The sequence below is a fragment of the Pseudomonas sp. Pse79 genome, assembly GCF_024519615.1.
GTDB classification, from domain to species: Bacteria; Pseudomonadota; Gammaproteobacteria; order Pseudomonadales; family Pseudomonadaceae; genus Aquipseudomonas; species Aquipseudomonas veronii.
On the sequence record NZ_JALJRR010000010.1, the window covers coordinates 57396 to 114101 of the forward strand.

Consider the following 56706-nt stretch of genomic DNA (forward strand, 5'->3'; position numbering starts at 1 on the left):
GCGCCCACCAGGTATTTGACCCAAGGCGCGATCGCGGTGGTGGAAGACCAGTAGGCTTCGATAAATGCAGCGATCAGCAGGAACAGCATGACGCCGCAGAGCATCTGCACGCTTTTACGTGCCGCCAGCCGCAGGGATTCACCGCGTGTCAGGTGCCCCGGAGCAATCAACGCCCAGCCCAACTGCAAGCCTGCCGCGCCAGCCAGGGCAATTGCGCTGAGTTCGAAGGCACCGTGGCCGATGACAAACGACCAGAAGGTCTGGCCGTAGCCGATTTCAGTGAGGTGCCCGGAGATCGCACCGATGATCAGGCCGTTGAATATCAGAAAGAACACGCTGCCCAGGCCGAACAGCAAGCCCGCGGCAAAGGTCTGGAAGGCGATGCCGATGTTGTGCATCACGTAGTAGCCGAACATCATCCAGTCTTCACTGGATGCACGTTCGGCGACGCGGCCCAGGCGACTGGCGTCCGGGTCGTACATGCTATGCATCTCGGCCACCTGCTGGGGGCTGACGACGCTGTAGATCAGTTCGGGAAACAGGTACACCAGCAGTGCAATACCCACCAGGCTGCCGAAGAACAGCAGGCTGGCGATCAGCACGAAGCGCCACTGTTCACGCACCAGCCGGGGGAAACCGGCCAGCAGGAAAGCCAATACGTTCGCACCCAATTGGCTGCGGTGGCGATACAGCTGTTGGTGGCCGCGCAGGGCCAGTTGTTGCAGCGGGTCCACCAGGTAACTGCTGTAGCCGCGCTCCTGGGCCATGGCCAAGTGCTGGCACAGGCGTCGATACTGATGAGGGAAATCAGCCAGCTCAGCGGCCTTGGCCTTGCCTTGTTCCAACTGCGTCAGTTGTTCGGCGAATGCTTGCCATTGGGGCTGATGACGGCTTTCGAACAGGCTCTGTTTCATGTCGGCCCCAGCAAGCCACGGGCCACGCCGTTGAGCTGCTCGACAGCGCGAGCCGGGGACACCTGCAGGGGCGTGGCGAGGATCGAGGCCAGTTCCTGTACTCGCTCGGCGGACAGTTCGCCCTGGCGCTCGGCGAAATTGAGGATGGCGCGCTGTTCGCTCAGGTCCAGGGCAAATGGCAGGCGCAGGGCAGGGGCCTGCGGCACCTTGGGGCGTGCCAATGGCAGTTCGCGGTAGACCACCAGCGTGCCGGCCGCCAGATCACCGAGCCGTTTGAAGTTAGGGTGCTGCAGGCAACTGATGGCGCCGAGAAAGTAGCCGAACGGCAGCATATCGACAAAGCGCAGCAGGTTGCGGATGAGTGAGGCCGACCAGCCGATGGGCGTGCCGTCATCCTGTACCACGCGCATCCCCATGACCTGCTTGCCCGGCGAGCAGCCCTGGTTGAGTACTTCAAACAGCACCATGTACCACCAACTGACCAGGAACAGCAGCAACGAGCCCAGCCCTATGCCGATGTTGCCGAGCAGGGCCAACGGAACCAGCAGGATGCCCATGAGCAACCCGCGCACGCCCAGGTCGAAGGCGAAGGCCAGCGCACGTGGCAGCAGGCCGGCCGGGCGCAAGGGCAGGTCGATGCCCTCTGGGGTCTCGATCTGGTAACGGGTATCCAATGGAGCTGATGGCATCGCGATCCTTGGCAGCGCAGAGCGGTTGGAAGACACGGATGCTAGCAGTGTCGGCGATGGAAGCAACCATTCAAGGTTTTGCTGGATGTTTATACAGTTGATCTGGCGCTGGCCTCAGGTACCTTCCAGCGCCTAGACTTTGTCGATCTTCAGCACAGGAATAGCCCGTGACCACTCTTTTCTGGTACGACTATGAAACCACCGGCATCAACCCGCGCAGCGATCGTCCCCTCCAGGTCGCCGGTATTCGCACCGATGTCGACCTCAACGAGGTTGGCCCGCCGGTCAACCTGTATTGCCAACCCAGCGACGATATCCTGCCCCATCCGGCGGCCTGTGCGATCACCGGCATCACCCCGCGCATGCTGGCGGAAAAAGGCTTGGCCGAAGCCGATTTCATGACGCGGGTGCATGCCGAACTGGCGGCCCCCGGTACCTGTGGGGTGGGTTACAACACCCTGCGGTTTGACGATGAAATGACCCGTTACAGTCTCTATCGCAATTTCTTCGACCCCTACGCGCGTGAATGGCAGGGCGGGAACAGCCGCTGGGACTTGATCGATGTGATGCGTACCGCCTACGCGCTGCGCCCGGAGGGAATCGTCTGGCCCGAGCAGGATGGGCGTGTCACCCTCAAGTTGGAGCGTTTGACCGAGGCCAACGGGATCGCCCATGGCCAGGCCCACGATGCGTTGTCCGACGTGCGCGCGACCATTGCCCTGGCCCGATTGGTCCGTGAAAAACAGCCCAGGTTGTACGACTGGCTATTCCAATTGCGCAGCAAGCAACGGGTGATGGACCAGGTGCGGCTGCTGCAACCGATGGTGCATATCTCCGGGCGTTTTTCGGCCGAGCGCCATTTCCTCGGCGTCGTACTGCCCCTGGCCTGGCACCCGCGCAATCGCAACGCATTGATCGTCTGTGACCTGGGCCTTGATCCGCAAGGGCTGCTGGACCTCGACGCCAATACCTTGCGTCAGCGCCTCTACACCCGTCGTGATGACCTGGCCGCAGGCGAGTTACCGGTACCGCTCAAGTTGTTGCATATCAACCGCTGCCCGGTGGTGGCGCCATTGAATGTGCTGCGGGCGCAAGACCGTGAACGACTGCAATTGGATATGGACGCTTATCAGGCGCGGGCGCTGCGGCTAACTGACGCACAGGAAGTTTGGCGCGACAAGTTGGCGGAGATTTATGCCGAGGAAGATTTTGCACCGAGTTCGGACCCGGAGCAGCAGCTCTATGATGGTTTTATCGGTGACCGCGACCGTCGTTTGTGCGAACAAGTCCGCGCGGCAGAGCCGGCGCAATTGGCGCGGCAGCAGTGGCCCTTTGATGATCAGCGTTTGCCGGAATTATTATTTCGCTACCGTGCGCGCAACTTTCCTGCAACCTTGAACAGCGAGGAGCAACAACGCTGGAAACTTTTCTGTCAGCAACGCTTGTCAGATGGCGAATGGGGGGCACCCAATACCTTGGAGGCATTTAAACGTGCTCGTATTGAATTGGCTGTTAGTGCCACGCCGTTTCAGCGTCAGGTGCTGGATCAATGGCAGGAGTATGCTGACTCTTTAGCCGTTCGGTTCAATCTGTAATCAGGCAATTGCAGATTATTCAGACAATAAAAAACGCCAGCAAGCTGGCGTTTTTCGTCTGTCGCGTATCAGGCAAGAGCCTGGCGAGGCTTAGCCCAGCAGGGTAGCCCAGCCTTCAACCACGTCACCGCCCCACTTGGCTTTCCACTCTTTCAGCGTCTTGTGGTTGCCACCTTTGGTTTCAATCACTTCGCCGTTGTGCGGGTTTTTGTATTGCTTGACCTTGCGGGCACGCTTGGTGCCGGTAGTTTTCACTGCGCCGCGCGGTGCTTTAACTTTAGACTCTGGGTCCAGCAGCGCGATGATGTCACGCAGGGATTTGGAGTATTCACCCATCAGGGTACGCAGTTTGCCTTCGAATTCCAGCTCGGTTTGCAGTTTGTCGTCTTGGGACAGATTCTTCAAACGGGCTTGCAGCTCTTTGATAGCTTCTTCGGTGGCACGGTATTCGTTGATCAGGGACATGTGGACTACCTTATGTAGAGCGCTGATTGACAGGGATAGTGGCCCAATAATAGTCAGGCTATTTCCCCAAGTAAACATTTAAGGGAACATTTATGTGAATTACTTTGAATGTTTGTGGCAAATCTATGCAAGCGAGTTAATTAGTAGCGGGTATGGGCAAAGACTACCTGCTTAATTTTCGCTAACTGCCTGAGCGTGCCGATGCACATGCATATAGCGGTGGTAAAACCCTACGTTATTAAGGGGTGTGGTCAAGGCGAGGGCAGAATAAGCGTCAACGGATACTGCAGTTTTTCTGCGTAATCGCTAGAATGACCGCCTTTGCGAAGTTCTGGAGTTCCCCCCTAATGCACACTTTTCGGCTGGTGATCGCTTGCCCGGACCGGGTTGGCATCGTTGCCAAAGTCAGTAACTTTCTGGCCTCCCACAACGGCTGGATCACCGAGGCGAGCCATCACTCGGACAATCTCAGCGGTTGGTTCTTCATGCGCCACGAAATCCGTGCCGATACGCTGCCCTTTGGCCTTGAGGCGTTTCGCGAGGCGTTTGCGCCGATCGCCGAAGAGTTTTCGATGATCTGGCACATCAGCGATACCGAGCAGAAAAAACGTGTGGTGTTGATGGCCAGCCGTGAATCGCACTGCCTGGCGGACTTGCTGCACCGCTGGCACAGCGACGAGCTGGACTGTGAGATCGCCTGCGTGATCTCCAACCACGACGACCTGCGTAGCATGGTCGAGTGGCATGGCATCCCGTACTACCATGTGCCGGTCAACCCGCAGGACAAGGAACCGGCGTTCGCCGAGGTGTCCCGCCTGGTCAAGCAGCATGAAACCGACGTCGTGGTGCTGGCGCGCTACATGCAGATCCTGCCGCCGGAACTGTGCCGCGAATACGCCGGCAAGGTGATCAACATTCACCACAGCTTCCTGCCGTCGTTTGTCGGTGCCAAACCGTACCACCAGGCTTCCCTGCGTGGCGTGAAGTTGATTGGCGCAACGTGCCATTACGTCACCGAAGAACTGGACGCCGGCCCGATCATCGAGCAGGACGTGGTGCGTGTCAGCCACAGCGACAGCATTGACGACATGGTGCGCTTCGGCCGTGACGTCGAGAAAATGGTCCTGGCCCGTGGCCTGCGCTATCACTTGGAAGACCGCGTGCTGGTACACGGCAACAAAACAGTCGTGTTCTGATCAACGCGTTTTGATTGAAGAATGAAGGGCCTGGGCGTTAAATCGTCCCAGGCCTTTTTTCATTGATCTGCCCAGCAGGACAAGCCCATGACCGATCCACTCGATAAAGCTACGTCCAGGGCGCCCGCTACGTTGGGCGAGGGGTGTCTGAGTCGCTATGACCCGGATGAGCTGGAGGCCGAGGATGGTACTGACTTTCCTGGGGCAGCCCAATTGTGGGACGAGTTGCAGAAACGGCCGGCGTCCCCTGAAACAGACGCTTGAGCAGCGGCCTGCCGAGCATCAGCAGAAACACCGGCCCACCGGCCAGCAGATAGAAATAGTAGGTCACCGCCCGCCAGATCAGAATCGCCGCCGCTGCGCTGGATTTGCCCAGCCAGGGCGCCAGCAAGGCCGCTGACGTCAACTCCGCCGCACCGGCCCCGCCGGGCATAAGGCTGAACTGGCCCGCCGTCAGCGACAGCATCTGGATCAGGAAACTCCAGGCCCACTGCACATCGCCTCCCAACCCTTGCACCGCAAGGTAAAGCACGCTGTAGCGCAGTATCCAATGCAGGCTGGTCAAGGCAAACACGGCGGACAGGGTGCGCCACGGCAATTTCAGCGTTTGGGTAAATGCCGTCAGGAAGCGCAATACTTTGCGCGCCCAGCGCCGGCGAGTCGCGGTGCTTACCTTGCATCGCTGGAGCAAGGTGCCGCCCAGGCGTATCAGGCGGCGATGAAAGCGCACCAGCAGCACAGCGCTGAACACTGCGCCCACCATCGATGCCGCACTGAGCCCCAACAGCCACTCCAGGCGTGGGCTGAGGCTGTGGAACACTGCGTACAACGCGATTCCCACCAGTGCGCAGAAAAAAAACAGCAAGTCGCTCAACTGATCCATGGCGAACACCGCGCTGCCATGGGCCGGACGTATGCCGTTGCGCGCCAGCAGGACCATCAGTGTCAGTGGCCCGCCGCTACCTCCGGGCGTGGCGCACATGGCGAATTCGGTCGATATCACCACGCCCAGGCTGTTGAGTCGCCCCAGTTGGCCGCGTTGCTCGCCCAGTAATAAGCGGATACGCACGCTGTTGATCAGCCAGCACAGGATAATCATGCCGAACATCAGCGACAGTTGGGGCAGCGGGAATTGCTCCAGGCGCGTAACGGTTTCGCCACCTCCCAGCCACACGGGGATCGCCAGCGCCAGCAGCAGGCCCAGCAGCAGCCAGATCACCCGGCTCATGGCTGGGTGGCCAGCCAAGCGGCCTTGGTCAGTGGTGTGCGTCCGGCGTTGAGCAGGCGTTGTAGGGTTTCAAGCCAGTAGCGGCGGGAAAATTCGTGGCGCATGTCCACCGGGTGCAGCCCCAGGCGAATCACCGGGGCCGCCTGCCAGCGCTGTTCCCGTCGGTCGCTGAGACACTTGGACAGACCTCGGCGCCAGGCACTGCGCGCACTCCACACCAGCCCCGGGGCGTTGACCGGCGTGAAGTCGGGTAGCCGGTACAGATGCTGCGGGTCGCTGGTGTAGGTCAGCGGCAATTGGCGCAGTGCCTCGCGGGTGCCGCGGCTCATCAGCCAGGCGGGAGCGACAAAGCCTTGCAGCGGCCAGTCGTAGCGACGGAATACCGCGATGCCATCGCTGATACGCTGCAGCGCCTGATCCTGGCGCAGTTGGTAGAACTCACCCTCATGGGTATACAGGCGCCGCATGAACCAGGCTTTGGGGGTGCGCGGAGCCGGTTGATCGTCGCAATGGTAGTAGCCGTGCAAGGTCAGCTCATCGCCCTTGGCCACGCGGCTGTCCAGCAGACGGCGAAAGTCGCCATGGGTGGTCAGGGGGTCATGATGATGAAACTCCGGCACCACCAGCCAGGTGATGGGCACGCCGCCCAACGCGTCGACGGCTGCGACGAATGGGCGGTAGTCGGCCCAGGTCTGCGGCGCTACATCGTGCAGCACCAGCAGCACCGAACGCTCATCCATGGGCAAGCATCGGCTTGTGGCTGCCCAGCACCGCATAATAGTGCGTCAACAGGCTGTCGACGACCGTCTCCCAGGCGTAATGCTGTTCGACATGACGCCGAGCCTGCGCGCCCAGGCGACGGCTGTCGGCACCGAACAGCTCGCGCACCGCATCGGCCATGGCCCGTGGATTATTGGGCGTACACAGTAGGCCGCAGCGCTCGTCGATGATCTCGGTAAATGCGCCGGCCGCCACGGCGACCACCGGTATGCCGCAGGCCATGGCCTCCAGTATTACCAGGCCGAAGGTTTCCTGATCGCCGCCATGCAGCAGCGCGTCGGCGCTGGCCATCAGCCGGGCGACATGCTGGGCGGGGCGGAACCCATCGATCACGGTGACGTTGTCCGGCACACTGGCCGGCATGCCGGAGCCCACCAACAGCAAGTGGTAGTTGTCCCCCAGGCGTTTCATGCAGTTGAGCAGCAGCGGCAGGTTTTTTTCCTTGGAACCGCGCCCGGCGAAGATCAGCAGCCGGGTATCCGCGGCGATCCCCAGTTCGGCGCGCAAGCCCGGGTCGCGGACGTCCGGACAGAACGTCTGCAGGTCGACCCCCAGCGGCTGCACGAAGACATTATTCACCCCAAGCCCGATGAGCTTGTCAGCCATCACTTGGCTGGGCGCCAGTACCCGGTCGAAATTCCCATAGAGTTTGCTGACGTAGGCTTCAGCGTTCGGGGTAAACCACGACCCCATGCGGTTACTCACCAGCAGCGGCAGATCCGAGTGATAAAAACCAATGACGGGCACATCCAGTTGGCGTCGTGCATCCAGCGCCGCCCAGGCGGTCAGGTAGGGGTCGCCGACTTCGATCAGATCGGGCTGTAAATCGTGCAGGACATTTCGCCAAGGCGCGAGCCGAAGGGGGAAGCGGTAGCCTTTGCCGAAGGGGAGGGCGGGGGCCGGCACCTTGAATATCCCATCCCGTTCGCTCAAGTGCGCGCCGGGGACCAACAGGCTGTGGCGAATGCCGGGCTTGAGCGTCAGACGCCGGTGCTTGGCGTCGAGATAAGTGCGTACGCCACCGCTGGCGGGGGCGTAGAACATGGTGATGTCCGCGATATGCACGATGAACATTCCTCCGATCCGTAGCTCTCCTTACGTGGACCTGAGGTAATGATAGATGTTCGATCGGAATTGGGGGCGCGCGCGCTCAAGTTGATAAAGGTCAATGTGGGCGCAAGGCGGACCTGTGCTCCCACAAGGTTCTGTGGTGTCGGTCAGATACGGAAACTGCCCACCAGATGCTTCAGCCGTGCCGCCTGCTGTTCCAGGTCGGCGCAGGCGCGCAGGGTCGATTGCAGGTTTTCCACGCCTTCCTGATTGAGTGTGTTGATCTCGGTGATGTCCATGTTGATCGACTCCACCACCGAGGTCTGCTCCTCGGTGGCGGTGGCGACCGACTGGTTCATCCCATCGATCTCGCCGATGCGCTGGGTCACGCTGTTCAGGCGTTCGCCGGCCAGGTTGGCGATTTCCACGCTGTCGAGGCTGTGGCGCTGGCTTTCGCTCATGGTACTGACCGAATCCCGGGCGCCGACTTGCAGCTCCTCGATCATCGTTTGCACCTGTTGTGCCGATTCCTGGGTGCGGTGCGCCAGGTTACGCACTTCGTCGGCCACCACCGCAAACCCACGTCCGGCTTCCCCGGCGCGCGCCGCCTCGATGGCGGCGTTGAGCGCCAGCAGGTTGGTTTGCTGAGAGATGCTGGTGATCACTTCGAGGATTTGCCCGATATTCACCGTTTTGCTGTTAAGTGCTTCGATGTTGCTGCTGGAAGCACTGATCATCGCGGACAACTGAGTCATTGCCTTGATATTGCGTTCAACCACCTGCTGACCGTCTTCGGCCAAGTGCCGCGCATCGCTGGCCTGGTTCGAGGCTTGTGCGGCGTTACGCGCGATTTCCTGGGCGGCGGCCCCCAATTGGTTGATGGCCGCGGCGACGCTGTTGGTGCGGTTGGCCTGCTCGTCGGAGTTGATCATCGACGAGTTGGACGCGCTGACCACCCGCAGGGCGACTTCATTGACCTGCCCGGTGGCCGAGGACACTTCGCGGATCGACGTATGAATCCGCTCCACGAAGCGGTTGAACGCATTACCCAGGATGCCGAATTCGTCGTGATTCTGGATGCTCAGGCGACGGGTCAGGTCGCCCTCGCCATCGGCGATGTCCTGCATGGCGCGAGTCATCACGTGCAGCGGTTGCATCAGCACTCGGATCAGCATGCCGAGCAAGGCGATGATGATTACCACGGCAATGATCGTGGCGATGATCGCCGAGGTGCGGAATTCGCTGAGCATGGCGAAGGAGGTGGCTTTATCCACGGAAATACCAAGGTACCAGTTCACCGACGGCAGGCCCTTGATCGGTGTAAAGGTCACGATGTTGTCCTTGCCGTTGGCCTCGACTTCACTGAAGTCGCTGCTGATCTTCGGCGTGTGTTTCGGGTAGACGTCGGCCAGGGTTTTCATCACCAGGTTTTTGTCCGGGTGGACCAGCACCTTGCCGTCGGCGCTGACCAGGAACGCGTAGCCCATGCCGCCGAAGTTCAGCGCGCCGATGTTGTCCACCAGGGTTTGCAGGCTCAGGTCGCCGCCGACCACGCCGATGCTCTGGCTACCCTGGGCGCTGGGGGTCGCGATGGAAATGATCAATTGCCCCGTCGCGGCATCGATATAGGGTTCGGTCAGGGTCGAACCATTGCTGCTCTGGGCGCCTTTGTACCAAGGACGAACGCGTGGGTCGAAACCGTCCGGCATCTTGGTGTCGGGGCGGATAGTGAACGCGCCCTGGCTGTCGCCCACGTAGGTTGCCATGAACGAGGAGGTCAGGGCTTTCTGTTCCAGCAGGCTGGCGACCACCTTGGGGTCGGGATTGATCGCAATATTTTGTGCCGCGTTTTCCACCAGGACAATGCGCCCGGTGAGCCAGGTTTGAATGTTGCTGGCAGTGACATCACCCATTTCATGCAGGTAATTGTTGAGATCTTCGCGAATTGCGTTGCGTTGTAGGTAGTCGTTATAAAGCGTAAACAGCGCGAAGGCGGCGATGACGATAAGGGAGGCAGCAAGCAGGATTTTGTGGCTGAAGCGCAGGTTTTTATTCATGGCCTGAAGGGTCCGCTAAGGTCTTAATATCCAAAACGCGTCCTTATGGGATGCGCAGAATGGTAGCGTCAAAAAAGGTGTGATATTTCTGGCGATAGCCCTGTGAGGTCCCTGTAGGAGCTGTCTGACCTGTTTTTAGACTTTGTGGGTCTTACATTGATGTGTATCGACCTTGCGGCACGAAAGATTAACCATAGGTGACGAAATGCCTGACTCCACGCAACTCCTTATCGGCGCCGGCCTCGATGGCCAGCCCATCGCCCAGGCTATGCGCCTGGCCAATCGTCACGGGTTGGTTGCCGGTGCCACGGGCACTGGCAAGACCGTCACCCTGCAACGCCTGACAGAAGCGTTCAGCGATGCGGGCGTGGCGGTATTCGCCGCGGATATCAAGGGCGACCTTTGTGGTCTCGGCGCTGCGGCCAACCCCCAGGGCAAGGTGGCCGAGCGCATCGCCGGCATGCCTTTCCTGAATTACACGGCCAAGGCGTATCCGGTCACGCTGTGGGATATTCACGGTGAGTCCGGTCATCCATTGCGTACCACCATCAGTGAAATGGGGCCGTTGCTGCTCGGCAGCCTGCTGGAGCTCACCGACAGCCAGCAGTCAGCGTTGTATGCCGCCTTCAAGGTGGCGGACCGCGAAGGCCTGTTACTGCTGGATTTGAAGGACCTCAAGGCACTGCTCAATCACTTGCGCTACCACCCGGAACTGCTGGGTGAAGATGCGGCGCTGATGACCACCGGCTCCAGCCAGGCGCTGTTGCGGCGCCTGGCGGTGCTGGAGCAGCAGGGCGCGGAAGCGTTGTTCGGCGAGCCGGCGCTGCAGCTCGAGGATATTTTGCACCCCGCCAGCGATGGTCGCGGGCGTATCCACCTGCTCGACGCCAGCCGCCTGGTCCACGAAGCCCCCAAGGTGTACGCAACCTTCCTTTTATGGCTGCTGGCTGAACTGTTCGAGCAGTTGCCCGAACGCGGCGATGCCGATAAACCGCTGCTGGCGCTGTTTTTCGACGAAGCGCACTTATTGTTTGCCGATACCCCCAAGGCCTTGCAGGACCGCCTCGAACAGGTGGTGCGGTTGATTCGCTCGAAAGGCGTGGGTGTGTATTTCGTCACGCAATCGCCCGGGGACTTGCCTGACAGCGTGTTGGCGCAACTTGGCTTGCGTATCCAGCATGGCCTGCGCGCATTCACCACCAAAGAGCAGAAATCACTGCGCGCGGTGGCGGACGGTTTTCGGCCCAATCCGACATTTGATGCGTTGTCGGTCCTGACAGAGCTGGGCACCGGTGAAGCACTGGTGGGCACTTTGCAGGAAAAGGGCACGCCGGAAGTCGTCCAGCGCGTGCTGGTCGCGCCACCGCAATCGCGGATCGGCCCGCTCAGCGACGCCGAACGCGCCGCCCTGATTGCCAGTTCGCCGTTGCAGGGCCGCTATGACAAGCCGATTGACCGCGAATCGGCCTATGAAGTGCTGATGGCGCGCAAGGCGTTGGGCCCGGCCGAAGCCGAAGAAGCCAAGCCGGTGAGCGAAGAGCCGAGCTTTACCGACAGAGCCGGGGCATTCCTCGGGACTGCGGCCGGCAAGGCGCTCAAGTCAGCCATGCAACAGGCCGCCAATCAGGTAGGGCGCCAATTGGTGCGGGGCTTGCTGGGGTCGTTGCTGGGCGGCAGCAAGCGTAGATAGCCGATCAGGCTTTGGGCTTGGCGTGCGCGGCGAGGCGTTCCAGCGCCGCGCGTAAACCCGGATCGCTGATGCCGTCGGCCGTTGCCTGAATGGTTTCGGCCGCATTCGCCGATAAATCCATGGTGTGCCCCGCCGCGCCTTGCGGAACGGTCGGCGGTTGCACCTTGAATTGGATACGCGTCAGGCTGGCAAACTCGTCAAACGCCATTAATTGTCGCTGCAAGCGTTTTTGCTGATAGCGCAAGCGTGTCGCCCAATGGCCGTCTGTGACAATAAGCAGCAGGTTGCCCTCGCGCCACGAGGCGACATGGCAATGTTCCCGCGCTGCCGGTTGCAATTGGCTTTCAACCAGGCGTTGCAGGTGGCCCAGGCGTTGCGCATGGCTGAAGATGGCTTTCAACGGCTTGGCTTCGCGAAGCAACACGCTGGGCGCGCGGGCTGTAAGAGGGCGAAACGCCATGATCAGACACCTTAAGTAACAGAGCCGCCATCTTAGCAGAAAGCGCCTGTGGACCCCCAGGCAATGCATTGGCGGGGCTTTATCTGCGAAATCAATGCACTCCATGGGTTGAAGTTCCGGTAAAAGCCCTTATTTTAAATGAGCCCTCTCACGGGCTCATGCCTGCATTGGGGAACAACGCCACTTTCCTCACCCACGATTCCGGGTAGAATGCGCGTTCGCATGCGCCCGTGAGGGCCGCTCGGGCCACTCACGGTGCGCCCTCCATCCCTATGTGTGGAAGAACCTGCCGATATGTTTGCGCCTTTGTTAAAGAAACTTTTTGGAAGCAAGAATGAGCGCGAAGTCAAACGCATGCTCAAGACGGTGCAGCTGGTCAATGCCTTCGAAGAGCAGATGGTTGCCCTTTCGGACGAGCAATTGCGCGCCAAGACCGAAGAGTTCAAGGCCCGCATAGCCAAAGGTGAAACCCTCGACAAGTTGCTTCCCGAAGCCTTCGCGGTCGCCCGTGAAGCCGGTAAGCGTGTCATGGGCATGCGCCACTTCGACGTCCAGTTGATCGGCGGCATGACCTTGCATGAAGGCATGATTGCCGAAATGCGTACCGGTGAAGGCAAGACCCTGGTGGCGACCCTGGGTGTTTACCTCAACGCGCTGTCCGGCAAGGGCGTGCACGTTGTGACGGTGAACGACTACCTGGCCCGCCGTGACGCCAACTGGATGCGCCCGCTGTATGAATTCCTCGGCCTGACCGTCGGCGTCGTGACGCCGTTCCAGCCGCCGGAAGAGAAGCGTGCGGCCTATGCTGCCGACATCACCTACGGCACCAACAACGAATTCGGTTTCGACTACCTGCGCGACAACATGGCGTTCAGCATGGAAGAAAAATTCCAGCGCGAACTCAACTTTGCCGTGATCGACGAAGTCGACTCCATCCTCATCGACGAAGCCCGTACCCCGCTGATCATCTCCGGCCAGGCCGAAGACAGCTCGCGCCTGTACACCGAGATCAACAAGTTGATCCCGCGCCTGGAGCAGCACATCGAGGAAGTGGAAGGCGTGGTGACCAAAGAAGGTCACTTCACCATCGACGAGAAGACCCGCCAGGTCGAACTCAACGAAGCCGGCCACCAGTTCGTCGAAGACATGCTGACCCAGATCGGCCTGCTGGCCGAGGGCGAAAGCCTGTACTCGGCCCACAACCTGGGCCTGCTGACCCATGTGTATGCCGGCCTGCGCGCGCACAAGCTGTTCCATCGCAACGTCGAATACATCGTCCAGGACGGCCAGGTCGTCCTGGTTGACGAACACACCGGGCGTACCATGCCGGGTCGTCGTCTGTCCGAAGGCCTGCACCAGGCCATCGAGGCCAAGGAAGTGCTCAACATCCAGGCCGAAAGCCAGACGTTGGCTTCCACCACCTTCCAGAACTACTTCCGTCTGTACAACAAACTGTCCGGCATGACCGGTACGGCCGACACCGAAGCGTTCGAATTCCACCAGATCTACGGTCTGTCGGTTGTGGTCATCCCGCCGAACAAACCGCTGGCGCGTAAAGACTTCAACGACCTGGTGTTCCTGACCGCCGAAGAGAAATACGCGGCGATCATCAACGACATCAAGGACGGCATGGCCCAGGGGCGTCCGATCCTGGTGGGTACCGCGACGATCGAAACGTCTGAGCACGTGTCCAACCTGCTCAACAAGGAAGGCATCGAGCACAAGGTCCTCAACGCCAAGTTCCACGAAAAAGAAGCCGAGATCATCGCCCAGGCCGGTCGCCCCGGCGCACTGACCATCGCTACCAACATGGCTGGTCGTGGTACCGACATCCTGTTGGGCGGCAACTGGGAAGTGGAAGTGGCTTCCCTGGACAACCCGACTCCCGAGCAGATCGCCCAGATCAAAGCCGACTGGCAGAAACGCCACCAGGCGGTGCTGGAGTCCGGCGGCCTGCAGGTGATTGCGTCCGAGCGTCACGAATCGCGCCGTATCGACAACCAGCTGCGTGGTCGTGCCGGTCGTCAGGGTGACGCCGGTTCCAGCCGTTTCTACCTGTCCCTGGAAGACAGCCTGATGCGTATCTTCGCCTCGGATCGGGTGAAGAACTTCATGAAAGCCCTGGGCATGCAGTCCGGTGAAGCGATCGAGCACCGCATGGTGACCAACGCCATCGAGAAGGCCCAGCGCAAGGTCGAAGGCCGCAACTTCGACATTCGTAAGCAACTGCTCGAGTTCGATGACGTCAACAACGAACAGCGTAAAGTGATCTATCACATGCGTAACACGTTGCTGGCCGCCGACAACATTGGCGAGACCATCGCCGATTTCCGTCAGGACGTGCTCAACGCCACCGTCAGCGCGCATATTCCGCCACAGTCCCTGCCAGAACAATGGGATGTTGCTGGCCTGGAAGCCGCGTTGAAGAGCGACTTCGGTGTCGACTTGCCGGTTCAGCAGTGGCTGGACGAAGACGATCACCTGTACGAAGAAACCCTGCGCGAGAAGCTGATGACCGAGCTGCTGGCCGCGTACAACGAGAAAGAAGAGCAGGCGAGTGCCGAAGCGCTGCGCACTTTCGAGAAACAAATCGTACTGCGCGTGCTGGACGACCTGTGGAAAGACCACCTGTCGACCATGGATCACCTGCGTCACGGTATCCACTTGCGTGGCTACGCCCAGAAGAACCCGAAGCAGGAGTACAAGCGCGAGTCGTTCACGCTGTTCTCCGAACTGCTGGATTCGATCAAGCGCGATTCGATTCGCGTGCTGTCCCACGTTCAGGTGCGTCGCGAAGACCCGGTCGAGGAAGAAGCGCGCCTGCGTGAGGAAGCCGAGGCACTGGCGGCGCGCATGCAGTTCCAGCATGAGGAAGCGCCAGGTCTTGAAGCGCCTGAGGTCTTGGGCGAAGAGGTCGATGTGGCCCTGGCTCAGACTCCGGTGCGCAACGAGCAGAAGCTGGGCCGTAACGAGCTGTGCTGGTGCGGTTCGGGCAAGAAGTTCAAACACTGCCACGGCGAAATCAACTAAGATTTTCGCCTGACGCTGCAACACCCCGCGCCGCGACCGGCATCAGCCGTCGCGGCGTTTTGCCATTAATTCCCACCGTCGAACGCGACGGCACAGACATCATCTATTTTTAAGGAGCGCATTCATGGCTGTTGGTCTTGGTCCTTTGCCCACATTGCACCCGGTTGCCGGTTTTGAACTCGGTATCGCTTCGGCCGGCATCAAACGCCCGGGGCGCAAGGATGTCGTGGTGATGCGCTGTGCTGAAGGCTCGACCGTCGCCGGTGTGTTCACCCTCAACGCCTTCTGCGCCGCGCCGGTGATCCTGGCCAAGCAGCGCGTGGCCGGTCCGATTCGTTACCTGCTGACCAACACCGGCAATGCCAACGCCGGCACCGGCGAGCCTGGCCTGGTCGCCGCCGCGCGGACCTGCGCCAAACTGGCACAACTGGCCGGCGTCGACGCCAGCCAGGTGCTGCCGTACTCCACTGGAGTGATCGGTGAGCCGCTGCCGGTGGAAAAAATCGAAGGCGCCCTGCAAGCCGCGCTGGATGACCTGTCTGTGGATAACTGGGCGGCCGCCGCCACCGGCATCATGACCACCGACACCTTGCCCAAGGGCGCGAGCCGTCAGTTTGTGCATGACGGCGTGACCATCACCGTCACCGGCATCAGCAAGGGCGCGGGCATGATCCGCCCGAACATGGCCACCATGCTTGGCTACATCGCCACCGACGCCAAAGTCTCCCGCGACGTGCTGCAGCGCTTGATGCTGGACGGCGCCAACAAGTCATTCAACCGCATCACCATCGACGGCGACACCTCCACCAACGATTGCTGCATGCTGATCGCTACCGGCCAGGCCAACCTGCCCGAAATCACCTCCACCAGCGGCCCGCTGTTCGCCGCGTTGAAGCAAGCGGTGTTCGAAGTGTGCATGGATGTGGCCCAGGCCATCGTGCGTGACGGCGAGGGTGCCACCAAGTTCGTCACGGTTGAAGTCAACGGCGGCGGCAACCACCAGGAATGCCTGGATGTCGGTTACACCGTGGCGCACTCGCCGCTGATCAAGACCGCGTTGTTCGCCTCCGACCCGAACTGGGGCCGTATCCTCGCCGCCGTCGGCCGTGCCGGCGTGCCGGACCTGGACGTGAGCAAGATCGACGTGTTCCTCGGTGACGTGTGCATCGCCAGCCGTGGCGCCCGCGCCGAGAGCTACACCGAAGCCCAGGGTTCGGCGGTGATGCAGCAGGAAGAAATCACCATCCGCATCGAGCTGGGTCGCGGCGAGTGCAGCGAAACCATCTGGACCACGGACCTGTCCCACGAGTACGTGAAGATCAACGCGGAATACCGTACCTGAAGCCCGGAGGATAAACGCGGTGAAACGAGTGCATGTAGCAGCAGCGGTGATCCGCGGCGTCGACGGCAGAATCCTGCTGGCGCGCCGTGCCGATACCCAGCATCAGGGCGGCCTCTGGGAGTTTCCCGGCGGCAAGGTGGAGGCCGACGAGTCGGTCGCCACGGCGCTGTCCCGCGAGTTGCAGGAAGAGCTGGGCATCCAGGTCACCACGGCGCGACCGTTGATCAAGGTGCAGCATGACTACCCGGATAAGCAGGTGTTGCTGGATGTCTGGGAAGTCTCGGCCTTTACCGGCGAGCCACACGGTGCCGAAGGTCAACCCCTGGAATGGGTCGCGGCGCGTGACCTGCTCAACTATGAGTTCCCGGCGGCCAATGCGCCGATCGTTGCCGCCGCACGGTTGCCCGGCGACTACCTGATCACACCGGGCGAGCTGGAAACCGCGCCGCTGTTGCGCGGTATCCAGAAAGCCATCGCGGGCGGCATCAAGCTGGTGCAACTGCGCGCCCCTAACGGTTACGACCCCAAGTACCGTGACCTGGCGGTAGACGCCGTGGGCCTGTGTGCCGGCAAGGCGCAACTGATGCTCAAGGGCCCGTTCGAATGGCTGGGGGATTTTCCCGCGGCCGGTTGGCACATGACCTCGGCGCAACTGCGCAAATACGCAAGCAAGGGCCGCCCGCTGCCGAAGGATCGCTGGTTGGCGGCGTCTTGCCATAACGCCGAGGAACTGGCGCTGGCGGAATTGATGGACGTGGATTTTGTCACGCTGTCGCCGGTGCAGCCGACCCAGACCCATCCCGATGCCCAACCGTTGGGTTGGGAACAGGCGGCAGAGCTGATCCGCGGGTTCAGCAAGCCGGTGTATCTGTTGGGTGGCGTTGGGCCTGCTGAGCGCGAGCAGGCATGGGATGCCGGCGCTCAAGGTGTGGCAGGGATTCGGGCGTTCTGGCCGCAAGATTGATCTAGCGTTTGTTGGCCTCATCGCGGGCAAGCCCACTCCCACATTGGAAGGTGTTCACAAATCCAAATGTGGGAGTGGGCTTGCCCGCGATGGCGCCAGACCAGACACCTGATAATCAGTGGGGTTTGGCCGCCGCCTGCCACAAAATCTCCGCCACACCCTGGCGCTTGGCAATCACCCGCGCCGCCACAAACAGCAAATCCGACAGCCGGTTGATATACGCCAAAGCCACCCCCTCCAACGGTTCAACCGCATTCAGGTGCTGACAGCGGCGCTCGGCACTGCGTGCTGCGCTGCGGCACACGTGGGCCTGGGCGATCAGCGCTGAGCCACCGGGCAAGATGAAGTTCTCCAGCGCCCCGACCTCTTCGTTCCAGCGATCAATCGCTGCCTCCAGCCGATTCACCTCCGCCGCGTTCAGCGCTTTGTACACCGGCATCGCCAGCTCGCCGCCGAGGTCGAACAGACGATGCTGGCAAGGCGTCAGCACTTCGATCACGTCCTTCAGGTGCGGATGCTTGCCGCTTTGCTCTTCAAGGCCGGCCAGCAGCAAGCCCAGCTGACTGTTCAACGTGTCGACTTCGCCGATGGCTTCCACCCGCGGGTGGTCCTTGGGCACGCGGCGACCGTCGCCGAGCCCGGTTTCACCCTGGTCGCCGGTACGGGTGTAAATCTTCGACAGGCGAAAGCCCATGATCAGTGCTCCAGTTGGGTAAGTTCAGCGGGGGACAATTGGCTGCCGGCCAGGGGCAGGCGCAACGTGAAGCAGGTGCCTTGGCCCGGGGTGGAATGCACTTCCATCTGCCCTTTGTGGTTATTGGTGATGATGAAGTACGACACCGACAACCCCAGCCCGGTGCCCTGGCCGATTTCCTTGGTGGTGAAGAATGGCTCGAAGGTGCGTTTGCGCACGTTCTCGCTCATGCCGATGCCGTTGTCTTCGACCTGGATCTCCGCCCAGGGCGGGTTGAGGCGGGTGCGCAGGATGATGCGCCCCGGCTCGCGGTCGTCTTCGCGCTGGTGAATGGCCTGCGCCGCGTTTTTCAGCAGGTTGAGCAGCACCTGTTCCAACTCGTTGGCGGTGCCGGGCACCGGGCCGAGCTGTGGGTCGAACTGGCGGATGATCGCCTGGCCCTTGAAGTCGAAGCCGATCGCCAGGTCAAAGTCGTTGCCGGCGATTTCCACCGCCTGGTCGATCAGCGCCGGCAAATCACACGGCGCCATCTGCCGATTGCTGCGCCGGCTGAAACTGAGCATGTGGGTGACGATTTTCGCCGCCCGCGCGCCGGCCTGCTGGATACCGTCGAGCAATTGTGGGACTTCGCGGCTTTGCAGGTAACGGTTGACCGTCTGCAGTTCGATGCCCACTTGTTCGGCGTGTTCCAGGTTCTTGGGCAGGTCGGGGGACAGCCGGCGGCGGATGTTCTGCACGTTATGCAGGATCGCCCCCAGCGGGTTGTTGATTTCATGGGCCATACCCGCAGCAAGGCCGCCGACGGAGAGCATCTTCTCCGACTGCACCATCATTTCTTCCAGGGACAGGCGCTGGGTGATGTCATCGATCCGGATCACCACACCGCGCCCGGCGCCGCCCATCAGTGGATAGAACGTCAGGGCGTAATGCTTGGATTCATCGTCCTTGACCCAGGTGACACGCTCGATGCGCTCCACCGTGTGTTGCTCGACCGTGGCCTTGATCTGCGGCAGGTAGGGTTTGAGCGGCTGGAAAGCGAGGTAGATCGGCTGGTTCAGCGCTTCATCCAGGCGTGTGCCGGAAAGTGCGGTGGCTTCCTGGTTCCACTGGGTGACATAGAGCTGTTCATCCAGGGCGATCAGCGCCGAGGGCATCGAGTCGATGATGCTGTTGAGATAGTTCTGGAAACCGGTGAGTTTTTTCTCGATCTTGCTGCGCACCTGGACTTCCAGCTCCAGTTTGCGGTTGGTGTGGCGGGTTTCTTCGGCCAGGCCCTGTGCCTGGTCGTAGGCCGCCTGGGACTCATCGCGCGCGCGCTTGAGCTGCTGCTCGCGGGCCTCGATGCGCGACAGCATGGTGTTGAAGGCTTCGGCCAGGCTGCCGATTTCGTCATGATTGCCACGGCCGGCGCGCAGGGCGTAGTTCTCTTCGCGGGTGACCTGGCGCGACAGCTCTTCCAGCTCATGGATCGGCCGGGTGATCAGGCGTTTGATCTGCCGGGCGATGACCAGCCACAGCAGCACGCTGAAAATCAGGATGCCCAGGCTCGCCGTCAGCGTGCCGGTATAGAACGCCACCGGTAGCTCACTGCTGGCCACCAGCAACAAATGCCCGGAAGGCTGGCCGGGGCGGGGCAGGGTGATGACTTGGTTACTGCGAAACTCGGTGAGGCGCCAGGCTTCGATATCCCGGTAGTTGCCCGGCAGGTGCAGGCGGTCGCCGTGTTGCATCTGCGCCAGGCGGTTGCCCTCGGCGTCGTACAACGCGGCTGCGCGCAGCGGCGAATAGCTGGTCAGCTCATTGAGCAGGGCGTCGGCCTTGGCCGGAGACTCAAGGGCTTCGGCGGCAAGCGCCGGGTTGGACACCAGCCGGCCAATCGCCTGCAGCGCCTGGGGCGCCATGCTCTCCTGGGAGATCCAGTAAGCGGCGCTGATAAAAGTCAGGTTGGCCACCAGTAACACAGTGGTCAGCAACACCAGCAGGGCGGCCAGCAGTTTCTGCCCTACCGGTAGGTTTTCAAGACGCTGGCGCAGTGGCATCAGGGGTTTCACAGGTAATAGACGAGTGGGCAGGGTAGCGCGTGCCTCAGTCGCGGGGCAATCCGCGTGCAACCAGCTGGTCGACGAGGCGCGTGTACACCTGTTGCAGATGCGGCAGCGTCAGCCGATGCCGAGCGGCGGCCTGGCAGGCGTAGCCCAGCAGGTAGCTGATTTCGGTGCGCCGCGCGCTGGCCACGTCCTGGTACATCGAAGAGTAATTGGCCGCCGTGGCCTGGATCACCCGTTCCACTTCCGTCTGCAGGTCCTGCGCCGCTGCCGGCTGGCCGCAGCATTGCAGCAGCTCGGTGAGTTCGGCGCACAAGGTTGCGACTTCGCACTGATGGGCTTGCAGGCCGCCATTGCGGCATTGGTACAGCACGGTCAGCGGGTTGATGGCGCAATTGAGTGCGAGCTTGCGCCACAGGCGCGTAAGAATGTCGCTGCTCCATTCGTGAGGGATGCCGGCGGCGCGCAAGTCGTCCAGCCACACCGGGGCCGTGGGGTGACTGGCGTCCCCCAGCCAGGTGTAGCCGTGGCCGGCAAACACCACGCGCCAATCGCCGTCGCGAAACGCGCCTTCGGTGCTGGAGGCAAAAATGCAGCGGGCCTGGGGATATTGCGCGGCGACGGCGTCCTGGCTGCCCAGGCCGTTTTGCAGCAGGATCAATTCGACGCCGGGCGCGAGACGCGATTGCAGGTGTGCGACGGCGCTTTGAGCGTCGTAGGCTTTGCACGCCACCAGCAGGCGATGGATCGGCTCGGGGCTGTCAGGCGTTTCGGCGAGTACCGGGTAAGTGTGCGCTACGCCGTGCTCCACCAGGGTCAGCCCGTCGGCCGCCTGATAGCTGGCCAGGCGTGCCGCATCGCGCAGGATCAGCTTCACCGGCAGGCCGGCGCGGGCCAGGCGGGTGGCCCACAGCGTGCCGAGGCTGCCGGCGCCGAGAATATGCCAGGTGGTCGACATCAGTTTGTGCTCCGTAGGGTCGCTCACAGCGAATGGGGCGAAAGAACCGCTATAATGCCCCGGCATTTTAGCTTGGGCGCGCTCCATCTCTACTGAGCCCGCCCCTTATATTGGAGAAATGACATGCCTTCGTTCGACGTGGTATCCGAACTGGACAAACACGAAGTCACCAACGCCGTCGAGAACGCCGTCAAGGAACTGGACCGTCGCTATGACTTGAAAGGCAAGGGCAGTTTCGAATTCAAGGAAAAGGAACTGACCGTCAACCTGACCGCTGAAGCCGATTTCCAGCTGGAAGCGATGATCGAGATCCTCAAGCTCGCCCTGGTCAAGCGCAAGATCGACGTGCAGTGCCTTGAAGTCAAGGACGCCTACGCGTCCGGCAAGCTGATGAAGCAGGAAGCCGTCCTCAAGGAAGGCATCGACAAGGAACTGGCGAAGAAGATCGTGGCGCATATCAAGGACGCCAAGCTGAAAGTCCAGGCCGCCATCCAGGGTGAGCAGGTGCGCGTCACCGGCAAGAAACGTGACGACCTGCAAGAGGCCATCGCTGCCCTGCGCGCCAAGACCTTCGAGATGCCGCTGCAGTTCAATAACTTCCGCGACTGATGGCACTTTGGGGAACCTGCGGCCGTTTTTGACGTCCCACGCCCCAGAACCTGCGCCTGCCATTGAGCCCTTCGGGGCTCAATTGCGTTAGTGGGCACAAAAAACGCCGTACATCCGGCAAACAGGAGAATGTAGATGGATTTGAACGCTGAAGTGGATCACCTGATCAAGACCTCCCAGTCGTGGATCCCGATGATCATGGAATACGGCAGCCGGGTATTGCTGGCCGTGATTACCCTGGCCATCGGCTGGTGGCTGATCAACCGCCTGACCCACAGAGTGGGGCGTTTGCTGGCCATCCGTAACGCGGACCTGGCGCTGCAGCACTTCATCACCAGCCTGGCGAACATCGTGCTGAAGGTCATGCTGATCGTCAGCGTGGCCTCGATGATCGGCGTGGAAACCACCTCGTTCGTCGCCGCCATCGGTGCCGCGACCCTGGCCATCGGCCTGGCCTTGCAGGGCAGCCTGGCTAACTTTGCTGGTGGCGTGCTGATTCTGTTGTTCCGCCCGTTCCGTATCGGTGACTGGATCGAAGCCCAAGGTACGTCCGGTACCGTCGACAGCATCCAGATCTTCCACACCGTGCTGCGCACCGGCGACAACAAGACCGTGATCGTGCCGAACGGCATCCTCTCCAACGGCATCATCACCAACACCAACCGTCAGCCTACCCGCAAGGTGGTGTTTGATGTGGGGGTGGACTACGAGGCCGACCTGCAGAAAGCCCGCGAAGTGTTGCTGGAGCTGGCAAAAGACCCGCGTGTATTGGCTGATCCGGCGGCAGTGGCCGTGGTTTCGACCTTGGGCGACAGTTCGATCACGGTGTCTTTGCGGTGCTGGACCAAGACGGCGGATTATTGGGACGTGATGTTCATGTTCAATGAACTGGCACGTGATCGCTTGAAAGCGGCGGGGATCGATATTCCATTTCCGCAGCGGGTTATTCGGGTGATGCAGGAAACAGCGGCGAAGTAATGAAAGGCATTTGCACTTAACTTGGCTGATAGGTCACGTTAAGTGCGGGAACGATACTGTCGTTAGTTAGCTTGCTAGTTATTTTACTGCTGAAATAATATTGCAATAAAAAAGCCGCTCCCTTGCATGCAGGGGAGCGGCTTTTAATTTAAGGCCGAAGCCTTAAGTCATCGTTGTAATCGAACGGGCAATTACAAGATGTTCAGCGGGTATTGCGCGATCAGACGCAGTTCGTCGAGCGACGCCGAACCGTAGTACACGCCGTCAGACGAGCGATAAGTCGCTTGGCGTATACGCAGGCTCAGGTCTTTCGCTGGGCCGCTCTGGATCACGTATTTGGCTTCGATGTCGCGTTCCCACTCTTTGCCGTTCGACGTGGTGCCAGTGTTGGCGCCGCTACCGTTGACGTAACGAGTCATGAAGCTCAGGCCTGGCACGCCGAAGGTGGCCATGTTCAGGTCGTAGCGAGCTTGCCAGGATTTCTCGTCTTCAGCGTTGAAGTCGGAACGGGCGATGGAGTTGGCCAGGAAAACCGTGCCGCCGCCGTCTACGCCGTAACCGTAGTCACCGTCACCGCTAACTTTCTGGTAAGCGAGGGTAAAGGTGTGAGCCTGGTAGGTGTAAGCGCCTTGCAGGCTGTAGGCACGGTTATCCAGCTTGGTGGTGTTGTCTTTTTCTGCGCGTTGCAGACCGGCGCCGTCGCTTTTGGTGCTGTAGATGTTGAAGTCTACGGCCAGGGACTGATCGGCGCTCAGCGCGTGGGTCCAGTTCACGTTGGCGTAAAGTTTCTTCCAGTAGTCTTCTACTTTCGAGTAGTAGAGGCTGGTAGTGAACTCTGGGGTCCAGGCGTAAACACCGCCCAGGAAGTTGGCATCACGCAGGCCACGGCCGGTAATCGGCTCGGAGCTGGAGATACTGTCCTTGTAGGTATGGTCTTGGGCGACGATCGAGGTGAAGTGACCGGCTTCAAGCTTCAGGTCTTTGATCTCGTTGCTGGTGATCGAGATACCTTGCGGCAACTCAGGCAGCAAGCGGCTGTCATCAGAGGCGAATACAGGCGCTGTGGTGTATTGATCGCCGGCTTTCAGCACGGTATTGGAGACGCGGAATTTAACTGCGGCGCCGCCTTTGGAGTAGTCGTCTTGCGAACGACCATCCGAACCTGTTGGGAACAGACCAGTGCCAGCACGGCCCTTGCCGCTATCGAGCTTGAGGCCCAGCAGGCCGATGGCGTCGACGCCGACACCGATGGTGCCTTGGGTGAAGCCCGATTGGTACAGACCGTTGAAACCAAGACCGGTTTCTTCGCTGCGGCTTTGGCCGGAGTCATTGTTGCGTTTGTCGCGGCTGAAATACAGCGCACGGGTATTGATACTGAAAGTGCTGTCTTCAACGAAGCCCTTGGCATCGTCTTGGGCAGACGCCATTGCGAACTGCGAGGTGCCTGCTGAAACAGCCAGGGCGATCATGCTCCACTTCATCACGCGCATCGTGATTTGCTCCTTTGGTTTTAGGAAGAGTACTGCCGTCCCACCTGTATTTTTATCTGGGCGGCTCTTTCTTTTTTTGTGTCCGCGTAAAGTTATATCACGCTGACTCTAATGACGATACTTACCCATCTTTCCTTTCAGCTTCTTTACGAGGCTGTCGTGAATTGCTAGGTCCATGTCGCAAATTCACAGTCCGAATGTTACCGAACTGACAACTTCAATGCTGTTTTCAAACCCTTTTCTAAGTTTGAATGCATCCTTGATACGCATTGACTCGCTAGTGTTCTTATCGCGAAACACCCGCTTCCCGAAGGGTGCCGTTGCCGACGATGTGGGTGTGAATGCAACAAGCGCGCCCAAACCGGTAACTGAATGTCATTTTTTCGTGAAAAGCCTCACTGCAGTGTAAAAACCGCATAAACACGGGCCTCTCAAGCCGTTCAGTTTGTCCTTGACGGCCATGCATTCCGTTGATTCGGTGGTGCATGAATCCTGTACCTGCGCGAAACGTTACCGGTTCACCCTCATGGGTGGGTACTTGGCGGATCTCTTTGAGGCATGAGTGGGTCATTTTGGTGCACTCCGATGAGTCCCGATTCAGCGTAGCTCAATTATTCGCCTGCCTCGAAAAGGGGCAGGTTTTTTATCGGGATGCGCGTTGGCGTCTGTATTCGAAGTGAAGCCGTCGGCGTTCGAAGGTATGCTGGGCGCCAGAATCTGACCTGCCGAACGGAGTGCCCGCGGTGTTCGCCTTAGATCAACGCCTGCAACAAGACACACTGACCATCGGGGACTTCCCGTTGTGCCGCCTGCTGCTGTCCAATGACTCGAATTACCCTTGGTTTATTCTGGTACCGCGCATAAACGGTATCAGCGAAGTTTTTCAATTGTCTGTCATAGATCAACAAAAACTGTGGAATGAAACGACAACCCTTGCGCAATTGCTGAGTGAAGGTTTCGGCGCCGACAAGATGAACATCGGCGCGCTGGGGAACGTTGTCAGCCAGTTGCATGTGCATGTGATCGTGCGCAAGCGCGATGACATGGCCTGGCCTGCGCCGGTCTGGGGCAAGCATCCGGCCCGGCCGTATACTGAAGAACAGGTGGCAGCGATCCGTGCGCGGTTGCGCGAGCTGTTACCTGCCGACTTCATCTTTAGCCAGGACTGAACCATGGATCTGCAAGACCGCGTGACCGACCTGGAAAGCCGCCTGGCCTTTCAGGACGACACCATCGAAACCCTCAACGACATCCTGGTCACCCAGCAGCGGGCGGTCGAACGCCTGCAGCTGCAGATGACCGCGCTGCTCAAGCGCCAGGAAGAAATGGGCGGCCAGTTCGAGTCGTCCGAAGAAGAAGCGCCGCCGCCTCACTATTAATAGCCGCGCAATAAAAAACCGCGATCCAGCTTGTGCCGGATCGCGGTTTTTTTTGCCTGGCTTGGAATCAGCGACGCGGCAACGCGGCGATCACATCTTCGGCTTGCAGGCCTTTGTCGCGGTTCATGACGGAGAATTCCACACGCTGGCCTTCGACCAGGACGCGATGGCCTTCGCCACGGATGGCCCGGAAGTGGACGAAGATATCGTCGCCCGAATCGCGGGAAATAAAGCCGAAGCCCTTGGACGTGTTGAACCACTTGACGGTCCCGGTATCCCGATTGGTCATGTCGTAGTTTTGCGACGCGGCCGCAGGGGACGAACGGTAGAAGCTGATGGCCAGGTGAAGAACGATGGCGACCAGCGCAATCACCAGGCTGAGCAGGATGGCCGGGTGGCCGCCGACTTCAGGCATGGGTGCCAGGAGGGTGAGGGTTTGTACGACAACAGTCAGCACCAGCAGCGCGCTGACCAGGTTTTGCAGTTGATGACGCGTGCCTTTGTTCCAGTAAGGGATCACTGGCGCCAGCGTCAGGTTAAGAAGGCCGAACAAGGCCAGGTACAGAGCGTCATGTTGTTGCAGGTAGGGCAGGCTTTCAGGCTGCAGGCTCGGGATAAAGGACAGCAGCAAAGCTGCAACGCCCGTTAGCAGGTGGACGATTTTCAACATTTTGATTAACTCACGTTAAGACGGATCACAAGGAAGAGCTGACTGGCACGGTTCGCTTCTGAACAATGGGAGGCGTTGGGCACGTGCGCGGGTATCAGCCTATGCGCTGGCCGAAGAAAATAACGGCAGCGACACGCTGCCTATTTAACAGCAAAGGCTGTGCCTACTCAAATCAAGCATTTCCGGGCGTTGCAAGGGGCGGGGCATTTCTGCGTCAAACGCTTGTCCTAGACAGTTGCAGGCGTTTTGCCTGCTGTCGGGGAAATTTTCTGTCGCGCCTAAAGCCTTCACCGTCGCGGGCCAGCGAGGCCGCGCAGGGCGATTTGCCGCACGTCGCCTCGGTGCGTCGGGCTGCACACAGTGGGTACTCTTGCTAGAGTGATCCGGCACCTGATCAATGAATGCTGTTCAATTGAAGGGGATAAACATGGCAATCGATATCGGTATCAGTGAAGAAGATCGCAAATCCATCGTCGACGGGCTTTCGCGCCTGCTTTCCGATACCTATGTACTGTACCTGAAGACCCACAATTTCCACTGGAACGTCACGGGCCCCATGTTCCGCACGCTGCACTTGATGTTCGAAGAGCAGTACAACGAGCTGGCGCTGGCGGTGGACCTGATTGCCGAGCGTATTCGTGCCCTGGGCTTCCCGGCGCCGGGTGCCTATTCGATCTATGCGCGTCTTTCTTCGATCAAGGAAGAAGAGGGCGTGCCCAGCGCTGAAGAGATGATCAAGCAACTGGTGGCGGGCCAGGAGGCGGTTACGCGTACCGCGCGCGGTATTTTTCCGCTGCTCGATAAGGTCAGCGACGAACCGACGGCCGACCTGTTGACCCAGCGTATGCAAGTTCACGAAAAAACTGCGTGGATGCTGCGTTCCCTACTCGAAAACAAGTAAACACCGACCTCGGGCGGCGCCGCCCTGGCGCCGCTCGCTTGTTTCTCCGTGCTTCCTGGCGTTGTCCTACGACTATCAACTCCCCGTCTTCTGGCTGCCCCCCGTCGTCCTGCTGTTTGATAGGCCCACTGTCCAATGGGAGAAGCCCATGGACTGCTGTTTGGCAATGGAGTGTCAGGTGTATGTCGCGTGGAGTGGGTAGTAGAGTGATGGAGACCTGTGGTTTTCATAAGATAAACGTCGACCCCTTTGTCAAAGGGTTCGATATGGGGCTGGCGCGGCCGTTGTCCCGATCGGTAAGGCTCAATGGGTTTTCCACTTGCCTGCGGCTGGAACAGATCTACTGGAATATCCTCACGGAAATAGCCAGGCTCAATGCCTGTTCAGTCAGTGCGCTGTTGTCTTATGTCGATCGGGAAGTGCATTTGCGCTATGGCGGCGTGAAGAACTTCAGCGGGCTGGTCAGGGTGGTCTGCGTGGTTCACGTATTGAAAGGCCGCGCTTGCCTGTCCAATCCCGAGTAATCCGGGGGTTCCGGGGCTGGCCCGGCGTTCAGGCGGGCCGGGCCTCGGGCAGAAAGCCGGCTGCGCTGCCTCGATTTACCAGATATAATCCCGCGCTTTGCCGCTGCAGGCGCTTTCTGCGCAGTGGCCTCTATCCGGAGGCCGGCGCGGCACAGTAACGATCTGATCGCCGAGACATCTCCATGCCCATGTACGACTATCAATGCGCTTCCTGTGGTCATCAGTTGGAAGCCATCCAGAAGATCAGCGACGCGCCGCTGGTCGATTGCCCAGCTTGCAAGGCGCCTGAGCTTAAAAAGATGTTGTCCATGCCGGGCTTCCGCCTGAGCGGCAGCGGCTGGTACGAGACCGACTTCAAGACCGGCTCGAAGAAGAATCTGGCGGGCGGCGACAAAGCAGACTGAGTTGAACTCTACGCGCAGGCTCCTGCATTATCCGTCCCCTGACTTATGTACGGTGACTGAGGCCAAGCCTGCCACCGAATTTCGAATTACGAGAAGTGAAACCACTACCATGATGCGCAGCCATTATTGCGGCCAACTGAACGAGACCCTGGAAGGTCAGGAAATCACCCTTTGCGGATGGGTTCACCGTCGCCGCGACCACGGCGGGGTGATCTTCCTCGATATCCGTGATCGTGATGGTCTGGCCCAGGTGGTGTTCGACCCGGACCGCGCCGAGAGCTTCGCCGCCGCCGACCGCGTGCGCAGCGAATACGTAGTGAAGATCACCGGCAAGGTGCGCCTGCGTCCGGCCGGTGCGGTGAACCCGAACATGGCGTCCGGCGCGATCGAAGTGCTGGGCTACGAGCTGGAAGTGCTGAACGAGTCGGAAACCCCGCCGTTCCCACTGAACGAATATTCCGATGTTGGCGAAGAAACCCGCCTGCGTTATCGCTTCCTGGACCTGCGTCGCCCGGAAATGGCCGAGAAGCTGCGTCTGCGCTCGCGCATGACCACCAGCATCCGTCGCTTCCTCGATGAAAACGGCTTCCTCGACGTTGAAACGCCGATCCTCACCCGTGCCACCCCGGAAGGCGCGCGTGACTATCTGGTGCCGAGCCGTACCCACGCCGGCAGTTTCTTCGCCCTGCCGCAATCGCCGCAGCTGTTCAAGCAACTGCTGATGGTGGCCGGCTTCGACCGTTACTACCAGATCGCCAAGTGCTTCCGTGACGAAGACCTGCGCGCCGATCGCCAGCCTGAATTCACCCAGATCGACATCGAGACCAGCTTCCTCGATGAAAAAGAGATCATGGGTATCACCGAACAAATGATCCGCAACCTGTTCAAGGAAGTGCTGGACCTGGAATTCGGCGAATTCCCGCACATGACCTTCGAAGAAGCCATGCGCCGCTACGGTTCCGACAAGCCTGACCTGCGTATCCCGCTGGAACTGGTGGACGTGGCCGACCAACTCAAGGACGTCGACTTCAAGGTGTTCAGCGGCCCGGCCAACGACCCGAAATGCCGCATCGCCGCCCTGCGCGTGCCTGGCGGCGCGAGCATGCCGCGCAAGCAGATCGACGACTACACCAAGTTCGTCGGCATCTACGGTGCCAAGGGCCTGGCGTACATCAAGGTCAACGAGCGTGCCAAGGGCGTTGATGGCCTGCAGTCGCCGATCGTGAAAAACATCCCGGAAGCCAATCTCAATGTGATCCTCGATCGCGTGGGCGCAGTCGACGGTGACATCGTGTTCTTCGGCGCCGACAAGGCCAAGATCGTCAGCGAAGCCCTGGGCGCGCTGCGGATCAAGCTGGGCCACGACCTGAACCTGCTGACCTGCAAGTGGGCACCGATGTGGGTCGTCGACTTCCCGATGTTCGAAGAGAACGACGACGGCAGCTTCAGCGCCTTGCACCACCCGTTCACCGCGCCGAAGTGCTCGCCGGAAGAGCTCGAAGCCAACCCGGCGGGCGCTCTGTCCCGGGCCTACGACATGGTCTTGAACGGCACTGAGCTGGGTGGCGGTTCGATCCGTATCCACCGCAAGGAAATGCAGCAAGCGGTATTCCGTCTGCTGGGCATCAACGAAGCCGAACAGGAAGAGAAATTCGGCTTCCTGCTCGACGCCCTGAAGTACGGCGCACCGCCTCACGGTGGCCTGGCCTTTGGCCTGGACCGTCTGGTGATGCTGATGACCGGCGCCCAGTCGATCCGTGAAGTGATCGCCTTCCCGAAAACCCAGAGCGCTGCGGACGTCATGACCCAGGCGCCAGGTGTCGTGGATGCCAAGGCACTGCGCGAGCTGCATATCCGCCTGCGCGAGGCGCCAAAGGCTGAGTAAGGCCGCTGCGTGAAAGCGCGATAAGGTTTTACGCAGTCAAAAAGGCGCATCTTCGGATGCGCCTTTGCGTTACAAGGGTTGTATCCCGCCTGGGGCGGGGTTGATAAGGTTTCTAGAGAATTTCGGAGTTGTGTTATGGCTGGCCATTCCAAGTGGGCGAACATCAAGCACCGCAAAGAGCGTCAGGATGCCAAGAAAGGCAAGATCTTCACCAAGTGGATTCGCGAACTGACCGTCGCCGCCCGCCAAGGCGGCGGTGACCCAGGCTCCAACCCGCGTTTGCGCCTGGCGCTGGACAAGGCCCTCGGCGCCAACATGAGTCGCGACATCATCGACCGCGCCGTGGCCCGTGGCGCCGGTGCGGCCGATACCGACGACATGGTCGAGCTGACCTACGAAGGCTACGGCCCGGGCGGCGTGGCGGTGATGGTCGAGTGCATGACCGATAACCGCAACCGTACCGCCGCGGCGGTGCGTCATGCGTTCAGCAAGTGCGGTGGCAACCTCGGTACGGACGGCTCGGTGGTCTACCTGTTCGAGCGCAAGGGCCAAATTTCCTTCGCGCCGGGCGTGGATGAAGACGCGTTGATGGAAGCCGCGATGGACGCGGATGCCGACGACGTGGTGACCAATGAAGACGGCTCGATCGATGTGTTCACCTCGTTCGCCGGGTTCTATGCGGTGCGTAACGCGCTGGAAACCGCTGGTTTCAAAGGCACCGACGCAGAAATCGTGATGCTGCCGACCACCAGCGCCGAACTGGACCTGGACGGCGCGCAGAAAGTGCTGAAGATGCTGGATATGCTCGAGGACCTGGATGACGTGCAGAACGTCTACTCGAATGCTGACATTCCAGAGTCGGTCGCCGAGCAGCTAGGCTGACGGACGATGTGGATCTAAATGTGAGAGGGGGCTTGCTCCCGATGGCGGTGTGTCAGTCATTTATGAATCGACTGAACCACCGTAATCGGGAGCAAGCCCCCTCCCACATTGGATTTTACCTGTATCAAAAATTGTGTTTACCCGACCTGCAGGCGTTATGACTTTAATTCTAGGTATCGACCCCGGTTCGCGCATCACCGGTTTTGGTGTGGTGCAACACACCCCGCGCGGCTGCGTGTATGTCGCCTCGGGCTGCATCCGCACCGGCGCGGGCGAGTTGGCCGAGCGCCTGCAGATCGTCTATCGCGGCGTGCGTGAAGTGATCCAGACCTACAAGCCGGTGACCATGGGGATCGAAAAGGTGTTCATGGCCAAAAACGCCGACTCGGCTCTCAAGCTCGGCCAGGCCCGTGGCGCCGCCATCGTCGCCGGTGCCGAGGAGGCCATGGAAATCGCCGAGTACACCGCCACCCAGGTCAAGCAGGCCGTGGTCGGCACCGGCGCGGCCAATAAAGAACAGGTGCAGATGATGGTCATGCACATGCTCAAACTCACCTCCAAGCCGCAGATCGACGCCTCCGACGCCCTGGCCATCGCCATTTGCCACGCGCATACCCGTTCCAGCCTGCTGCCTCACGGCCTGGGGGCGGCACGTAGTCGTGGCGGGCGGCTGCGTCTCTGATAGCATCGGCGCAATCGTTATTTGCGGTCAGACCTCGATCTGACCCCCAAGCTTTAAGGATCTGAACCGTGATTGGACGCTTGCGCGGCACCCTGGCGGAGAAACAGCCGCCGCACCTGATTCTGGATGTCAACGGGCTGGGGTATGAGCTGGAAGTGCCCATGACCACCCTGTATCGCCTTCCGTCGGTTGGCGAGCCATTGACCCTGCATACTCACCTTGTGGTGCGCGAAGATGCGCAACTGCTCTATGGCTTCATTGGCAAGCGTGACCGGGACTTCTTCCGCGAATTGATTCGCCTCAATGGCGTAGGGCCGAAACTGGCCCTGGCGCTGATGTCGAGCCTGGAAGTGGATGAACTGGTACGCGCGGTGTCGGCCCAGGACACCTCGGCGCTGACCAAGGTGCCGGGGGTCGGCAAGAAAACCGCCGAACGCCTGCTGGTGGAGCTCAAGGACCGTTTCAAAGCCTGGGAAGTCGTGCCGAGCATGTTCGCCCTGGTGCCGAACCAGCCGAACCAGCCAGCGGCCCAGGTGGCCAGTGCTGAAAGCGATGCGGTCAGCGCGCTGATTTCCCTGGGCTACAAGCCGCAGGAAGCCAGCAAAGCGGTGTCGGCCATCAAGGACAAGAACCTGAGCAGCGAAGACATGATCCGCCGAGCCCTGAAGGGAATGATTTAAGTGATTGAAGCTGATCGTCTGATCGCGGCCACCGGCCCCCGTGACCGTGAAGAAGTCCAGGACCGCGCCATCCGCCCCCTGAGCCTGGCCGACTACATCGGCCAGCCCACCGTGCGCGAGCAGATGGAGTTGTTCATCCAGGCTGCGCGTGGGCGCAGTGAATCCCTGGACCACACCTTGATCTTCGGCCCGCCGGGGTTGGGTAAAACCACCCTGGCCAACATCATCGCCCAGGAAATGGGGGTGTCGATCAAGTCCACCTCCGGCCCGGTGCTGGAGCGTCCGGGCGACCTCGCGGCGCTGCTGACCAACCTCGAACCGCACGACGTGCTGTTCATCGACGAAATCCACCGCCTGTCGCCCATCGTCGAGGAAGTGCTGTACCCGGCGATGGAAGACTTCCAGCTCGACATCATGATCGGTGAAGGCCCCGCGGCCCGCTCGATCAAGCTCGACCTGCCGCCGTTCACCCTGGTGGGCGCGACCACGCGCGCGGGCATGCTGACCAACCCGTTGCGAGACCGTTTTGGCATCGTCCAACGTCTAGAGTTCTATAGCACCGCGGACCTGGCGACCATCGTCAGCCGTTCGGCCGGCATTCTCGGCTTGCCCCTGGACCCCGAAGGCGCGTTTGAAATCGCCCGGCGGGCGCGGGGCACGCCTCGGATCGCCAACCGCTTGCTGCGACGCGTGCGCGATTTTGCCGAAGTGCGGGCCAAGGGCCATATCACCAAGGCCGTGGCCGACCTGGCGTTGAACCTGCTGGACGTGGATGAACACGGCTTCGATCACCAGGATCGACGGCTACTGTTGACCATGATCGAGAAATTCGACGGTGGCCCGGTGGGCGTGGACAGCCTGGCAGCGGCCATCAGTGAAGAGCGCCATACCATTGAGGACGTGCTGGAGCCGTACCTGATCCAGCAGGGCTACATCATGCGTACACCAAGGGGCCGGGTGGTTACCCGCCATGCCTATTTGCACTTTGGGCTAAACATTCCGTCACGATTGGGCGAGATGCCCGTGCTAGACGAATTCCTCGATGCAGTGGACGATTAAAAAGGTCACTCGGGTCGATTTATTCAAGGTTTGTGCTGTCCTAGTGGCTGGCGTCGTCATTCAGTCGTTAGAAATGTTTCATAGAATGAAAAAACAGTTGCCCAGCCGGATTGGCAACCTGAGGAGTAAGCACTAGAGTATGCGCGCGCAAAACGGGGATCAGTCGTTCGCACATCGCTGTCGCGTTTATTACGAGGACACCGATGCTGGCGGCATCGTGTATTACGTCAATTACCTCAAGTTCATGGAGCGGGCTCGAACCGAGCGGCTACGGGAGCTGGGCTTTGCCCAATCCCAGCTGGCAGGGGAGGACCTGTTGTTTGTCGTGCATTCCAGCGAGGCGCGTTATTACGCGCCGGCGCGATTGGACGATGAGCTGCTGGTCAGCGCTGAAGTAATCGAATTGAACCGTGTCAGCCTGCGCTTTAAACAGCAGGTCAGGCGGGCTGCGGATGCAACGCTGCTCTGTGAGGGGCAGTTCCTGGTGGCGTGTGTGCGCCCCAATAGTTTGAAACCTCGGGCCATTCCCGAAACTCTACGTGCGGCCTTTGCCGCCGTGAGCGGCGCGGGTAAACAATCAAAGCAGGAGATTTAGCGTGGAACCTACCGTCGTCGACCATTCCTCCATGTGGAGCCTGGTCAGTAATGCCAGTGTTGTGGTTCAACTGGTGATGCTGATCCTGTTAGCCGCATCGGTTACATCCTGGGTCATGATTTTTCAGCGCAGCAACCTGCTGCGTGCCGGTCGACGTGCCCTGGAGAGCTTCGAAGAGCGCTTCTGGTCGGGTATCGACCTGTCCAAACTGTATCGCCAGGCCGGTAGCAACCCTGACCCGGATTCGGGCGTCGAGCAGATCTTCCGTGCCGGCTTCAAGGAGTTCTCGCGCCTGCGCCAGCAGCCGGGCGTCGATCCGGAAGCGGTCATGGAAGGCGTGGCCCGTGCCATGCGCGTGGCCATCTCCCGCGAAGAAGAGAAGCTGGAGCAGAGCCTGCCGTTCCTCGCCACCGTGGGTTCCGTCAGCCCGTACATCGGTCTGTTCGGTACCGTGTGGGGGATCATGAACTCCTTCCGCGGCCTGGCCCAGGCCCAGCAAGCGACCCTGGCCACCGTGGCCCCGGGTATCGCCGAAGCCCTGGTCGCCACCGCGATCGGCCTGTTCGCTGCGATCCCGGCGGTTATCGCCTACAACCGCTTCGCCGCGCGCGGTGAGACCCTGATCAGCCGTTACTACACCTTCGCCGACGAATTCCAGGCGATCCTGCACCGTAAAGTGCACACCAGCGAAGAATAAGCAGGTACTCCCCGATGGCTTTAATCACTCGAGCACGAACCAAGCGCAAGCCGGTCGCCGAGATGAACGTAGTGCCTTACATCGACGTGATGCTGGTGCTGCTGGTGATCTTCATGGTGACCGCGCCGATGCTCAACCAGGGTGTGAAGGTTGATCTGCCCAAGGTTTCCAGCGAAGCCTTGCCCCAGGACAACAACACCCAGGTGCTGACGATTTCGATCAAGGCTGACAAGACCTACTACTGGAACCTTGGCAGCGAAGTCGATACGCAGAAACAACAGGACAAGGCCCTGACCTTGCCGGCGATGACCGATGCGGTGACCAAGATCATTCGCTCCGGCAACGAAGGCGGCAAGCACACCCAGGTGTTCATCCGCGGCGACAAGTCGGTCGACTACGGTTCCGTCATGGGCGCCATGGGCGGGCTGCAGAAGGCCGGCGTCGGTAACGTTGGCTTGATTACCGAGGCGCCCTGATGCACCAACAGCGAGAGCCGTCCGCCTCGGAAAGCTACTTCTGGCCTAGCGTCTGGGCAATTGCCCTGCACGTCCTGGTGTTTGGCATGCTGTTCGTCAGCTTTGCCATGACCCCGGACCTGCCGCCAGCCAAGCCGATCGTGCAGGCGACCCTGTATCAGCTGAAATCGAAAAGTCAGGCCACTACCCAGACCAATCAGAAGATTGCGGGTGAGGCCCAGAAGTCGGCTGCGCGCCAGACTGAAGTCGAGCAGATGGAACAGAAGAAGGTCGAGCAGGAAGCAGTGAAGGCTGCTGCGGAACAAAAGAAAGAAGAGGCGGCTCAAAAGGCCGAGGAATCGAAAAAGGCTGACGAAGCGAAGAAGGCTGACGAGGCGAAAAAGGCTGATGAAGCCAAGAAAGCCGAGAAAGCTGCCGAAGCTAAAAAAGCCGAAGAGAAACAATTGGCTGATATAGCCAAGAAGAAATCTGAAGAAGAAGCCAAGAAAGCTGCCGAAGAAGAGGCCAAGAAAAAGGCCGCTGAAGACGCCAAGAAAAAGATAGTCGAAGACGCGAAGAAGAAAGCCGCCGAAGACGCCAAGAAAAAAGCTGAAGCAGACGAGGCGAAGAAGAAAATCGCCGACGACGCGAAGAAGAAAGCTGCCGCCGATGCCACCAAGAAAAAGGCCCAGGAAGCAGCGCGTAAATCCGCCGAAGAGAAAAAGGCCCAGGCCTTGGCAGATTTGCTCTCCGACACGCCGCAGCGTCAGCAAGCCTTGGCCGATGAACGTGGCGATGAAGTCGCGGGCAGTTTCGACGACCTGATTCGGGCGCGGGCAGCAGAAGGCTGGACACGTCCGCCTTCGGCACGCAAAGGCATGACAGTAGTGCTGCAGATCGGCATGTTGCCGGACGGTACGGTGACTTCGGTCAGCGTGGCCAAGTCCAGTGGTGACGGTTCGTTCGACAGTTCGGCGGTCGCGGCGGTCAAGAATATTGGCCGGTTGACCGAGATGCAGGGAATGAAACCAAGCGACTTCGCTCCCTATCGTTCATTCAAGATGACATTCACACCTGAGGATTTAGCCTTGTGAGAAACCTTCTTCGAGGAATGCTTGTCGTTATTTGCTGTATGGCAGGGATAGCGGCGGCGGATGAAAAGAACATCCTGGTCACCAGCGGTAGCGATCGGGCCACCCCGATCGCCGTTGTACCGTTCGGCTGGCAGGGCGGCAGCGTGTTGCCGGACGACATGGCCCAGATCGTCAGCGACGACCTGCGCAACTCCGGTTACTACGCGCCGATTCCCAAAGGCAACATGATCAGCCAGCCGACCCAGGCCAGCGAAGTCATCTTCCGCGACTGGAAAGCCGTGGGCGCCCAGTACCTGATGGTCGGCAGCATCGTGCCGGCCGGCGGTCGCCTGCAGATCCAGTACGCCTTGTTCAACGTGGCGACCGAGCAGCAGGTCTTGACCGGCAGCGTATCGGGCACCGCCGAACAACTGCGCGACATGGCCCACTACATCTCGGACCAGTCGTTTGAAAAGCTCACCGGTATCAAAGGGGCTTTCTCGACACGTCTGCTGTATGTAACGGCCGAGCGTTTCTCCGTAGACAACACGCGCTACACGCTGCAGCGTTCCGACTATGACGGCGCGCGCGCTGTGACCTTGCTGCAATCGCGTGAGCCAATCCTGTCGCCGCGCTTCGCGCCGGACGGCAAGCGCATTGCCTACGTGTCCTTCGAGCAGAAGCGTCCGCGCATCTTCGTCCAGCACATCGATACTGGCCGTCGTGAGCAGATCACCAACTTCGAAGGCCTCAACGGTGCGCCAGCCTGGTCGCCGGATGGTTCGCGCCTGGCTTTCGTGCTGTCCAAGGACGGCAACCCGGATATCTACGTGATGAACATGGCTTCGCGCCAGATCAGCCGCGTGACCAGCGGTCCTGGTATCAACACCGAACCGTTCTGGGGTAAAGATGGTTCGACCATCTATTTCACCTCCGACCGTGGCGGCAAGCCTCAAATTTATAAAACGAGCGTGGGTGGCGGTGGCGCGGAACGCGTGACCTTTATTGGTAACTACAACGCCAACCCTAAGCTTTCGGCTGATGAAAAGACGTTGGTGATGATTCACCGTCAGGATGGTTTCACTAATTTCCGGGTTGCGGCCCAGGATTTGCAGCGCGGAACCGTAAAAATCCTTACAGATACCAACCTAGATGAGTCAGCCACTGTTGCGCCCAACGGCACCATGGTAATCTACGCCACCCGCCAGCAGGGCCGGGGAGTCTTGATGCTCGTGTCCATTAATGGACGCGTAAGGCTCCCGCTTCCTACCGCACAAGGCGAAGTCAGAGAACCATCCTGGTCCCCTTACCTGAACTGACGCGGCGCTACATGATTTGCTTAACACACTGGGGTTCATTAGGAGTTTCACGATGGAAATGCTGAAGTTTGGTAAGTTTGCTGCTCTGGCTCTGGCTCTGTCCGTAGCCGTTGGTTGCTCGTCTAAAGGCGGCGACAATGCCGGTGAAGGCGCAGCTGTTGATCCAAACGCTGGTTATGGCGCCAACACTGGTGCAGTTGACGGCTCCCTGAGCGAAGAAGCTGCTCTGCGCGCAATCACCACTTTCTACTTCGAATACGACAGTTCGGACCTGAAACCAGAAGCCATGCGCGCTCTGGACGTTCACGCGAAGGACCTGAAAGCTAACGGCGCTCGCGTTGTTCTGGAAGGTAACACCGACGAACGTGGTACTCGCGAGTACAACATGGCACTGGGCGAGCGTCGTGCGAAAGCCGTTCAGCGCTATCTGGTACTGCAAGGTGTTGCTCCAGGCCAACTGGAACTGGTTTCCTACGGTAAAGAGCGTCCAGTTGCTACTGGCCACGACGAGCAGTCCTGGGCTCAAAACCGTCGCGTCGAACTGCGTAAGTAATTCGTCATGCGAACGTGCCGTCGTGCTCTAACTGTATTGGCTCTCAGCCTCGCGCCGCTTGCGGTGTGGGCTGCGGTTCCTGTGGAAGATAGCAACTCAGGCTATAACAATAGCGGGAGCAGTTATCCGCCAGCAGGTTATGGCACGAACGGCGCCTATGCTGGGGGGGCGGCTACGTCCGCTCCCTCGGCACAGGGCGAACTGTTCAACCAGTTGCAACGCATGCAGGATCAATTGTCGCAGCAACAAGGCGCCATTGAAGTTCTGCAGAATCAAGTGAACCAGCTGAAGCAAGAAGGCCTGGAGCGATACCAGGATCTTGATCGACGCATAGGAGCCGGCGTTACACCTGCCGCTACTCCTGATAATTCTTCTGCCGGTGGCGCGCCAAGTGCCGCCGCCGGTGGTGCAGCAGCCGGGGCCGCAGCCCCTGCCGCCAGCAGCGAACCGGGTGATCCGGCGAAGGAAAAACTGTATTACGATGCAGCCTTCGACCTGATCAAGGCCAAGGATTTCGACAAGGCCAGCAAGGCCTTCACCGCATTCCTCGGTCGTTACCCAAACAGTCAGTACGCGGGCAACGCCCAGTACTGGCTGGGTGAGGTAAACCTGGCAAAGGGTGATCTGCAGGGGGCGGGCCAGGCATTTGCCAAGGTCAGCCAGCTGTACCCCAAGCACGCCAAAGTGCCGGATTCGCTGTACAAACTCGCTGACGTAGAACGCCGCCTGGGTCACACCGACAAGGTCAAAGGCATTCTGCAGCAGGTCGTTGCCCAGTATCCGGGGACTTCCGCTGCCCAGTTGGCTCAACGCGACCTGCAGCGCTTGTAAGCGATGCTGTCCGTTTAGAAGAAACCCGCGCCTGGCGCGGGTTTTTTCGTTAGAATCCACGCCCTTTTATGAAACACGCTTCCTGGGGTTTACGCGTTGGCGGAATTCCTTGAAGTGCCTGACGGAGGCGGACAGCCTGTTTAGCTGTTACGCCCGTGGCGACTATGCAAGACACATTACGCATCACCGAAGTTTTTTACTCGTTACAGGGTGAAACGCGAACGGCCGGCCTGCCCACAGTATTTGTGCGCCTGACCGGTTGCCCTCTGCGTTGCCAGTACTGTGACAGCGCCTACGCCTTCAGTGGCGGCACCGTGCGAACCCTTGAAGACATCCTTGAACAGGTTGCCGGTTACCGGCCGCGCTACGTCTGCGTGACCGGCGGTGAGCCGCTGGCGCAACCCAACGCCATCCCTTTGCTCAAGCAGCTGTGTGACGCCGGTTACGAGGTGTCCCTGGAAACCAGCGGCGCCCTGGATATTTCCGCGGTGGACCCGCGTGTAAGCCGAGTGGTCGATCTCAAGACCCCTGGCTCCAAAGAGGCGCATCGCAACCTCTACGAGAACCTGGACCTGCTGACGGCCAACGACCAAGTCAAGTTCGTGATCTGTTCCCGCGACGATTACGACTGGGCGAGCTCCAAGCTGATCCAGTACGGCCTGGACCGCCGCGCGGGCGAGGTGCTGTTCTCTCCAAGCCATCACGACCTGAACGCACGCGACCTGGCCGACTGGGTGGTGGCTGATAACCTACCGGTCCGTCTGCAACTGCAACTGCATAAATACCTTTGGAACGACGAGCCAGGACGCTGAAATGACTGAGCAACCGATTGATCAAAAACGTGCGGTAATCCTGCTGTCCGGCGGCCTCGACTCCGCCACGGTGGTGGCCATGGCGCAGGCTGAAGGCTACACCTGCTACACCATGAGCTTCGACTACGGCCAGCGCCATCGCGCCGAGCTGAACGCCGCTGCCCGCGTCGCCCGCGACATGGGTGTGGCCGAGCACAAGGTCATTGGCCTGAATCTCAACGGCATCGGCGGCTCGGCGCTCACCGACAGCAGCATCGACGTGCCGGAAGCACCCAGCGAAGGCATCCCGATCACCTACGTCCCGGCGCGCAACACCGTGTTCCTGTCCCTGGCCCTTGGCTGGGCGGAAGTGCTGAATGCCCGCGATATCTTCATCGGCGTCAACGCAGTGGATTATTCCGGCTACCCGGACTGCCGCCCAGAGTTCATCGAGTCGTTCGAACGCATGGCCAACCTGGCGACCAAGGCCGGGGTAGAGGGGCAGGGCTTCCGTATCCTGGCGCCGCTGCAAAACCTCAGCAAGGCCGATATCGTGAAGGCTGGCGTAGGGCTTGGCGTCGATTATTCGCTGACTGTTTCCTGCTATCAGGCAGACGATGACGGCCGTGCTTGTGGGAAATGCGACAGCTGCCGACTGCGTGCAGAAGGCTTCAAAATGGCCGGAATTACGGACCCAACGCGTTATTTTTGATTTATTTAAAATAAGGTGTTGAATAATCCTTAGAAATCAGTATTATACGCGCCACAACACAGCGGGTCGTTAGCTCAGTTGGTAGAGCAGTTGGCTTTTAACCAATTGGTCGTAGGTTCGAATCCCACACGACCCACCATTTTTGGCGGTTTAGAAAATCCGGAAGGCCCACGCAAGTGAGGATTTCCGGGTTTTTTTTTGCCTTGTGAAAAGCCCGTGTAAGCTGCCAAGTCCCACCACATGCAACCCGCCTTCCGATGCTGAAAGGCGACAGCGTGCTGATCCTAAAGTCGCGTCGACCTACTCCACCCCCATCAAGCCGCCCAGACGGCCCTTGACGACCTTTTGCAGGAGCAAGGCCAGCGTCTCGGTGGCATAGGGTTTCTGCAGCAGTACAAAACGCTTGGCTTCTTCTTGGGCAATGCGCGCGTATTCGTCGTTGTAGCCGGTGGTGAGCACCACCGGCAGCCATGGATAGAGCGCCTCGATCGCGTCGAGCAGTTCCAGGCCGCTCATGCCGGGCATGGAGATGTCGGAGAACACCACCTGGAAACTTTCCGGGTTGGGGGCCAGGGCTTCCAGTGCGCTCTTGGCGTCCGGCACCCACAACACGTGAAAGCCCATCTGTTCCAGGGTCTGCGAGGTGTAGAGGCCAACGTCAGCATTGTCCTCGACCATCAGCACGCACAAGTTCGAGACGATCGGTACGCGATGGTTGTCCTGGGCGGTCGGGATCGTGCTGGCCTCGACCTTGGGCAGGTACAACGTAAACTGGCTGCCTTTGCCGCGTTCGCTCTGCACCAGAATCTCCCCGCCCGACTGTTTGGCAAAGCCGAACACTTGCGACAAGCCCAGCCCGGTGCCTTGGCCGATGCCTTTGGTGGTGTAGAAGGGTTCGAAGATGGCGTCGAGTTTTTCCGGCGCAATGCCTGATCCGGTGTCGCTCAATGCGATGGTCACGTAGTCGGCGACCCGCCCCGGGTGGGCGCGCACCGACGGCAGCCAGGCGGCTGTCGCGACCTGGATGGTCAAGTGGCCATTGCCGGCCATGGCATCCCGCGCATTGACCACCATGTTCACCAGCGCGGTATCGAACTGGCTTTCATCGGCGTTTATAAAGCAGGGCTCATCCGGCACTTCGATGGTGACCTTGATCCGCGAGCCAGTCAGGCTGTCCATCATCTCGCCCACCCGCAACACGCTGTCGCCGACATTGAATACTTCCGGGCGCAGGGCCTGGCGGCGGGCGAAGGTCAGCAGTTGCGCGGTCAGGCGGGCGGCGCGGTCGACGGTGCTGGCGATGGCATCGATGTATTTGATGCGCCGCACTTCGCTCAGGGATGGGGTCTTGAGTAGGTCGGCGCAGGATTTGATTACCGTCAGCAGGTTATTGAAGTCGTGTGCGACGCCGCCGGTAAGTTGGCCAATGGTTTCCAGTTTCTGGGATTGGCGCAAGGCATCTTCCGACAGGCGCAGGGCGTCCTTGGCTTCTTCTTCGGCCTGGATATCCCGGCCCACCGCATGGATGTAGTCGCTGTCGGGTACGGCGGTCCAGGCGATCATGCGATAGCTGCCATCCTGGTGGCGGTAACGGTTCTTGAAGTTGGGGAAGTTCTTGCCGTCTCCCAGGCGGCTGACTGCCGATGCGGAGTCGGCCAAGTCGTCCGGGTGAACCAGGGCCAGCAACTGGCTGCCCACCAAGTCGTGTTCGGCGTGGCCGAGCATGCGAGTCCAGGCTGGGTTGACGGCGGAGATCACGCCGTCGAGTTGGGCCACCAGCATCAGGTCCGGGGACAGGCGCCAGATGCGGTCGCGGTCGCGGGTGCGTTCCACCACCCGCTGTTCCAGGGACTCGTTGAGCTTGCGCAGTGCTTCTTCGGCTTCACGCAGGGCCGTGATGTCGCGGGATACGCAGAGGATCTGTTCCGGCCGGCCGTTACTGCCCAGGATCGGGCTCACCTGTACATGCCACCACTTCAGGTTACCGGCCAGGGTCTGGGCCGGGCCGATAAAGCTGGCGCTTTCGCCGTTTCTGGCGGCCTGTACGGCGTCCTTGGCGTCTAGGTTGCCTTGATCCTGCCAGAAATCGGGCCAGGAGCAGCCACGGATGGTGTTGAAGTCACTGACCTCCATGATGTTTTGGCCGCCTTCGCTCATGAACGTGAGGCGGGCATCGAGATCGAGTACTTGGATGCAATCGTTGATGCTGGCCAGTACGCGCTCGGTGAACGCTTCGTTTTGGCTCAGGCCGGAGGTGGCCAGCTCGCTGACCTCAGAGCCCATCCCGACGGTGCTATTCATTTGAGTTTGGCCGAGCGGGTTAAATGGCCTTCATCATGTCATTAAGATACCTCCCCCCACCAGCGACTTCCTTACGCACTGCACTGCTTTTGCTGTGGGAAGGCATTGGATAATGCCGGCACGTTCTGTACATATTCCTACGAGCGATCGCGCGGTATGTGTGGCGTTGACTTACAGCTCCTGAGTCTGCGTGATGCGGCAAAGAGGCGGTTTTTTTTGATGTGGCTCTTTGCCACTTATTTCGGCTTTAATGCTGTCAATACGCGGCGTATCTTGGCTAGATTGGAGGCTAAGCTTTCAAGACATGGACTGTCATGACTACGCTAACTCCGATCATCGCTAGCAATCCCCTCATTGTTCGCGCTGTAGCCACACCGCTCGCCATTTCGGCGAACACTGTCGATGTCTCGCCGGTGCGACCTGCGTCGGTGGTCAGCCTCGGTAATCCGGCTGCCGATGTCGTTGATATCTACTCCCGAGACGGGCAGATGCCGGGTCGGGAAAGTGTGCGAGCCTGGGAAAATAACAGCCAGGACGCAGTCAGCAAGATCATCAACACCCGCTTTAACTCGACCTCCACGGCCAGTCGCTACAGCGGCTTGGGGGCAGCATTGGTGGCGCAGTTCGCCAAAGGCGGCGGCGCGGACATTTCACAGTCGGTGCTCAACACCACGGCCGACCGGGCCGTGGAAGCCTTGAGCAACAATCCGAGCGATAAAGGCTTGCTGACCGGTCTGGCGGACTTCAAGGCTTCCATCAAGCAGGCCGTAGACAGCTCCAACCCGATGCGCCCTTCAGAGGTCGACAGCTTTTCTTACAATGTGTCGAAAAAAAACCAGGTTAATGGTCGCAGCAGCGCGGATCGCAGCGTCACCCAGAACCAGCAATCGGTGCTTTCGGCGAGCTTCCACAGAGGCCTTGATGGTGGGAAACCGCCGGTGTTTGATGGCAGTCGCGAATCGCAGAATTACCTGTATGTGCACGTACAGGACAGGGCCAGCAGCACCGCGAGCTTTGCCTATAAAGACAGCCAATTGCCCCGTGCTTCCGTCACACAGTCGGCTTCCCAGAATACCCACACGCAGAAGTATGTGATGGCCAACCTGGTAGAAGACACCGTGGTGCCGAAGGAAGGCTCATCCAAGCGTGACTACTTGGCGCTGCTCGAACACGCGGGCAGGGAAAGCAAAAAATCCAAGGATGCGCTGGAGCAGTCGACGTTGAAGGATGCATTGGCGAAGATGCATGACTCAGTCCTGTTGCAGGATGATCCGGATGTGCTGATGCGCTGAGGGTCAACGCGCGAAGCCCCAGTGATGCGCCTTCGCGTTTTTTTTGCCCGACAGATGCGTCGCGCCATGCCAGATTAGGCTTTTGAATCCATTCGATATTCTGTAGCCTTGCGCAGCTTCACCTTAACCCGTGCTTGATGACATCATCACTTCGTCCGGCGGCGCCTGAAGGGCTCCAGAGCCGGTGGTACACTCGACTTTCGCGCAACGGCGCCTGCAGGTCTTGCGAACATGACGCAAATTTCCGAACGCCTTCTGGTTCAAGCCCACCTCGACGCCAAGCAGCCCAAGGCCCTCAGTGCCGAGGAAGAAGCTAGCCTGCGTACCGCCATCGCCGCCGAGCTCAAAGCTCAGGACGCGGTGCTGGTCGCCCACTTCTATTGCGACCCGGTGATTCAGGCCCTGGCCGAAGAAACCGGCGGCTGTGTCTCCGACTCCCTTGAAATGGCACGCTTCGGCGCTGCTCACCCGGCCAAGACCGTACTGGTCGCCGGTGTGCGTTTCATGGGCGAGACGGCCAAAATCCTTACCCCCGAAAAACGCATCCTGATGCCGACCCTGGAAGCCACGTGCTCCCTCGACCTGGGCTGTCCGGTGGAGGAGTTTTCCGCGTTCTGCGATCAACACCCCGAACGCACGGTGGTGGTGTATGCCAACACCTCGGCGGCGGTCAAGGCGCGGGCGGACTGGGTGGTGACTTCCAGCTGCGCGCTGGAAATCGTCGAAAGCCTGATGGACAACGGCGAGACCATTATCTGGGGGCCGGACAAGCACCTGGGTACTTACATTCAGCGCCAGACCGGTGCCGACATGCTGCTGTGGGACGGTGCGTGCATCGTCCACGAAGAGTTCAAGTCCAAGCAGCTGGAAGACATGAAGGCGCTGTACCCGGACGCGGCGATCCTGGTCCACCCGGAATCCCCGACCTCGGTGATCGAACTGGCGGATGCAGTGGGTTCCACCAGCCAACTGATTGCCGCCGCTCAGCGTTTACCGAACAAAACGTTCATTGTCGCCACCGACCGCGGCATTTTCTACAAGATGCAGCAGCTGTGCCCGGACAAGGTCTTCGTCGAAGCGCCTACCGCCGGCAACGGCGCGGCGTGCCGCAGTTGCGCGCACTGCCCGTGGATGGCGATGAATACGCTGGAGCGCACGCTGCAGTGCCTGCGTGAGGGCAGCAACGAGATCTTCGTCGAGCCTTCGGTGATCCCGCAGGCGGTGCGCCCGCTCAAGCGCATGTTGGACTTCACCCAGGCCGCGCGCCTGAAGCTGGCCGGCAACGCCTGACCCGGTCGAACATGTGGGAGGGGGCAAGCCCCCTCCCACATTTTGATCCGCACCAGCAGGGCGTTATTTTTTCCGCTTCGGAACCTGCACCAACTGCGTGTCAGAATAAATGTCGTGCCAGCTGCGTTTCTGCTTGTCGAACAGTGACCAGATAAACCCCAGCCCCACGCACAACCACGATGCAATCGACACCACAAAGCGCAACAGCGCCTGCCACAGGCTGATCCGCGAGCCGTCGGCGTTCTGTACGCGCACGCCCCACACCTGCATGCCCAGGGTCTGCCCGGAATGGGTCCAGAACTTGGCGAAGAAGCCAAACAGCACGAAGAACAGAATCGTCGACAGCAGCGGGTCGCCGTCCAGCGCGCCGGATTCGGTGAGGGTACGCATTTTGGCTTCGCCCACGAATGCGATCCACACCAGCTTGTAGAGAAAGGCCGTGACAATCAGTAGCGCCGTGCAGAGGAGGAAGTCATAGAACATCGCTGCCAGACGACGGCCCAGGCCAACGGCGGGGGATTCGCCTTGGGGGCTCAGCAGGGGTTTGGACATGGCCGGCTCTCTGAAGAAAAAAAGCATTTTACGGCGCAATGCCCTTACCGCGCCCATAAAAAAGCCCCTGATGTCACCATCAGGGGCTTTTTGTCGCAGGAGGGATCAGCCTTCGGCGATCACTTCGTCAGCCTGCATGCCTTTCTGGCCTTGCACGGCGACGAAAGACACTTTCTGGCCTTCTTTCAGGCTCTTGAAGCCGTTGCCCTGAATAGCGCGGAAATGCACGAACAGATCCGGACCGCTTTCTGGAGTGATAAAACCAAACCCTTTCTCGTCGTTAAACCACTTGACGGTACCGCTCTGACGTTTATCCGACATTTTCTTATTTCCTTGACGCTAAAAATGAATGACAGCCCCTTTCGCATGAAAGAGTACTGGGCTGGGTTGCAGGAAAGTAAGAGACGTCGAACGGGTTGTAGCAAACTTTGGCTACTGCCCAGGTCCAGGTTCCAAGCGACCCATGCAAACACAGTGAGCAAACTCTACGTCAACTAATGGAGAAAAAACAAGCCCTGCGCAAAGCCCAGGTTTTGCTCGGCTTTGTGGCACTTGGGGGAACAATGGGCGGACGACTTATTCGATAGAAATGGTCACTTGTTATAGGTTGACCCCTATAACAATGACTATCGTCAATGCACTGTTTTATGGCGGTTGCGTTACAGATTAGTGCGCGTTAACGCAACCGCGTTACTTATAGAAACAATCAATCAGCCGCGGTAGTACCGTTGCGGCACAAATGGCATTTTACTTACACGAAGTGGCACCTTTTTCCCACGCACCAGTGCAGAAACTTCGGTATCCAACGCAGTGAACGCGCTGTCCAGGTAGGCCATCGCCAACGGGCCGCCGAGGCTCGGGCCAAAGCCGCCGCTGCAGACGCTGCCGACCACGGTGCCGTGTTCGTCGACGATTTCCGCACCTTCACGCACGGGTGTGCGCTCCTGAGTCAGCAGGCCGACACGTTTGCGGCTCACACCGGCTTGCTGCTGGGTAAAGATCCGGTCGGCGCCGGGAAAGCCACCGGCACGAGCGCCGTCGGCGCGACGGGCCTTGGAGATCGCCCAGAGCAGGCTGGCTTCGATCGGGGTGGTGTCGGTGTTCATGTCGTGGCCATACAGGCACAGGCCGGCTTCCAGGCGCAGCGAGTCGCGGGCGCCCAGGCCGATGGCCTGGACTTCGGTCTCGGCCAGCAGGCTGCGGGCCAGGCTTTCGGCGTGGGCGGCGGGCACCGAGATTTCAAAGCCGTCTTCACCGGTGTAGCCGGAGCGGCTGACATAGCAGTCCACGCCCAGCAGGCGCAGGGACGTGAATTGCATGAAGGTCATCTTGGTCACTTCAGGGGCCAGGCGTGCCAGCACTTTTACCGCTGCCGGGCCTTGCAGGGCGAGCAGGGCGCGTTCTTCGAACAGCGGCTCGATGCTGCACTGGTCGCCAATCCTGGCGCGCAGGTGCGCCAGGTCCTGGTCCTTGCAGGCCGCGTTGACCACCAGGAACAGCTCGTCGTTCCCCAGGTTGGCCACCATCAGGTCGTCGAGAATACCGCCCTGCTCGTTGGTGAACATGGCATAGCGCTGCATGCCTACGGGCAGGTCGATGATATCCACCGGCACCAGGGTTTCCAGGGCCTTGGCGGCATTGGCGCCGGTCAGGCGGATCTGGCCCATGTGAGACACGTCGAACAGCCCGGCCTGATCACGGGTGTGCAGGTGTTCTTTCATCACGCCCAATGGGTATTGCACCGGCATGTCGTAGCCGGCGAAGGGCACCATGCGCGCGCCGAGTTCGATGTGCAGCGCGTGCAACGGGGTTTTCAACAGGGTTTCGGTGGACATATTCAGCTCCTGAAAAACGTGCGGACGCGCTTCTAAGCGTCAGCACTCGATAATGTTGACCGCCAAACCGCCACGGGCGGTTTCCTTGTATTTGCTTTTCATGTCGGCGCCGGTCTGGCGCATGGTGCGGATGACCTTGTCGAGGGACACAAAATGCTGCCCATCGCCGCGCAAGGCCATACGCACTGCGTTGATGGCTTTGACCGAGCCCATGGCATTGCGCTCGATGCAGGGCACTTGCACCAGGCCGCCGATCGGGTCGCACGTCAGGCCGAGGTTGTGTTCCATGCCGATCTCGGCGGCGTTTTCGACCTGGGACGCGCTGCCGCCCAACACTTCGCACAGCGCTCCGGCGGCCATCGAGCAGGCCACGCCGACTTCACCCTGGCAGCCAACCTCGGCACCGGAGATCGACGCGTTTTCCTTGTACAGAATCCCGATCGCGGCGGCGGTGAGCAGAAAGCGCACTACGCCGTCTTCACTCGCGCCGGGGATAAAGCGCATGTAGTAATGCAGCACCGCCGGCACAATCCCGGCCGCACCGTTGGTAGGCGCGGTGACCACGCGCCCGCCGTTGGCGTTTTCTTCGTTGACCGCCAGCGCGTACAGGTTGACCCAATCGAGTACCGACAACGGGTCGCGCAGGGCCGACTCCGGGTTCTTGCACAGCTGGCGATGCAGGGCGGCGGCACGACGCTTGACCTTCAAGCCTCCCGGCAAGATCCCTTCATTGCGACAGCCAGCGTCCACACAGTCCTGCATCACCTGCCAGATCTTCAGCAGGCCGTTGCGGGTTTCGGCTTCGGGGCGCCAGGCACTTTCATTGGTCAGCATCACCTGGCTGATGGACAGCCCGTAGGTGGCGCAATGACCGAGCAAGTCCTTGGCGCTCTTGAACGGGAAGGTCAGCGGCGTGGCGTCTTCGACGATCCGGTCGGCGCCGGCAGCGTCTTCATCTACCACAAAGCCACCGCCCACCGAGTAGTACTCGCGGCTGCGGATCTGGATGCCGGCGGCGTCGAAGGCACGGAAGATCATGCCGTTGGGGTGATAGGCGAGGGGTTTGCGAATCATCGCCAGGTGTTCTTTCTCGTTGAACACAATGCTGTGTTCGCCGAGCAGGTTCAAACGGCCGGCGCTGCGCATCTGTGCCAGGCGCGTGGCGACGGTTTCTGTGTTCACGGTGTCCGGGTGTTCGCCTTCCAGGCCGAGCAACACGGCCTTGTCGCTGCCGTGGCCTTTGCCGGTGGCACCGAGTGAGCCGTAGAGTTCCACCTTGACGCAGGTGGTGGCGCTCAGCAGGTCGTCACGGCGCAAGCCCTCGACAAAGCGCGCGGCGGCGCGCATCGGGCCGACGGTGTGGGAGCTGGAGGGGCCGATGCCAATCTTGAACAGGTCGAACACGCTTAACGACATGAGTTGTTCTCCAGGTTCTTATTATTCTTGAGGTCATACGCGGTCAAGTGTGGGAGGGGCGGTGCGACGATTCGACTTGCCCCCGATGAGGGGGTGTCAGTCACCAGATTTATCAACTGACACTCTGCCATCGGGAGCAAGCCCCCTCCCACATTCTTGACCAGGTTATGCGTAGCTCTCGATCGAAGGGCAGGCGCACACGAGGTTGCGATCGCCGAACACGTTGTCGACCCGGCCGACCGGCGGCCAGTACTTGCCGTCGATCAACGACGCCAGCGGGTACACCGCTTGTTCACGGCTGTAAGGGTGGCTCCATTCGCCCACCAGTTCCGCCGCGGTGTGCGGGGCGTTTTTCAGCGGGTTGTCGTCCTTGTCCAAGGTGCCGTTTTCCACCGCGCGGATTTCTTCGCGGATGGCGATCATCGCGTCGCAGAAGCGGTCCAGTTCTTCCCTGGATTCACTTTCGGTCGGCTCGATCATTAAGGTGCCGGCCACCGGGAACGACATGGTCGGCGCGTGGAAGCCGAAGTCGATCAGGCGCTTGGCCACGTCATCCACGCTGATGCCGCTGCTGTCTTTCAACGGGCGCAAGTCCAGGATGCATTCATGCGCCACCAGGCCGTTGCTGCCGGTGTAGAGCACTGGGTAGTGCTCTTCCAGGCGACGGGAAATGTAGTTGGCGTTCAGGATCGCCAGCTGCGAAGCGCGCTTGAGGCCCGCGCCGCCCATCATGCTGATGTACATCCAGGTGATCGGCAGGATGCTCGCGCTGCCGAACGGCGCCGCGCACACCGCGCCTTCCTTGCGTGCCATGGCCGCGTGGCCGGGCAGGAATGGGGCCAGGTGGGATTTGACGCCGATCGGGCCAACGCCCGGGCCGCCGCCGCCGTGGGGGATGCAGAAGGTCTTGTGCAGGTTCAGGTGCGAGACGTCGCCGCCGAACTTGCCCGGCGCGCACAGGCCGACCATGGCGTTCATGTTGGCGCCGTCGATGTACACCTGGCCGCCGTTGTCGTGAATGATCCCGCAGATCTCGCGGATACCTTCTTCGAACACGCCGTGGGTCGACGGGTAGGTGATCATCAGCGCGGCGAGGTGGTCGCGGTGCTCGATGGCTTTGGCGCGCAGGTCTTCGATGTCGACGTTGCCGCGCGCGTCGCAAGAGGTCACCACCACGCGCATGCCGGCCATGTGGGCGGTGGCCGGGTTGGTGCCGTGGGCCGACGACGGGATCAGGCAGATGTCGCGGTGCTGATCGCCACGGCTCTGGTGATAGGCGCGAATCGCCAACAAGCCCGCGTATTCGCCCTGGGAACCGGCGTTCGGTTGCAGCGAGATGGCGTCGTAGCCGGTGGCCGCGCAGAGCATGGCTTCCAGGTCGGAGGTCAATTGCAGGTAGCCGGCGCTTTGTTCGGCCGGGGCGAACGGGTGCAGGGCACCGAATTCGGCCCAGGTCACCGGGATCATTTCGCTGGCGGCGTTGAGCTTCATGGTGCAGGAGCCCAGCGGGATCATGGTGCGGTCCAGCGCCAGGTCCTTGTCGGCCAGCTTGCGCAGGTAGCGCATCAGCTCGGTTTCCGAGTGATAACGGTTGAACACCGGATGGGTCAGGATCGGCGACTGACGCAGCAGCGCGGCCGGCAGGTTACCTTCGACCTTGGCGGCGAAGTCCGGCAGGGCTTTACCGTCGGCAAACAGTGCCCACAAGGTTTCGATATCGGCCTGGGTGGTGGTTTCGTCGACCGACAGGCCGAGACGTTCGGCGTCGACCACACGCAGGTTGATGCGCTGGGCGCGGGCCTGGTCGTGCAGGGCGGCGGTGCGGGCGCCGGTGTTGAGGGTCAGCGTGTCGAAGAAGTGTTCTTGTTCGACTTTCAGGCCCAGGGCGCGCAGGCCGTTGGCCAGGATCGCGGTCAACTGGTGAATGCGCTGGGCGATCTGGGTCAGGCCTTTGGGGCCGTGGTACACGGCGTACATGCTGGCGATGTTGGCGAGCAGGACCTGGGCGGTGCAGATGTTGCTGGTGGCTTTCTCGCGGCGGATATGTTGCTCGCGGGTCTGCATGGCCAGGCGCAAGGCCGGCTTGCCGAAGCGGTCGACCGAAACACCGACCAGGCGGCCCGGCATGTCGCGCTTGAACGCATCCCTGGTGGAGAAGTACGCCGCGTGCGGGCCGCCGAAGCCCAGCGGGACGCCGAAGCGTTGCGCGCTGCCGATGGCCACATCGGCGCCGAACTCACCCGGTGGGGTCAGCACGGTCAGGGCCAGCAGGTCGGCGGCCACGGCCACCAGGGCGTTGGCGGCGTGGAAGCGTTCGGTCAGCTCGCGATAGTCGAACACGTCGCCGTTGCTGGCCGGGTATTGCAGCAGGGCACCGAAGAACGGGCTGACATCACTCAGTTCGCGTTCATCGCCCACCACCACGTCGATGCCCAGCGGCTCGGCACGGGTGCGCAGCACGTCGAGGGTCTGCGGGTGGCTGTGGATCGAGGCGAAGAAGGCAGTGCTGGCCTTGTTCTTGCTCAGGCGCTTGCAGAAGGTCATGGCTTCGGCGGCGGCGGTGGCTTCGTCGAGCAGCGAAGCGTTGGCGATCGGCAGGCCGGTGAGGTCGCTGATCAGGGTCTGGAAATTCAGCAGCGCTTCCAGGCGGCCCTGGGAAATTTCCGGTTGGTACGGGGTGTAGGCGGTGTACCAGGCCGGGTTTTCGAGGAGGTTGCGCAGGATCGGCGACGGCGTGTGGCAGTTGTAGTAGCCCTGGCCGATGTAGGTCTTGAACAGTTGGTTCTGGCTGGCGATGGCTTTGATCCTGGCCAGGGCCTCGGCTTCACTCAAGCCATCTTCCAGGCCGAGCACGCTGGTGCCCTTGATGCTTTCCGGGATCACACTGGCGCTCAGGGCTTCCAGGGAGTCGAAGCCCAGGCTGGCGAGCATCTGCTGCTCATCTTCCTGGCGCGGCCCGATGTGGCGGGCGATGAATTCGTTGGCGGTGCTCAAGTTGATCGTCATGGCGCGCTCCTCAGGCTTCGGCGGTGGCTTTGATCAGGCGGTCATACGCATCCTGATCCAACAGCGTAGTCACTGCGTCGGCATCGGCGGGTTTAAAGCGGAAGAACCAGCCTTCGCCCATCGGGTCTTCGTTGACCAGTTCCGGGCGGCCCTCCAGCTCGGCGTTCACTTCGAGCACTTCACCGTCCAGGGGCATGTACACGCCGCTGGCGGCTTTGACTGACTCGACGGTGGACGCCTCGGCGCCTTTTTCGTAAGCCTGCAACTCTGGCAGTTGCACGAAAACCACATCACCCAGCGCATTTTGCGCGAATGCGGTGATACCCACGGTGACGCTGCCGTCAGCTTCGGCGCGCAGCCATTCGTGATCTTCAGTGAAACGCAACTCGCTCATGGAAACTCCTCGGGGCCAGATTCGTCTGGTGGACGGGATTGGAATAATGGGGAGTTGCTTAGCAATATCGCGGCCAATGTCATTAAGTGTTTATAAATCAATGACTTGATAAAAATGACGAATGCGTTGCCGGCTGAGGTTGTAGCGATTTCGCTACAGTTCGGCGCTGGAAAAAAAGCCTATGTGGATCAAAGCCTTGCATGGCGCGCAAAAAGCAGGGTTGTAGCGATATCGTTACGCTGTAGCGCTTTCAGTACAGTTGATGTCGTTCTCAGACCCAATTTGGAATGCGAGCCCTGTAGGCGCGAGCTTGCTCGCGAAGATCGTCAACGATGATGTGGGAAGCCTGGATGAACGCGGTGCCCTTGGGTTTTTCGCGAGCAAGCTCGCTCCTACAGTGGACAGCGCCCTGCTCAGGGTTTGTTGGGGATGCCGTATTTGCGCAGGCGATGGGCGATAGCGGTGTGGGAGGTTTGCAGGCGGCTCGCCAACTGGCGGGTCGAGGGGTAGCTGGCGTAGAGCTTCTCCAGCAGGCTGCGTTCGAAGTCTTCCACGGCCTGTTCCAGGCTGGTGATTTCGCTGTCGCTCTGACGTGCGACCGAGGTGCCGGCGATGTCCAGGTCGCCGATGTCCACCAGGCTGCTTTCACAGATGGCGGCGGCGCGGAAGATCACGTTCTGCAACTGCCGCACGTTGCCCGGCCAGCGGTTGCCGAGCAAGGCCGGGTAAGTGCCGGGGGCCAGGCGGCAGACCGGGCGCTGGATCTGCGCGCAGGCTTGCTGCATGAAGTAGCGCGCCAGCAGCAGGATGTCCTGGCCGCGCTCGCGCAGGGGCGGCACTTCGACATTGAGGACGTTGAGGCGGTAGAACAGGTCTTCGCGAAAGGTGCCCTCGGCGACCATCTTCTCCAGGTCGCGGTGGGTGGCGCTGAGGATACGCACGTTCACCTTCACTTCGCGGTCGCCGCCTACCCGGCGAAAGCTGCCGTCGTTGAGAAAGCGCAGCAGCTTGGCCTGCAGGTACGGCGACATTTCGCCGATCTCATCGAGGAACACCGTGCCCTGGTTGGCCAGTTCCATCAGCCCCGGCTTACCGCCGCGCTGGGCCCCGGTAAAGGCGCCGGGGGCGTAGCCGAACAGTTCGCTTTCGGCGAGGTTTTCCGGCAGCGCCGCGCAGTTCAGCGCCAGGAACGGCGCACTGCAGCGTGCGCTGATGGCGTGGCAGGCCCGCGCCACCAGCTCTTTGCCGGTGCCGGTCTCGCCCTGGATCAACAGCGGCGCATCGAGTACCGCGACACGCTGCGCGCGCGCCTTGAGGGTGCGGATCGCCGGCGACTCGCCGAGCAGCGCATCGAAACCTTCGGCATGGTCGTGGTGCAGCGCCGACAATTGTTCGCCGATGCGGTTGGGCTGGTAGAGGCTGAGCAGGGCACCGGCATCGGTGATCGGTGTCGCCTCCAGCAGCAAGGTCTGGCCGTTGACGCTGATCTCGCGCAGAGGCAAGCGAAAGCCTTGCTCCAGCAAGGTGTCGAGCAAGGCCGGATCATTGAACAGTTCGCTGATGCTTTCGCCGGCCGGTTCGCGACCGTACAAGGCGATCAACGCCGGGTTGGCCAGCAGGATCTTGCCTGCGCTGTCCAGGGCCAGCACCGGGTCGGTCATGGCCGCCAGCAGGGCGTCGAGTTGCAGGTGGCGGCGTTGGCCGGGGAGGATGTCCACCACGGTCACTGCCTGCACGCCGTTGACGCTGAACAGCGCGTCCCGCAGCTCTTCGAGGACTTCGGCGCTCAGGGTCGGCGCGTCGATGTAGACGTTGGGCGGCACCATCTCGACCGCGTCCAGGTTGAGATTGCGCCCACCGAGCAAGGCCAGGACTTCCTGGGTAATGCCGACGCGGTCGATGAAGCTGACGTGGATACGCATGGGGCGGCTGACAATTCTGGGGAGCGAGAGGCGGCAAGTATGCCAGACAGGGGGGGAGATCAAAAATGGGGGAGGGGCGGTGCGACGATTCGACTTGCCCCTCCCACATTTGGACCGAGTTATGCGAGGTGTTCGGGTTTGACGGGGTCGCCGGGCTTCACATTCAACTGATGCCGCACATCTTCGAACATCGAGTCGTACTGCTTGTGCATCTCGCCATTGAGTGTCGCGCTCTTCGGCATCCCGTACTTCTGCGCGATATTCATCGCGTGCCGGGCAAAGTCGAAGGCCTGGTCCTTGGGCAGGAAGAATTCTTCCTTGAGGTCCTTGCCCTGCACCGACCCATGCAGGGTGAACAGCATCCCCTGGCCTTCCTTGGGATGCTGGCTGATTTCATAGTCGATGCACAGGTTGTAGCTGTAGTCGCCGTCGTGCAGCGCGTGACGTTCGATGTGCAAGTGCCCGGGTGCAAAGGTAGCCATAGGCGTTTCTCCTCAACTTCACAGATAACGGATGCCAGGGGTCGCTGTGCTGACACGGGTGCCGGCGGTGCCCTGGACGATGGCTTCGATGTCCGAGAGTGAACCGATCACCGCGGTTTTGCCAGTCTGGCGGGCGAACTCGCAGGCCGCTTGGACCTTGGGCCCCATGGAACCGGCGGCGAAACCGAGTTTTTCCATGTCGTCCGGGTGGGCCTGGCTGATAGCCTTCTGGGTGGGTTTGCCGTAGTCGATAAACGCCGCGTTGACGTCGGTGGCGATCACCAGCAAATCGGCTTCCAGTTGCGAAGCCAGCAGCGATGAGCACAGGTCTTTGTCGATGACTGCTTCAATGCCGCGCAGTTTGCCGTCTTCGCCATACATCGTCGGGATACCGCCACCGCCGGCGCAGATCACGATGCTGCCTTTCTCCAGCAGCCATTGGATCGGGCGAATTTCAAAGATGCGTTTCGGCCGCGGGCTGGCCACCACGCGGCGGTATTTATCGCCATCCGGGGCAATGGTCCAGCCTTTCTCCGCGGCGAGTTTCTCGGCTTCGGCCTGGGAGTACACCGGGCCGATCGGTTTGCTGGGTTTTTTGAAGGCCGGGTCGTTGGCGTCCACTTCGACCTGGGTGAGCAGGGTGGCAAACGGGACTTCGAAGTCCAGCAGGTTGCCCAGTTCCTGTTCGATGATGTAACCGATCATGCCTTCGGTTTCGGCACCGAGCACGTCCAGCGGGTACGGCGAGACGCTGGTGTAGGCCGCTGCCTGCAACGACAGCAGGCCGACTTGCGGGCCATTGCCGTGGGCGATCACCAGTTCGTTGCCGGAATGGATTTTGGCGATCTGTTCGGTAGCGATTCGGATATTGGCGCGTTGGTTGTCCGCTGTCATGGGTTCACCACGGCGGAGCAGGGCGTTACCGCCCAGTGCAACGACGATACGCATAATGCAATCCTTCTAGAGTTCAGCGTGTGAACACAGGACTAAGTGTGGGAGGGAGCGTGCTCCCGATGGCGGGCTAACATTCAATACTTGTGTCGACTGATACACCGCTATCGGGGGCAAGTCGAATCGTCGCACCGCCCCTCCCACATTTTGACCGTGTTCCTACAGTAGACGTTGTGTCGAAATCAGATATCCGCCAACGCCGACACCAGGATCGCCTTGATGGTATGCATGCGGTTTTCCGCCTGTTCAAAGGCAATGTTGGCCGGGGATTCAAACACCTCTTCGGTCACTTCCACGCCATTGGCCAGGTTCGGATAACGCGTGGCGATGTCCTTGCCGACCTTGGTTTCGCTGTTATGGAACGCCGGCAGACAGTGCATGAACTTCACCCGGGGGTTGCCCGAGGCTTTCATCATCTTGGCGTTGACCTGGTACGGCAGCAGTTGCTCGATACGCTCGTCCCACGCTTCCACTGGTTCACCCATGGACACCCAGATATCGGTGTGGATGAAGTCCACGCCCTTCACCGCTTCAAGAGGGTCTTCGGTGATGGTGATGCGCGCGCCGCTTTCTTCGGCAAAGGCCTGGCACTGTTTGATGAAGTCTTCGTGGGGCCACAGGGCTTTCGGCGCGCCGATACGCACGTCCATGCCCAGCTTGGCGCCGATCATCAGCAGCGAGTTGCCCATGTTGTAGCGTGCGTCGCCCAGGTAGGCGTAGCTGATGTCATGCAGCGGCTTGTCGCTGTGTTCGCGCATGGTCAGGGTGTCGGCGATCATTTGGGTCGGGTGGAATTCGGCGGTCAGGCCGTTGAACACCGGCACACCGGCGAACTTGGCCAGTTCTTCGACGATTTCCTGCTCGAAGCCACGGTATTCAATGGCATCGAACATCCGACCGAGGACGCGGGCGGTGTCTTTCATGCTTTCTTTGTGGCCG

53 protein-coding genes, 1 tRNA gene and 1 pseudogene (2 of these 55 running past the window's edge) are annotated in these 56706 nt (G+C 60.5%); 30 read left to right on the plus strand and 25 right to left on the minus strand.

Annotated features, from left to right (window positions below; all coding sequences use genetic code 11):
• Both NR164_RS14685 and NR164_RS14690 read right to left on the minus strand, forming a co-directional pair.
• Nucleotides 1-914, minus strand: the 5' portion of a protein-coding gene (locus tag NR164_RS14685) for a stage II sporulation protein M (RefSeq protein WP_017846071.1). It extends 67 nt beyond the left edge of the window; the window shows 914 of its 981 coding nt (coding positions 1-914); the start codon lies at nt 912-914; its stop codon lies beyond the left edge, outside the window.
• Entirely contained in the window at nt 911-1603 is a 693-nt protein-coding gene (locus NR164_RS14690; protein ID WP_026139913.1) for an RDD family protein, read from the minus strand. The genes NR164_RS14685 and NR164_RS14690 overlap by 4 nt, the downstream gene beginning before the upstream one ends.
• Before the next feature lie 167 nt (nt 1604-1770).
• Between NR164_RS14690 and sbcB the strand changes: the two genes are divergently transcribed.
• Complete coding sequence (sbcB, locus tag NR164_RS14695; protein WP_017846069.1) at nt 1771-3198, plus strand: exodeoxyribonuclease I; 1428 nt, start codon at nt 1771-1773, stop codon at nt 3196-3198.
• Between the two features lie 90 nt (nt 3199-3288).
• On the opposite strand, the gene mvaT is transcribed toward sbcB, so the two are convergent.
• The gene (mvaT, locus tag NR164_RS14700; RefSeq protein ID WP_005790963.1) at nt 3289-3663 is read right to left on the minus strand and encodes a histone-like nucleoid-structuring protein MvaT; all 375 of its coding nucleotides are present in this window, start codon (nt 3661-3663) and stop codon (nt 3289-3291) included.
• Nucleotides 3664-4010: 347 nt separating this feature from the next.
• On the opposite strand from mvaT, the gene purU reads away from it, so the two are divergent.
• Nucleotides 4011-4859: a formyltetrahydrofolate deformylase gene (purU, locus tag NR164_RS14705; protein WP_017847102.1), complete on the plus strand. Its 849-nt coding sequence runs from the start codon at nt 4011-4013 to the stop codon at nt 4857-4859.
• A gap of 127 nt (nt 4860-4986) precedes the next feature.
• On the opposite strand, the gene NR164_RS14710 is transcribed toward purU, so the two are convergent.
• From NR164_RS14710 to NR164_RS30580, 5 genes and pseudogenes are all read right to left on the minus strand, one after another.
• The gene (locus NR164_RS14710) at nt 4987-6087 is read right to left on the minus strand and encodes a lysylphosphatidylglycerol synthase transmembrane domain-containing protein (RefSeq protein ID WP_256822897.1); all 1101 of its coding nucleotides are present in this window, start codon (nt 6085-6087) and stop codon (nt 4987-4989) included.
• Complete coding sequence (locus tag NR164_RS14715; RefSeq protein ID WP_256822898.1) at nt 6084-6827, minus strand: DUF2334 domain-containing protein; 744 nt, start codon at nt 6825-6827, stop codon at nt 6084-6086. The genes NR164_RS14710 and NR164_RS14715 overlap by 4 nt, the downstream gene beginning before the upstream one ends.
• Nucleotides 6820-7941: a glycosyltransferase family 1 protein gene (locus tag NR164_RS14720; protein ID WP_046382247.1), complete on the minus strand. Its 1122-nt coding sequence runs from the start codon at nt 7939-7941 to the stop codon at nt 6820-6822. The genes NR164_RS14715 and NR164_RS14720 overlap by 8 nt, the downstream gene beginning before the upstream one ends.
• 143 nt (nt 7942-8084) lie before the next feature.
• The gene (locus NR164_RS30575) at nt 8085-8849 is read right to left on the minus strand and encodes a methyl-accepting chemotaxis protein (protein WP_370737559.1); all 765 of its coding nucleotides are present in this window, start codon (nt 8847-8849) and stop codon (nt 8085-8087) included.
• A gap of 93 nt (nt 8850-8942) precedes the next feature.
• Nucleotides 8943-9974, minus strand: a pseudogene (locus NR164_RS30580) (cache domain-containing protein); the annotation flags it as partial.
• A gap of 205 nt (nt 9975-10179) precedes the next feature.
• Between NR164_RS30580 and NR164_RS14730 the strand changes: the two are divergent.
• Nucleotides 10180-11664, plus strand: coding sequence for a helicase HerA-like domain-containing protein (locus NR164_RS14730; protein WP_256822899.1), 1485 nt, complete (start codon nt 10180-10182; stop codon nt 11662-11664).
• Nucleotides 11665-11668: 4 nt separating this feature from the next.
• On the opposite strand, the gene NR164_RS14735 is transcribed toward NR164_RS14730, so the two are convergent.
• Nucleotides 11669-12124, minus strand: a complete 456-nt coding sequence (locus NR164_RS14735) for a DUF721 domain-containing protein (RefSeq protein ID WP_017847108.1) — start codon at nt 12122-12124, stop codon at nt 11669-11671.
• Between the two features lie 294 nt (nt 12125-12418).
• Between NR164_RS14735 and secA the strand changes: the two genes are divergently transcribed.
• From secA to NR164_RS14750, 3 genes are all read left to right on the plus strand, one after another.
• Entirely contained in the window at nt 12419-15154 is a 2736-nt protein-coding gene (gene secA / locus NR164_RS14740) for a preprotein translocase subunit SecA (RefSeq protein WP_017847109.1), read from the plus strand.
• 124 nt (nt 15155-15278) lie between these two features.
• Nucleotides 15279-16496, plus strand: coding sequence for a bifunctional glutamate N-acetyltransferase/amino-acid acetyltransferase ArgJ (gene argJ / locus NR164_RS14745; protein ID WP_026140046.1), 1218 nt, complete (start codon nt 15279-15281; stop codon nt 16494-16496).
• A 19-nt stretch (nt 16497-16515) separates the two neighbouring features.
• Nucleotides 16516-17460: a Nudix family hydrolase gene (locus NR164_RS14750; protein WP_046382249.1), complete on the plus strand. Its 945-nt coding sequence runs from the start codon at nt 16516-16518 to the stop codon at nt 17458-17460.
• Between the two features lie 115 nt (nt 17461-17575).
• Here the strand turns inward: NR164_RS14750 and NR164_RS14755 are convergent, their stop codons facing one another.
• From NR164_RS14755 to NR164_RS14765, 3 genes are read right to left on the minus strand one after another with little or no spacing between them, the layout of a single operon-like run.
• Nucleotides 17576-18154 (minus strand): cob(I)yrinic acid a,c-diamide adenosyltransferase, encoded by a 579-nt coding sequence (locus tag NR164_RS14755; RefSeq protein ID WP_017847112.1) that lies wholly within the window; start codon nt 18152-18154, stop codon nt 17576-17578.
• Nucleotides 18155-18156: 2 nt separating this feature from the next.
• On the minus strand, nt 18157-20193 hold the full coding sequence (locus tag NR164_RS14760) for an ATP-binding protein (RefSeq protein WP_102617345.1): 2037 nt from the start codon (nt 20191-20193) through the stop codon (nt 18157-18159).
• A 46-nt stretch (nt 20194-20239) separates the two neighbouring features.
• The gene (locus NR164_RS14765) at nt 20240-21157 is read right to left on the minus strand and encodes a putative 2-dehydropantoate 2-reductase (protein ID WP_017847114.1); all 918 of its coding nucleotides are present in this window, start codon (nt 21155-21157) and stop codon (nt 20240-20242) included.
• A 123-nt stretch (nt 21158-21280) separates the two neighbouring features.
• Between NR164_RS14765 and NR164_RS14770 the strand changes: the two genes are divergently transcribed.
• Entirely contained in the window at nt 21281-21766 is a 486-nt protein-coding gene (locus NR164_RS14770) for a YajQ family cyclic di-GMP-binding protein (protein WP_017847115.1), read from the plus strand.
• A 135-nt stretch (nt 21767-21901) separates the two neighbouring features.
• Nucleotides 21902-22744 carry a mechanosensitive ion channel family protein gene (locus NR164_RS14775; RefSeq protein WP_017847116.1) on the plus strand — a complete coding sequence of 281 codons (843 nt, stop codon included), beginning with the start codon at nt 21902-21904 and terminating at the stop codon, nt 22742-22744.
• A 191-nt stretch (nt 22745-22935) separates the two neighbouring features.
• Here the strand turns inward: NR164_RS14775 and NR164_RS14780 are convergent, their stop codons facing one another.
• Nucleotides 22936-24234, minus strand: coding sequence for an OprD family porin (locus NR164_RS14780; protein ID WP_079444592.1), 1299 nt, complete (start codon nt 24232-24234; stop codon nt 22936-22938).
• 743 nt (nt 24235-24977) lie between these two features.
• Between NR164_RS14780 and NR164_RS14785 the strand changes: the two genes are divergently transcribed.
• Together NR164_RS14785 and NR164_RS14790 are read left to right on the plus strand one after the other, a co-directional pair.
• Nucleotides 24978-25403, plus strand: a complete 426-nt coding sequence (locus NR164_RS14785) for an HIT domain-containing protein (RefSeq protein WP_017847118.1) — start codon at nt 24978-24980, stop codon at nt 25401-25403.
• A gap of 3 nt (nt 25404-25406) precedes the next feature.
• On the plus strand, nt 25407-25613 hold the full coding sequence (locus NR164_RS14790; RefSeq protein ID WP_017847119.1) for a SlyX family protein: 207 nt from the start codon (nt 25407-25409) through the stop codon (nt 25611-25613).
• A 67-nt stretch (nt 25614-25680) separates the two neighbouring features.
• Here NR164_RS14790 and NR164_RS30385 read toward each other — a convergent pair whose 3' ends face one another.
• Nucleotides 25681-26283 carry a cold-shock protein gene (locus tag NR164_RS30385; protein ID WP_010566142.1) on the minus strand — a complete coding sequence of 201 codons (603 nt, stop codon included), beginning with the start codon at nt 26281-26283 and terminating at the stop codon, nt 25681-25683.
• Nucleotides 26284-26710: 427 nt separating this feature from the next.
• On the opposite strand from NR164_RS30385, the gene NR164_RS14800 reads away from it, so the two are divergent.
• The 18 genes from NR164_RS14800 (at nt 26711) to NR164_RS14885 (ending at nt 40465) form a co-directional block, all read left to right on the plus strand.
• Nucleotides 26711-27184 carry a Dps family protein gene (locus NR164_RS14800; protein WP_057004530.1) on the plus strand — a complete coding sequence of 158 codons (474 nt, stop codon included), beginning with the start codon at nt 26711-26713 and terminating at the stop codon, nt 27182-27184.
• 182 nt (nt 27185-27366) lie between these two features.
• Complete coding sequence (locus NR164_RS14805; protein WP_017847121.1) at nt 27367-27708, plus strand: ribbon-helix-helix domain-containing protein; 342 nt, start codon at nt 27367-27369, stop codon at nt 27706-27708.
• Between the two features lie 182 nt (nt 27709-27890).
• Nucleotides 27891-28112 carry an FmdB family zinc ribbon protein gene (locus NR164_RS14810; RefSeq protein ID WP_026140049.1) on the plus strand — a complete coding sequence of 74 codons (222 nt, stop codon included), beginning with the start codon at nt 27891-27893 and terminating at the stop codon, nt 28110-28112.
• A 109-nt stretch (nt 28113-28221) separates the two neighbouring features.
• Complete coding sequence (aspS, locus tag NR164_RS14815) at nt 28222-29997, plus strand: aspartate--tRNA ligase (RefSeq protein ID WP_017847123.1); 1776 nt, start codon at nt 28222-28224, stop codon at nt 29995-29997.
• Nucleotides 29998-30132: 135 nt separating this feature from the next.
• Entirely contained in the window at nt 30133-30879 is a 747-nt protein-coding gene (locus NR164_RS14820) for a YebC/PmpR family DNA-binding transcriptional regulator (protein WP_256822900.1), read from the plus strand.
• 157 nt (nt 30880-31036) lie between these two features.
• Entirely contained in the window at nt 31037-31561 is a 525-nt protein-coding gene (gene ruvC, locus NR164_RS14825) for a crossover junction endodeoxyribonuclease RuvC (protein WP_017847125.1), read from the plus strand.
• Nucleotides 31562-31629: 68 nt separating this feature from the next.
• A complete protein-coding gene (ruvA, locus tag NR164_RS14830; RefSeq protein ID WP_017847126.1) occupies nt 31630-32241 on the plus strand; it encodes a Holliday junction branch migration protein RuvA in 612 nt (203 codons plus the stop codon).
• Nucleotides 32242-33300 (plus strand): Holliday junction branch migration DNA helicase RuvB, encoded by a 1059-nt coding sequence (ruvB, locus tag NR164_RS14835; protein WP_017847127.1) that lies wholly within the window; start codon nt 32242-32244, stop codon nt 33298-33300.
• A gap of 139 nt (nt 33301-33439) precedes the next feature.
• Nucleotides 33440-33895: a tol-pal system-associated acyl-CoA thioesterase gene (gene ybgC, locus NR164_RS14840; protein ID WP_046382255.1), complete on the plus strand. Its 456-nt coding sequence runs from the start codon at nt 33440-33442 to the stop codon at nt 33893-33895.
• 1 nt (nt 33896) lies between these two features.
• Nucleotides 33897-34592 carry a protein TolQ gene (gene tolQ, locus NR164_RS14845; RefSeq protein ID WP_017847129.1) on the plus strand — a complete coding sequence of 232 codons (696 nt, stop codon included), beginning with the start codon at nt 33897-33899 and terminating at the stop codon, nt 34590-34592.
• Between the two features lie 23 nt (nt 34593-34615).
• Nucleotides 34616-35068: a protein TolR gene (gene tolR, locus NR164_RS14850; protein ID WP_160384999.1), complete on the plus strand. Its 453-nt coding sequence runs from the start codon at nt 34616-34618 to the stop codon at nt 35066-35068.
• Entirely contained in the window at nt 35068-36141 is a 1074-nt protein-coding gene (tolA, locus tag NR164_RS14855) for a cell envelope integrity protein TolA (protein ID WP_017847130.1), read from the plus strand. The genes tolR and tolA overlap by 1 nt, the downstream gene beginning before the upstream one ends.
• Before the next feature lie 17 nt (nt 36142-36158).
• Entirely contained in the window at nt 36159-37439 is a 1281-nt protein-coding gene (gene tolB / locus NR164_RS14860; protein ID WP_046382256.1) for a Tol-Pal system beta propeller repeat protein TolB, read from the plus strand.
• A gap of 52 nt (nt 37440-37491) precedes the next feature.
• Nucleotides 37492-37992: a peptidoglycan-associated lipoprotein Pal gene (gene pal / locus NR164_RS14865; RefSeq protein WP_003209827.1), complete on the plus strand. Its 501-nt coding sequence runs from the start codon at nt 37492-37494 to the stop codon at nt 37990-37992.
• A gap of 6 nt (nt 37993-37998) precedes the next feature.
• Nucleotides 37999-38823 carry a tol-pal system protein YbgF gene (gene ybgF / locus NR164_RS14870; RefSeq protein WP_046490075.1) on the plus strand — a complete coding sequence of 275 codons (825 nt, stop codon included), beginning with the start codon at nt 37999-38001 and terminating at the stop codon, nt 38821-38823.
• A gap of 164 nt (nt 38824-38987) precedes the next feature.
• A complete protein-coding gene (gene queE / locus NR164_RS14875; RefSeq protein WP_017847133.1) occupies nt 38988-39635 on the plus strand; it encodes a 7-carboxy-7-deazaguanine synthase QueE in 648 nt (215 codons plus the stop codon).
• A 16-nt stretch (nt 39636-39651) separates the two neighbouring features.
• Nucleotides 39652-40326, plus strand: a complete 675-nt coding sequence (gene queC, locus NR164_RS14880; RefSeq protein ID WP_162231531.1) for a 7-cyano-7-deazaguanine synthase QueC — start codon at nt 39652-39654, stop codon at nt 40324-40326.
• Between the two features lie 63 nt (nt 40327-40389).
• Nucleotides 40390-40465, plus strand: a tRNA-Lys gene (locus tag NR164_RS14885).
• Nucleotides 40466-40626: 161 nt separating this feature from the next.
• Here the strand turns inward: NR164_RS14885 and NR164_RS14890 are convergent.
• The gene (locus NR164_RS14890) at nt 40627-42627 is read right to left on the minus strand and encodes a PAS domain-containing sensor histidine kinase (protein ID WP_256822901.1); all 2001 of its coding nucleotides are present in this window, start codon (nt 42625-42627) and stop codon (nt 40627-40629) included.
• 488 nt (nt 42628-43115) lie between these two features.
• Between NR164_RS14890 and NR164_RS14895 the strand changes: the two genes are divergently transcribed.
• Nucleotides 43116-43919 carry a hypothetical protein gene (locus tag NR164_RS14895; protein ID WP_256822923.1) on the plus strand — a complete coding sequence of 268 codons (804 nt, stop codon included), beginning with the start codon at nt 43116-43118 and terminating at the stop codon, nt 43917-43919.
• Nucleotides 43920-44150: 231 nt separating this feature from the next.
• A complete protein-coding gene (gene nadA, locus NR164_RS14900; protein WP_017847137.1) occupies nt 44151-45209 on the plus strand; it encodes a quinolinate synthase NadA in 1059 nt (352 codons plus the stop codon).
• A gap of 63 nt (nt 45210-45272) precedes the next feature.
• Here the strand turns inward: nadA and NR164_RS14905 are convergent, their stop codons facing one another.
• From NR164_RS14905 to NR164_RS14950, 10 genes are all read right to left on the minus strand, one after another.
• Entirely contained in the window at nt 45273-45761 is a 489-nt protein-coding gene (locus NR164_RS14905) for an RDD family protein (protein WP_256822902.1), read from the minus strand.
• Between the two features lie 105 nt (nt 45762-45866).
• Entirely contained in the window at nt 45867-46082 is a 216-nt protein-coding gene (locus NR164_RS14910; protein WP_017847139.1) for a cold-shock protein, read from the minus strand.
• 389 nt (nt 46083-46471) lie between these two features.
• Nucleotides 46472-47596 (minus strand): glycine cleavage system aminomethyltransferase GcvT, encoded by a 1125-nt coding sequence (gcvT, locus tag NR164_RS14915; protein ID WP_017847140.1) that lies wholly within the window; start codon nt 47594-47596, stop codon nt 46472-46474.
• A 39-nt stretch (nt 47597-47635) separates the two neighbouring features.
• Entirely contained in the window at nt 47636-49012 is a 1377-nt protein-coding gene (locus NR164_RS14920) for an L-serine ammonia-lyase (RefSeq protein WP_256822903.1), read from the minus strand.
• A 165-nt stretch (nt 49013-49177) separates the two neighbouring features.
• Nucleotides 49178-52018: an aminomethyl-transferring glycine dehydrogenase gene (gene gcvP / locus NR164_RS14925; RefSeq protein WP_256822904.1), complete on the minus strand. Its 2841-nt coding sequence runs from the start codon at nt 52016-52018 to the stop codon at nt 49178-49180.
• Nucleotides 52019-52028: 10 nt separating this feature from the next.
• A complete protein-coding gene (gene gcvH / locus NR164_RS14930; protein ID WP_046490087.1) occupies nt 52029-52412 on the minus strand; it encodes a glycine cleavage system protein GcvH in 384 nt (127 codons plus the stop codon).
• 413 nt (nt 52413-52825) lie between these two features.
• The gene (locus NR164_RS14935) at nt 52826-54334 is read right to left on the minus strand and encodes a sigma-54-dependent transcriptional regulator (RefSeq protein ID WP_017847144.1); all 1509 of its coding nucleotides are present in this window, start codon (nt 54332-54334) and stop codon (nt 52826-52828) included.
• 119 nt (nt 54335-54453) lie between these two features.
• Nucleotides 54454-54816 carry a DUF5064 family protein gene (locus NR164_RS14940; RefSeq protein WP_079444584.1) on the minus strand — a complete coding sequence of 121 codons (363 nt, stop codon included), beginning with the start codon at nt 54814-54816 and terminating at the stop codon, nt 54454-54456.
• A gap of 18 nt (nt 54817-54834) precedes the next feature.
• On the minus strand, nt 54835-55764 hold the full coding sequence (arcC, locus tag NR164_RS14945; protein WP_017847146.1) for a carbamate kinase: 930 nt from the start codon (nt 55762-55764) through the stop codon (nt 54835-54837).
• Nucleotides 55765-55949: 185 nt separating this feature from the next.
• Nucleotides 55950-56706, minus strand: the 3' portion of a protein-coding gene (locus NR164_RS14950; protein ID WP_017847147.1) for an ornithine carbamoyltransferase. Its footprint extends 254 nt past the window's final position; only the last 757 of its 1011 coding nucleotides appear in the window; its start codon lies beyond the right edge, outside the window; the stop codon is at nt 55950-55952.

Excerpts from the sequence above, each read along its gene's own strand:
- NR164_RS14690 (WP_026139913.1), bottom strand. The coding sequence starts at position 1,603 with ATGCCATCAGCTCCATTGGATACCCGTTACCAGATCGAGACCCCAGAG.
- mvaT (WP_005790963.1), bottom strand. The coding sequence starts at position 3,663 with ATGTCCCTGATCAACGAATACCGTGCCACCGAAGAAGCTATCAAAGAG.
- purU (WP_017847102.1), top strand. The coding sequence starts at position 4,011 with ATGCACACTTTTCGGCTGGTGATCGCTTGCCCGGACCGGGTTGGCATC.
- NR164_RS14710 (WP_256822897.1), bottom strand. The coding sequence starts at position 6,087 with ATGAGCCGGGTGATCTGGCTGCTGCTGGGCCTGCTGCTGGCGCTGGCG.
- NR164_RS14715 (WP_256822898.1), bottom strand. The coding sequence starts at position 6,827 with ATGGATGAGCGTTCGGTGCTGCTGGTGCTGCACGATGTAGCGCCGCAG.
- NR164_RS14720 (WP_046382247.1), bottom strand. The coding sequence starts at position 7,941 with ATGTTCATCGTGCATATCGCGGACATCACCATGTTCTACGCCCCCGCC.
- NR164_RS30575 (WP_370737559.1), bottom strand. The coding sequence starts at position 8,849 with ATGATCAACTCCGACGAGCAGGCCAACCGCACCAACAGCGTCGCCGCG.
- NR164_RS14730 (WP_256822899.1), top strand. The coding sequence starts at position 10,180 with ATGCCTGACTCCACGCAACTCCTTATCGGCGCCGGCCTCGATGGCCAG.
- NR164_RS14735 (WP_017847108.1), bottom strand. The coding sequence starts at position 12,124 with ATGGCGTTTCGCCCTCTTACAGCCCGCGCGCCCAGCGTGTTGCTTCGC.
- secA (WP_017847109.1), top strand. The coding sequence starts at position 12,419 with ATGTTTGCGCCTTTGTTAAAGAAACTTTTTGGAAGCAAGAATGAGCGC.
- argJ (WP_026140046.1), top strand. The coding sequence starts at position 15,279 with ATGGCTGTTGGTCTTGGTCCTTTGCCCACATTGCACCCGGTTGCCGGT.
- NR164_RS14755 (WP_017847112.1), bottom strand. The coding sequence starts at position 18,154 with ATGGGCTTTCGCCTGTCGAAGATTTACACCCGTACCGGCGACCAGGGT.
- NR164_RS14760 (WP_102617345.1), bottom strand. The coding sequence starts at position 20,193 with ATGCCACTGCGCCAGCGTCTTGAAAACCTACCGGTAGGGCAGAAACTG.
- NR164_RS14765 (WP_017847114.1), bottom strand. The coding sequence starts at position 21,157 with ATGTCGACCACCTGGCATATTCTCGGCGCCGGCAGCCTCGGCACGCTG.
- NR164_RS14770 (WP_017847115.1), top strand. The coding sequence starts at position 21,281 with ATGCCTTCGTTCGACGTGGTATCCGAACTGGACAAACACGAAGTCACC.
- NR164_RS14775 (WP_017847116.1), top strand. The coding sequence starts at position 21,902 with ATGGATTTGAACGCTGAAGTGGATCACCTGATCAAGACCTCCCAGTCG.
- NR164_RS14780 (WP_079444592.1), bottom strand. The coding sequence starts at position 24,234 with ATGCGCGTGATGAAGTGGAGCATGATCGCCCTGGCTGTTTCAGCAGGC.
- NR164_RS14790 (WP_017847119.1), top strand. The coding sequence starts at position 25,407 with ATGGATCTGCAAGACCGCGTGACCGACCTGGAAAGCCGCCTGGCCTTT.
- NR164_RS30385 (WP_010566142.1), bottom strand. The coding sequence starts at position 26,283 with ATGTTGAAAATCGTCCACCTGCTAACGGGCGTTGCAGCTTTGCTGCTG.
- NR164_RS14800 (WP_057004530.1), top strand. The coding sequence starts at position 26,711 with ATGGCAATCGATATCGGTATCAGTGAAGAAGATCGCAAATCCATCGTC.
- NR164_RS14805 (WP_017847121.1), top strand. The coding sequence starts at position 27,367 with ATGTCGCGTGGAGTGGGTAGTAGAGTGATGGAGACCTGTGGTTTTCAT.
- NR164_RS14810 (WP_026140049.1), top strand. The coding sequence starts at position 27,891 with ATGCCCATGTACGACTATCAATGCGCTTCCTGTGGTCATCAGTTGGAA.
- aspS (WP_017847123.1), top strand. The coding sequence starts at position 28,222 with ATGATGCGCAGCCATTATTGCGGCCAACTGAACGAGACCCTGGAAGGT.
- NR164_RS14820 (WP_256822900.1), top strand. The coding sequence starts at position 30,133 with ATGGCTGGCCATTCCAAGTGGGCGAACATCAAGCACCGCAAAGAGCGT.
- ruvC (WP_017847125.1), top strand. The coding sequence starts at position 31,037 with ATGACTTTAATTCTAGGTATCGACCCCGGTTCGCGCATCACCGGTTTT.
- ybgC (WP_046382255.1), top strand. The coding sequence starts at position 33,440 with ATGCGCGCGCAAAACGGGGATCAGTCGTTCGCACATCGCTGTCGCGTT.
- tolA (WP_017847130.1), top strand. The coding sequence starts at position 35,068 with ATGCACCAACAGCGAGAGCCGTCCGCCTCGGAAAGCTACTTCTGGCCT.
- tolB (WP_046382256.1), top strand. The coding sequence starts at position 36,159 with ATGCTTGTCGTTATTTGCTGTATGGCAGGGATAGCGGCGGCGGATGAA.
- pal (WP_003209827.1), top strand. The coding sequence starts at position 37,492 with ATGGAAATGCTGAAGTTTGGTAAGTTTGCTGCTCTGGCTCTGGCTCTG.
- ybgF (WP_046490075.1), top strand. The coding sequence starts at position 37,999 with ATGCGAACGTGCCGTCGTGCTCTAACTGTATTGGCTCTCAGCCTCGCG.
- queE (WP_017847133.1), top strand. The coding sequence starts at position 38,988 with ATGCAAGACACATTACGCATCACCGAAGTTTTTTACTCGTTACAGGGT.
- NR164_RS14890 (WP_256822901.1), bottom strand. The coding sequence starts at position 42,627 with ATGAATAGCACCGTCGGGATGGGCTCTGAGGTCAGCGAGCTGGCCACC.
- NR164_RS14895 (WP_256822923.1), top strand. The coding sequence starts at position 43,116 with ATGCCGGGTCGGGAAAGTGTGCGAGCCTGGGAAAATAACAGCCAGGAC.
- nadA (WP_017847137.1), top strand. The coding sequence starts at position 44,151 with ATGACGCAAATTTCCGAACGCCTTCTGGTTCAAGCCCACCTCGACGCC.
- NR164_RS14905 (WP_256822902.1), bottom strand. The coding sequence starts at position 45,761 with ATGTCCAAACCCCTGCTGAGCCCCCAAGGCGAATCCCCCGCCGTTGGC.
- NR164_RS14910 (WP_017847139.1), bottom strand. The coding sequence starts at position 46,082 with ATGTCGGATAAACGTCAGAGCGGTACCGTCAAGTGGTTTAACGACGAG.
- gcvT (WP_017847140.1), bottom strand. The coding sequence starts at position 47,596 with ATGTCCACCGAAACCCTGTTGAAAACCCCGTTGCACGCGCTGCACATC.
- NR164_RS14920 (WP_256822903.1), bottom strand. The coding sequence starts at position 49,012 with ATGTCGTTAAGCGTGTTCGACCTGTTCAAGATTGGCATCGGCCCCTCC.
- gcvP (WP_256822904.1), bottom strand. The coding sequence starts at position 52,018 with ATGACGATCAACTTGAGCACCGCCAACGAATTCATCGCCCGCCACATC.
- gcvH (WP_046490087.1), bottom strand. The coding sequence starts at position 52,412 with ATGAGCGAGTTGCGTTTCACTGAAGATCACGAATGGCTGCGCGCCGAA.
- NR164_RS14935 (WP_017847144.1), bottom strand. The coding sequence starts at position 54,334 with ATGCGTATCCACGTCAGCTTCATCGACCGCGTCGGCATTACCCAGGAA.
- NR164_RS14940 (WP_079444584.1), bottom strand. The coding sequence starts at position 54,816 with ATGGCTACCTTTGCACCCGGGCACTTGCACATCGAACGTCACGCGCTG.
- arcC (WP_017847146.1), bottom strand. The coding sequence starts at position 55,764 with ATGCGTATCGTCGTTGCACTGGGCGGTAACGCCCTGCTCCGCCGTGGT.